This is a genomic window from Streptomyces sp. NPDC020299, from assembly GCF_044387825.1.
GTDB lineage: Bacteria > Actinomycetota > Actinomycetes > Streptomycetales > Streptomycetaceae > Streptomyces.
This window is the reverse complement of record NZ_JBIRWL010000002.1, coordinates 515424-569330: the sequence shown is the minus strand read 5'-3', so window position 1 is coordinate 569330 and position 53907 is coordinate 515424. Positions and strand designations below refer to the sequence as shown.

Sequence of the window (53907 nt, the reverse complement as noted above, 5' to 3'; positions counted from 1 at the left end):
CGACGATGGCGGGGGGCCGGGTGCCCTGGATGGGGGCAACGCCCGGCTCCCCGAAAGGCCGGCACCCGCGGGTGCCGGCCGGTCTCGGGTCTTCCCACCGTCGCACACTCCCGCCTCCACCCGCGACTCCCCGAAGGGCAAACGTTCTGCGCAGCCCGTGCCACCAGGACCGTTGGCCGGCAGGCTGGGCGCGCCTGTTGCGTGGGCTTGCCCAGTCGGCGCTGAGAAGCCATCCGCTTCCCGATCGATGGGCCGTCGGTTCGAATGCGGGTTCCTGGCGGTGTGCAGCCGGATGGCGCGAAGGTGAGCGGACCGGGCGATGAGGGTGCCGAAACAGCAGCTGTTGCGCGCCGACTCCGCGCATTCCGTAACCGGCTGATCAGGCGCCCTCTGGCGGGTGTTCCTCCTGCCGAGTGCCGGCTTGTGCGGTGTCCGGGTGGGACGGATTCCAGAGCCGGCGGGTGCACGCCTTCGCCCGACGCTGGCAGGCGGCCGGTCTGGTCGCCGAGCTCCACACCGGCCCCGCGACCGGGTGCGCGCGAAGGTTGGCCGCAGCCCGGATCCGAGTGCGGCGATCGTGGACTCGCAGTCGGTCCGGGCAGCGGCGAGCATCCCGAGGTGTCAGGCGCAGCCATCCTCCTGCCTCGGTGACGGCCCGGTGTGCGGTGACGAAGAGGTTGACGCCGCTGGAGTCCATGAAGGCGATCTGGCGCATGTCGATGACGATGCGGGGCCGGACGGTGTCGGAGAGGTCCAGGGCCTGCCTGAGCTCGTCGCTGGTGTGGTGGTCGATCTCTCCGGCCAGGGTCAGCACGCGGATGCCGTCGGTGGTGGCGGATACGACTTGCAGCCCACCGGGCTGCGGTGTCCGCCCGGCTCCTTCGTTCTCCGCCATTGGTCCCGCTGCCATGCCGGTGGTACTGCCACCCTGAAACTTCGCCCCGAGTGCTGCCCTGAACGGTTCGGATCATGCCCCGATGTGACAGAGCCGACACAGGGACCGAGGAGCTGTACCGGTCAGATGCGGGTACGCGCGCGGGGTGTGGACGTGGTGGCGAAGGCGGCCGGCATGGAATCAGTGCCTTTGGGTGAGGACGGCGTGACGCCTCAGGCGCAGGCCATACAGACCACGGTGGCCTTGGACGGGGACGGCACCTGCATCGCTCAGGCACGCCATCTGGCTGCGGACTTCCTTGCCCGGGTGCAGGCCGAGCACGGGCTGCCGGTCTCCGAGCGCGCCATGGATGTGACGCAGTTGGTGGTGAGTGAGCTGGTCACCAACACCTGCAAGTACGCGCCGGGCCCGGTCCTGATGGATCTGCGGATCACCGGTGACCTGGTGGAGGTAGTCGTGTGGGACTCCGATCCAGTGCTGCCGTTGGCAAGGTCCGCGGATGCCGGACGCGTCGGACAGCACGGGCTGGAGATCGTGATGGCCCTCGCCCACGGCTTCGAGGCGCAACGTGAGCCGGTCGGCAAACGCAACACCGCCCGCATCGCGATGCTGGACGACCCAGGCGGCGCGCCCACCGGCCGCCGACCCCAGTAAGAACTCCGAACAGAATGATCAGCGCCCGCTCTTCTCGGGGGACCCTCCGAGCAGGGCTGAGCATGGCCGAACCCGGCACCGGCGGCAAAGACAGCCGCTGCAGCCGATCGGCGAGGATCTCGTCTTCCAGGGCACTTCCCGCATGGCCCACGCCGGGCAGCAGGCACTCCCACATGGCGTCGAGCACGTCCTGAGCCTCCCCTTGCGCAGTCACGGCGACCACGAGATCGTGCGACGGGACCACCACGCACTGCTGTCCGAAGGAACCATGACCGTGGTACCCGTGACGCGACATCCAGAACTGGTAGCCGTAACCACAGGAGAAGTCGGCGTCGTCCGATCCGTCGTCCTTGAACGGCACGCAGTCGATGTGCCGTCTGGTCGCGAGCTCAACCCATTCGCGCGGGATGAGTTGCTGGTCACCCCAGTGGCCTCCACGCAGCAACAGCTCCCCAAACGCGGCGACAGCCTCGGTCGTGAGGTGCAGTCCATGGAATCCGAAGGCGGCACCGCTCTTCACCCGGTCCCATTCGGCGTGGTCGACGCCCATCGGCTTGAAGATGCGCTCGTCGAGGAACTCCGGCAGAGCGCAGCCCGTGACCCGTTCCACCATCCGGGCCAGGATGAAGGTGGTTGAGTTGTCGTAGGCGTGCCGCGTTCCCTCGGCTGCGGCAAACGGCAAGCGCAAGAAGCCCTTCACCAAGTCGTCGGGTTCCAGTTCCCAGGCCTCGGCGAGACTGTCCGTGAGACGCCCCGCTGTCATGGACAACAGGTGGTGAACGGTGATGCGGCTGCCTTGCTCCGAGACGTCGGCTGGGACGTGGTCGGGCAATACGTCCACCACTCGATCGCCCAGCGAGAGTAGCCCGTCGGCGATCACGAGCCCCACGGCGACCGAGGTGAACGACTTGGTCAGCGAGTAGAGAAGGTGCGGGCGTTCGGCAGAGTACGGCGCCCACCAGCCTTCGGCGACGACGTGACCGTGGCGTACTACCATGAGGGAGTGGCACTCGACGGATCGTGCTTCGAGCCGATCCAGCAGCGCGGCGATCGACCGGGACGACAACCCCGAGGCGGCCGGTGTCGAGCGCGGCAGCAGGGCACGCTGAGAAGCCATCCGGGCACCGTATCCGAACGCCGTTTCGGACCCACGTGATTAGCTGACCGCTGCAAACTGAGTTGAGCCCGCGATCTTGCGGCTTGGTCGGGATCGCGGGCGTGCTCGCGGACGGGTTCATGGGAGGGCTCAGGTCGATGCACCCCGATCTGGACAAGGCAGTGGGACCAGGCGCGGTCTTGGCTGGGGACCGTCGCACCTTCTCCGTCATGACGCTCGTGGGCGGGTTCGCGGGCGCACTCGCATACGGGCTCGTGTTCGAGCTCTTCAATGGGTCCCAGGCCGGGCTCGCGAACGGGCTCGTGCTCACGTTCGGGCTCGGGCCTGTTGCGAAAGTGGGCGTTGGGCTTATGGAGTCCATGGAATTGCTGGACGGCGAGGGACGTTGATCACTTCATGACTCAACGCCCAGCGCCTCGCTCACTGTCCGACGAAGCCCTTTCCAGCTTGCTTGGCCAGCAGCAGTTCGGCACGCTCGCCACCATCAAGCGCAGTGGCCACCCCCACCTGACCACCATGGTGTACAGCTGGGACCCCGAAGCCCGCATTGTGCGGTTCTCGACCACGGCCGACCGGGTCAAAGTCCAGCACCTGCGGCGCAATCCCCGTGCGGCGCTGCATGTGCCGGGCGGCGATGTGTGGTCGTTTGCTGTCGCCGAAGGCGAGACCGAGGTCTCTGAGAGCACGACGGTTCCTGGGGACGCGGTGGGGCGGGAACTGCTCGGGATGATCCCGAAGGCCGGGCGGCCCGAGGACGAAGCCGCGTTCCTGGAAGAGTTGGTTGCCGAGCGTCGGGTGGTCATCCGGCTGAAGGTGGACCGACTGTACGGCACGGTGCTCGAAATCGACGGTTAGGACATATCGGTTCCGTGCGAGCTGCGGCACCCCTTCGAGCATCGCCTGGCCCCATCTGCACGGCGGCCTGGACGCCGCGGTCGCGATCAAAGACGCCGACAGCCTCCGCGCCGCCGGTGATCTTGCCGCCCTTGGGGTCTCCTCGGGCCCCTGCGGGGCCGCCGCGCTCGCCGGTCTCCGCGCGGTGCTCACCGGCGTGGGCGCCGAAGAGCGTCGTACGGCACTGGGCCTCGACACGACGTCGGTGGTCGTCCTGCTGAGCACCGAGGGCGCGGCCGCCAACCCGCGCTCTGCCATCGCCAACTGAACGCGCGACACCCGTCGGCGTGCGTCGTCGCCACCCCGTCCCTGACCCCTGAGGCGGTAACAGGACTTCGGAAGGTCCCTCATGCTCCCCGAGACCCCCTCGACCTCAGCACCAGCCGATTCCCCGGACTCCGACTCCGGCCGCCTGCTGGCCGGACTGATCTCCATCGATTCGGTCAACCCCGATCTCGTACCCGGTGGGGCCGGTGAGCGGGCCGTCGCCGACTTCTGCGGCGCGTGGCTGGCCTAGCGTGGCTTCGAGGTGCACAGGCTGGAGAAGCGCCCTGGCAGGCCCTCGCTCGTCGCGATCGCCCGCGGCACCGGCGGCGGCCGTACGCTCATGCTCAACGGACACCTCGACACCGTCAGCCTCGCCGATTACGACGGCGACCCGCTCGACCCGCGGATCCGCGACGGCAGGATGTACGGCCGCGGCACCTTCGACATGAAGGGCGGCATCGCCGCCATGATGGTCGCCGCAGCCCGCGCCACCGCCCACGGCCCGCTGCGGGGCGATGTCGTTCTCGCCCTCGTCGCCGACGCCGGTCGCCTGCCCCGTGCTCCCCGGTCGGTGAGACGGCCTCCGTCACAGCTCGAACAGCCGTGCCCCGTTGTCGTGGCAGACGCCCCGCAGCCAGGCGTCTCCGAGCCCCAGCCGCTCCAGGGCCGCCAGCTGATGGACGTACGGGTAAGGGATGTTGGGGAAGTCACTGCCGAGCAGGATCCTCTCGCCCAGGTCGGCCAGCCGGGGCAGCGCCCGCTGCGGGAACGGCGCGGACCGCTCGGCAAAGTCGGTGAACGCCATCGTGGTGTCAAGCCGCACCTCCTCGTACCGCTCGGCGAGGTCGAGGAAGTCTTCGTACTCCGGCATGCCCATGTGGGCGACGACGAGCCGCAGCCGGGGGTGCCGGGCGAGCATGCGGGCGACCGGCCCGGGTCCGGTGTGCTTGCCGGGCGCGGGTCCGGATCCGCAGTGCATCACTACGGGGATCCCCGCCTCGGAGAGAAGACCCCAGGCGGGGTCGAGGGTCTCGTCAGCGGGGTCGTACGCCCCTACCTGTAGGTGCGCCTTGAAGACCCGTGCGCCCGCCTCGACCGCTTCCCGGACGTAGATCTCCACGCCCGCCTCGGGGAAAAGGGTCGAGGTGTGCAGGCAGTCGGGGGTACGCCGGGCGAAGTCGGCGGCCCACTGGTTGAGCCATTCGGCCATGCCCGGCTTGTGCGGATAGAGCATCGCGGTGAAGGCACGGACCCCGAACTTTCGCAAGACGGCAAGGCGTTCGGTCTCCTCATGGCGATAGGTGATGGGCCACTCGATGCCGCCGGTCACGGGGCTGAGGGAGTCGAAGTAGCCCCAGACCTTGCGCAGCACGCGTTCGGGCATGAAGTGGGTGTGGACGTCGACGAGTCCTGGCAGCCCGAGCCGCTCCTGGAACCGCCGGATCTCGGCCGCCTCGCCCACCGAGTCACCTGTTTCCGTCATGTGGCTCTCACACTCCTGGGTGTGCTCCGACCTGCCCTGGGCAGAGAGTACGTTCCGAACGGGTGACGTGCGTGGTGGCAGAGGAGTTCCGCCCACGACCGGGAGTCGCCCCGGGCTGATCCTGGGCCGTGCGCACACTGCGCATCGGCGGTGGCCCCTTCGCCGGTGGCCAGGGGCGCGATTCTGAGCCTCGGCCCAAAAGGCGGTGCCACTCCTCTCAACACCTGGGCGGGCAGCCGTTCCCGGTCCTCGAACGCCTCGGCTGCCACGGGGATGCCCGGGCGGTGTCGCGCGGCGTCTCCTCAGCGCAGGCGGCCAGGACGAGGCGGGCGGAGTGGTAGATCGAGCCGAGCGGTGGCTTCTGTGTTTGGCCGGCCCGCGGAGGCTGGTCACGTGCAGGCCCCGTTTGCTGATCATGCCAGACGCGCACGGCCGGTGGCGCCGCTCGGGCAAGAGCGGACGTAGGGGTCCGGCACCTACCCACTCGGCTGCGCGGCCACCTTCGGCCCGGGAGTGCCAGGCCCTCGTCCGCGCCCATGACGGGCCTGTGGGTCAGAACCATTCGGGCCGGCAGTCCCCTGCGGTGCGGTCCAGGCTGTCGAGCAGGTCGAACTGCGGTCCGGTCCGCGGGAGTTCCACTCGGAAGAAGTACCGGGCCGCCTGCCGCTTGCCCTCGTGGAAGTCATCCGCGTCGTCCCCCAGCGCGAGGAACTGCTCCAGCCAGATCCAGGCCAGCACCACATGGCCGAGGGCTTCGAGGTAGACGGAGGCATTGGCCAGGGCGGTGGCGGGGTCTCCGGTGGACCACAGCGTGGCGGTGGTCCGCTCGGTCCGGGCCGCGGCCTGTTCCAGGTGGGCGGCCAGTTCGGCCGCCTCGCCGCCGACCGCCGTGGCCCGGGCGGCGGTTGCAGCGAGCGTCTCAAGGAGGAGTTTCAGTCCTGCGCCGCGGTTCATGACCACCTTGCGGCCGAGCAGATCCAGCCCCTGGACGCCGTGGGTGCCCTCGTGGATGGGGTTGAGGCGGTTGTCCCGGTAGAACTGCTCGACGTTGTACTCGCGGGTGTAGCCATAGCCGCCGTGCACCTGGATGGCGAGGTCGTTGGCGGCCAGACACCACTGCGCCGGCCAGCTCTTGGCGATGGGCGTCAGGATGTCGAGCAGCAGCCGGGCGCGGGCCCGCTCGGGCTCCTGCTCGGCGGTGCGCTCCTCGTCGAGCAGGCGGCTGCAGTACAGGCTGAGCGCGAGGGCGCCCTCCGTGTAGCTCTTCTGGGCCAGCAGCATCCTGCGTACGTCGGCGTGTTCGATGATGGGGATCTGCGGGGCGTTCGCGTCCTTGCCCGTCAGTGGGCGGCCCTGCGGGCGGGTGCGGGCGTAGTCGAGAGCGTGCAGGTAGCCGGTGTAGCCGAGCGCGGTGGCGCCCAGCCCGACGCCGATGCGGGCCTCGTTCATCATGTGGAACATGTACGCAAGCCCGTGGTGGGCCTCGCCCACCAGGTAGCCCACCGCGCCCGGAGCGCCGCCCGGGGTGTACCGGCCCTCACCGAAGTTGAGCAGGGTGTTGGTGGTGCCTCGGTAGCCCATCTTGTGGTTGAGACCGGCCAGCACTACGTCATTGCGCTCCCCCAGGCCCCCGTCCGCCTCGACGAGGAACTTGGGCACGATGAACAGCGAGATGCCCTTCACGCCCGCCGGCCCGCCGGGGATCTTGGCGAGAACCAGGTGGACGATGTTCTCGCTGAGCTCGTGGTCGCCGGCGGAGATCCACATCTTGGTGCCGGTGATCCGGTACGTACCGTCGTCCTGCGGCACGGCCCGGGTGGTGATGTCGGCCAGCGAGGAACCCGCCTGCGGCTCGGAGAGGCACATGGTGCCGAAGAAGCGGCCCTCGACCATGGGCCGCACGTAGTCCTCGACCTGCTCCTTGCTGCCGTGCGCCTGGAGCAGGTTGGCGTTGCCGACGGTGAGGAACGGATACGCGGCAGTGCCGACGTTGGCGGCCTGGAACCAGGCCATGCAGGCGTTGGCAACCACAGTGGGCAGCTGCTGCCCACCGACCTCGTAGTCCATGGCTGCGCCGGTCAGACCGGCCTCGGCGAAGACCCGCAGGGCCTCCTTGACCTCCGGGATGATGTGCACCCGCTCGCCGTCGAAGCGGGGCTCTTCGGCGTCGTTCTTCTTGTTGTGCGGGGCGAAGTGCCGGGTCGCGATGGCCTCACTGAGGTCCAGCACGGCGTCGAAGGTGTCCCGGTCGTGGTCGGCGTAACGGGACCGGCGGGTCAGGGCCGTGACGTCCAGCCAGTCGTGGAGCAAGAAGTCCAGGTCTCGGCGGGAGAGCAGCAGGGAGTCCATGGGGCGGTTCCGATCGGGGGGGACGGTGAGAACGGGAACAGGCAGGCGTCAGACGGTGGTGCCGATGCCGCCGTCGACGGGGATCACCGCGCCGGTGACGTACGCTCCGGCCCGGCTGGACAGGTAGACCGCCACGCCGGCCATGTCGTCGGGGCGCCCGATCCGACGCAACGGAGCGGACTCGACCACGGTGTCCCCCTGTGCCTTCAGTGTGGCGGCCATCATCTTGGACTCGAACGGGCCGGGTGCGATCGCGTTGACGGTGATGCCCTGCGGGCCGAGCTCTTTGGCCAGGACGCGCGTCAGGTGGTGCAGTCCGGCCTTGCTCGCCGCGTAGGAGTAGGCCGGCAAAGCGCCTACGTGAAGACCGTCGATGGAGCCGACGTTGATCACACGGGCCGGATCGTCGTGGGAGCCGGCTTTGCGCAGCAGCGGCAGCAGGGCCTGCGTCAGCAGGAAGGGGCTGCGCAGGTTGAGGTCCATGACCTTGTCCCAGCCGCTGACCGGGAATTCATCCAGTGGCGCACCCCAGCTCGCGCCGGCGTTGTTGATCAGGACGTGCAACTGCTCCTCCCGCTCGCCGATCTCCGTGGCAAGCCCGTGGCACTCCTCCTCGCGCGACAGGTCAGCGGGCAGGGCGACCGCCTCGCCCAGCGCGGAGAGCTCACGCACGGCCTCCTCGCACGCCGCGGCACTGCGGGAACTGACGTAGACCCGGGCCCCGGCTTCGACCAGGCCGCGGGCGATCATCAGGCCAATACCGCGGGACCCTCCCGTGACCAGCGCAGTTTTGCCAGAAACGGAGAACAGTGCGGTCACGGCAGACTCCAAGAGCAGTGCTAGGCGGTATTGAGGCGTGCTCGCGCAAGCCTCTGCCGCAGACTAAGCGGTTGCTTAGATCGCGTCAACCGGAAGTCAGCTGCAAGTCCCGAACGGCGCATCCCCCGCCCGCGGCCTGAGGCGGGTCACCACATCACCTGCCTCGGCCTGTCGCGTCAGAAGTGAGCGCAGCCGTTCGATCTCGTCGTACTGGGCAGCCGATCGCGAGATCGCCAGGACCCTGAACTCTGCCAGCTTCGCCAGTTCGCTGTCCCGCCGGGAAACCCGGTCGCCCAGGCGATCGGCAGCGGGGAGCGAGTGCGCGCAGCACCATGGCCCTGGCCGGTTCTGGTCTGGTGACGAAGACCCTCTCATCAGGAACCTTGGCGGCGCGGCAGCGTTCACGGTCTCTCCGACGGCGGTTTCGGCGCCGGATTCCTCCCGGCCTCGTTCTTCGACTGCTCGGCCACCGAATGGTCGCGCGTGGAACCAGGGTGCCGTCGGCGATGAGGACGGTGTCCCTGCGGAACCGGCTCCGCTGCCGGAGCGCCAATAGCGGACCGAGGTGATCAATGATGCGGTCTGCGGCCGACTTGGAGATACCGAACAGCGGCGCCGCGATCGTCCAGCGACAGCTCCAGGGCCGGCCGCGGCGTCGATCTGCAACCTGATCACGTCGTACTGCGGCTACCAACTTGCCGAAGCAGCGCGGGCTCAGCCCCGTAGAGGGACCTGTCCAGGACGGCACCGACGCCGTGATCACTCCAGCCACACTGTGATGGATTTCAGCCGAGGCGAGGTCGCTGAGCAGGTAGCCATGGTCCACGGATCAGCAACCAGCGTCTCTCCTTGGTCCGGGATCAGGCCCAAAATGATGCCCATGGCCGACGAAGAGCGATACGAGGCAGAAGCACCCACATTTTTGTCATCAGCAACCGAGGTGGCTCGCCTGCTGAACTTCGACTACGCGGCCGGCGTGCCGGATGACCGACGGGCGCGACACCTGGCCCATGCAGTGCGCAAGCCACTTCTCGACCGCGTCAGTCTGCCCGAGGAGTTCTTCCTGCCGTTGATGGCCGCAGCCGTCTACGACCCGGACCCCAGCTTCTGCCGCTGGTTCGTCGAGCCGGCGCTCTACGCATTCGGACGGCGCCGGGTCATGACGGCACTGCTCAACTATCTGCGGACCGGTACGGACGCGGAGCGAGCGGGCGCCAAGCGGGCCTGGTACTGCGCCCACCTGTCACTGCGCGCAGACCGGTCTCCGGCATACGCACCTGATGGAAGTCGTGATCCAGCCTTGGACGTGTCCCACGACGTGGTGGTCAAGTGGCTGGAGTGCGCAGCCTCACCGGACCGCAACCAAGCCTGATCCCACACAGGTGGTTACGGGACAAGCTTGAGACGATCACGTAGAAAGGGTCGTGGTCAATGACGTGCGTTCTTGCCGCGCCATGCGGTGATGGTTCCGCCTTGGGCCTTGTTCTCGTTGACCTTCACCCAGGTGCGTATCGTATGCGGATCTGTTGCCGATCAGTCGGTGCGGTCGCTCAGGCCCAGCGCCTTCGGGTAGTCGCTGGGGAAGTCCCTGGGCATGCCTGGCACGTCGATGGTGCGCCCATACACGCCGACCAGGAACTCGACGGCACCGACCGGATACTCCGACCAGTCCCCGTTGTCTCCGCGGACGACCACCGGCCATGCGTCCGGGTCCACGGGACTCGTCCTCCAGTAGAAGGAATCTCCCGCATTGGACTCCGCCCAGCAGATCAGGCCTCCCGGCTGCGGGAAGGGGACATACCCCTCGGTGTCGCCCATCTCGAACAGATCCTGAAGGATCTCGTCCTCCCTTGACGCGGACGCCCATGACGCCTCGGCACCGGGCCGGGGGACGGACACCACCAGGAAGTCGTCGACGACCAGGACCGGATACGCCTCCGCCAGAAAGCGGAAGTCCGAGGGCAGCCCCGCCCCAAGGCCCGCCTCGAGGGCGGCCCAGTTCACCCTGCGCCCCCCAGGCACACGCCACCGTGTCATCGACGGAAGCAGAGCCTCCAGCTCTTCGACCCTCAGCATGCCGCCTGCCAATCCTGGCTGTTGTAGACCACAAAGTCGTCGAACAGTACTCCGTCCTCGGTGTAGGGCATGGTGACGCTGCCCACCACGCGTTGATCACTGGCTCGATGGACAGCTGGCAACCGCAGCACCCTGGGCGTGACCTGGTTGCAGCCCGCCCGGCCTTCACGGCTTGGATCACCACCGGGCCACACCGCTGGCCGCACGGTCCGAACTGCGCCAGTTAGTCTGAAGAAGCTGCAGGTCACGGCCAATGCCGACGGAAGCATCGAATGGAAGGTCTCGATCGACTCCACCGTCTGCCGAGCTCACCAGCACGCCGCCGGGGCCCGCAAAAAAAGGGGCTCTCGATTCGGCCCCTCCGGCCGTGGTAGTCGACGGTGCGGGGGTCCAGGCCCATGTAGCGGGCGATCCGCTTGGTGGGGTAGCCGAGCAGGTGGCGCAGGACCGATCACGGTGAACTGGCGGGTGGGCAGTTCCAGGATCGCCTCGTACAGGCCGCCGCCGCTGCTGTTGAGCTCGAGCTGGCTGCGGACCGTCTCGAGGTTCTTCGCTATCGGGCCGTTGATGAGGAAGGCCCTCGGTCGTCCGTCCTCATCGAGGGGGCGGGCAACGCCGTGGTGCAGCACGGCAAGCGTCTGCTGTTCGAGGTCTCCCTGCTGCAGCAGCTCGTAGAAAAGCGTCGGGGTTCCGCTGGCTGGCGTTCCTCGGATCAAGGCCAAGAGGAGTTCTCAGCCAGCTTGGCCGATGGTCACGGTGCGGGATCCCGGAGCGAAGTCGCCGAAGGACTGTTCCCAGGACTCGCCCGGCCAGTAGTAGGTCACGCGGCCCTCGGAGGGCCGGTAATGGGCGGTGTAGACGGTTCCCAGGCCCTCGTCGTATGCGGATTGGTACAGCGGCGGCTTCAGCATCGCCGCCACATCCGTGCCGGCTGCGCGAATGGCGCTCAGCCGCTCCTGGGTCCGGGAGAACTGCTCCTGCTCGTCGGGCACCGGCATGTGCTGATGGTTGGCAGCGCAGGCGTCTGTTGCCTCAGTCAGTGAGATATCCGGCCCCACGAACACCGTCCGTGCCTGCTCGGGGTCGACAAGGGTGACGTTCTGCGGGATTGCGATCGGTATGGACTTCAGCTTGCCGACTGCCTCGTCAACGGTGGTACACGTCTCCAACAGGTAGCGCAGGACGATGAGGATGGCGAAGCCCGGGCCGTGGACGAATCGCCCACCGAAAGTGAGTGAGACCGCGAGCCCGGCGTCGTTCATCCCGTCCAGCAAGCCCCAGGCGGCATCCTGCATTCCGATCACCGGTCGCAGGAAGTGGGAGGAAACAATGGTGCCCTCACACTCATCGGGGCTGAAGTCGTAGTTGCGCAGCAGAGTGCCACTGTCACCGATCTGGGTGCAGCCCGAGAAGAACGGTCGCAAGGTCGCCAGGGTGAGGAAGGTCCCTCCTTCGGGCCGGTCGAGCTGACCGGCGAGGCGATCGAGCACGGGGACCAGCTCCGGCATGTGCTCCTCGAACAGCCTCCGAGCACGGTCCGCGCCCTCTGAGGTCCGGCTCTCCTCGGTCATCCACTCCTCCGCGAGCGGCCACAAAGCCTGTGTATGGGTGGCCCATCGCTCGTCGCTTCCGTCGCCGATCTCGATAGCACGGAAGGTCTTCTGCTGTTGGCTCATGGCTGCCGCTCCCTTGCGGATGTCCGGTGAAGTGATGGCAACCTAACTAATTTCGCGGGTAGTTCACCAGATCAGGCATGGTCGGTAAAGGCATCCGAGGTATCCACAGATCACCTCGAACGGCATATCAGGGTGCGGCCCTCGCCGCGCAGGACCAGGGGCAGCGGCCGACCCGCACCACAGGCATTCCCCTCAACTTGTCATGTAGAGCTCAGACGCGGCTTTCTCAGGATCTCCCCGGCCTGTGCGAGCGGCTGCGGGTCTACAGGCACGTCGAATATGGCAACCTGAGCCACGAGCTGCGCTTCGACAACGCCCGGTGAGGCGCGTACTACGACCACTCGGTCCGGGCGCTGACCTCCGGAGTCGACGACATCATCAACGTGCCTGTGCGCAGGAGCGAGCTGGATGCCCTGCTGTATGCGCTCCCCCGCTCCGACCGCCTCCGCAGCCACCGAGCAGCGGCTCGACGCCGGTGGGGGCGTGGAGAACACCGAGCGCCTCGCGGCGGCCATGAAAAAGCGTTCGGGCAGGCCGCTCGCGCGGCCACTCGCCGGCTCCGTCTCAGCTGCTCAGCTTGACCGCGCGACGCAGGTCGTCGACGTACACCTCGGGCTGCTCCCAGGCCGCGAAGTGGCCGCCGGCAGGGTGTTCCACATAGTCGCAGAGGTTCAGGAACGCCTCGGCGTAGCTCCGCGGCTCCGGTTTGGTGTCGCGCTGGAACACGGACAGTACGGTCGGGGTGTCGATCCGGTCGGGGATGGCGGCCGGTTCGGTGTAGGTGGCGAAGGAGGTGCCGATCGTGCCGGTGATCCAGTATGCGGTGACCCAGGTGAGGAGTTCGTCCGTCGTGAAGGCCGAATCGTCGGACCAGGACTCCAGTTTCTCGACGATCCACGCCGCGAGGCCGGCAGGTGAGTCGCCAAGGGCAACAGCGAGCGTGTTCGGCCGTGTCGACTGCTCGGCGATGTATCCGCCCTCGGCCCGGAACCACTGCGCCGTCCGGCCGAGGTAAGCCGCCGCGTCCGGCGCGAGTTTCGCCGGGTCGGCGGTGAGCGCACGCTGCGGGGCGATGTTCGTGAGGTGCAGCGCGGTTACGCGGTCCGGGTGTTCGGCTGCGAGGAGTTCCGCGACGGTGCCGCCCACGTCGCCGCCGGACACCGTGTACCGCGAGTAGCCGAGCTCGTCGAGAGCATCCGCGACGATCCCGGCGATCTGGTTGGCCGACATGCCGGGCTTGGTGAGCGGGGCCGCGAACGGGAAGCCCGGCAGCGCCGGAACCACCACGTGCATGTCCGCGAGCAGAGGCAGGACGCGCTCGAACCGCAGCACCGAGTCGGGCCAGCCGTGCAGTAGCACGACGACCGGAGCGCCGGGATCCGCGGACCGCTGGTGGATCACTCGTAGATCGGTGTCGCCCGCCCGCACGGTAGCCCAGGGGAACGCGCCGATGCGGCGCTCGTGCACGCCCCAGTCGTATCCGTTCGCCCAGTGTTCGAGCAGTTCGTCGAGGCGGGCGCTGCGGATGCCGCGCGTCGCGTCGTCACTCCACGGCGTCGTGACGCGCCGCGTCCGCTGGAGTCGTTCCCGGATATCCTTTTCCATGTGTATCAGCGTACACATAATGTGTATGCTCGTACACATGAGCTTGCGCAATGCGGACACCACCCGGCACAGGATCCTGGAGCACGCGCGACGTCTGTTCGCCCAGCATGGGTACACGGCGGTCACGGTGAAAGGCGTGGCCGACGCGGCCAGTGTGTCGCCCAACCTCATCACCCGTTATTTCGGTGGCAAGGATGGGCTCTTCCTGGCGGCGACCCGGGTGGAGATCCCGGTCTCGAACTCCTTCGACGGCGAGCGGTCCGCGCTGGGTTCGCGTCTCGCGGCGAGCATCGTCCAACGCTGGTTCGGTCCACTCGGGGAGGATCCGCTGCTCGTACTGCAGCGCGCGTCCGGCGAACGCCCGGAGGCAGCGGAGGCGCTGGCCGCCTTCCTCGACACGCATTCGCTGGAACCGCTGTACCGCTACCTCCGCGACAGCGGTCTGGACGAGGCGAACGCCCGCAGCCGAGCCGCAGCGATCGACGCCTTCGTGCTCGGCGTCTCGACCCGCCGCCGAATCCTGCGTTCCGAACTCGGCGACCCCGCCAACCTCCAGGCCTGGCTGAGCACCACCATCCAACGCCTCGCCGACGGTTGACCAACGGCCCAGCACTGCTGCGATCAGAGTCATCGACATGAGCGCAGAAGCAGGAAAGGAACATCACCGGAATTGGCCAATGAGCGGGAGCTGCCGAGCAGTCGGGGCCACTGGGGGCGGCCGACGAATTGGGCACGCTCAACCTGATCGCCGAGGAGGCCCGGGCCAGGCCGCGGACCCTTCACCGTCTCGACCATGCCCGAAGGCGACGCGCTCAAGGACATCATCACCAAGTACGACCTGCCCGGCGAGCTGACCGGCGCCGGCGAGATCCGCAACGGCTTCGTCCACCTCCACGTCGTCCTGGGCGTCGACGGCGATCGGGCCATCGCCGGACCGCCGGAATCCAGTCGGGCGACCGACGCCCTAAAGGAAGCACCATCGCCCGGCGGGGCCGGACTGCAGACGGCTGGAGGACTCCCCTCTCCCTGGAGGATTCTCTTCTCCCTGGAGGGCAGCCGCCAACGCCTGTTCGACGTCGACACCCGGATCAACTCGCCGTCCAGTGCACACCGTCCTCGAGGTACTCCCCGAGTTCGTTGACATCGCCCTGCTCAACGAGCGCTGCGACCCCCTGCACGGACAGCACTTCGACCCGCGCACCGTCGAGTTCTCCGATCCGGAGGACGATTCCGACGAGGTCGAGCCTGTACGGCGCTCCACGACGGCCAACCTCACTACCTGCTTCACCCGGCTGCTGCTGAGCACGTTCGCGGATGTCTTACAGCGATGGTGGAACGACGAGCGGGACGCACAGCTGCAGCGCGTCAACCTGGCCGGCCACCCCCGTCTGCTTGAAGTAGCCACACTGTTCGTCGACCCGGACGAGCAAGCGCTGGTGCGGGACACACTGCAGCGCGTGCTGCAAGGCGTGGCGTCGGCCGAGGAGGCACGGCTGTGCGCGGTGCCGCTCGACTGCGACTGGGACTTCGCCCGAGCCTGCCACGAACATCAGATACCACGGGCGCCCGTTCGACGACGCTCTGCAGCGCCTGAAGAAGCGCGCGCAGCACCTGGCCGACGAGGGCGGCCAGACAGCGGTCCGAACCCAGCAGGCCGTCCGCTCGCAGGAATCGAAGGTCGGCCGCATGAACGGACCGATCGACCTCCTTTCGCGCAGAGGGGCCCCCGCCTGCGGCGTGGCCCCTCTGCGGCTGGACTGGGAAGTCCAGGTGGAGCTAGGGGGTGCCGGATCTTTCCAAGGCCGGGCCCCACCGGTCGCTCATGGTGGTGCTTGCCGGATCAGGGACGCACATCGACGTAGTCGCCGGTGGCCTTGGCCGGGCCGGTGGTGTTGGTGCCGGTGAAGCTCCAGCGCCAGTAGCCGTCCTTGACTGCCTTGACCGTGGTGCGAAGGGTGCCGGTGCCGCTGGTGTTCACCGTGGCCACCGTGGTGTAGGTGCTGCTTCCCTTCGGGCGGAACTGCAGTTTCACGGCTTGGCCCGCGTATCCCGCATACCGGTAGGTGTCCCAGTTGGCCCGCACGAGCTTGCCGGTGATGGTGATACGAGCACCCTTGGCCACCGGTTCCGGTGAGGCGTTGACTGTGAGCCGCGCAGCACGCTTGAGGCCGAAGGACCCCACGCCGGGGGCAAAAGCGGAATCGCCGTCGTTGGCGTCGACCAAGGCGTCGACTGACCATGTTCCCGCGTTGGCGTTGGCCAGGTCCACTGGGTCGTCGCTGCCCGGAGCCGGGTGAGGGTTGACGGCGAACGCCGTCGTGCATGCCGTCGCGGTCTCGCAGAACGCATCGGTGGTGTAGAAACCGCCGTGCGGCCCCTTCAGATCCACATCGGCGAAAGCCAGACCGGAGTCATCCGATCCGGTGACCGAGACCGAGAACTGCACGCTGTGCGTGATACCTACGATGACGTCGTGTCCGGAGTTGATGGTGGCACCGCTGACCACCACCGGGTCGCTGGGCGCGCCATCGGACGCGGCATCGGCCGAGGCGCCGGCCCCCGCCAGCAAAACGGCAACGGCCCCCACCACGACACCGCGGTTTGTGGCGCGACCGACGGACTTGCGCCGTATGGCACGTGCGGCGGCGATGGGCGGGGCGATGTCGCGCCCGCCGCTTTGTCTGTCGCCAAGTGGTGCGGCGAAGCGGCTCATGAATCCTCCCAGGGATGACAGGCCTTGCTACCAACCGCACCGCGCGCGAAGGCAGTTGATGGCGAGTGCAGGAGACCGATGTGTGTCACTCCCTACGACTGCCGAACCGGCCCGATCGTTGCCCCGGGCCCGGGCGGGAAAACAACCAGCCCCCCCGCCAAGGGCGCGGGTGCTGTGCGCGCTCGGCATCCGCGGTACGGGCCGCTCCATGTCCCGCCGCATCACCGGGCACTTCGTCACCATGGACAACATCCGCGCCGCCGACGCAAACGCCCTGCAGCAAGTCGCGGGCATCGGCGCCGAGAAAGCACCCGCCGTTGTCGCCGAACTCGACGAACTGTCCGGGGCTGATCGACAGACTCACAGCGGCCGGGGTGAACATGACGAACCCGGCGCCGCTCCCCCACCCACAGCCGGCGAAGACACCTCCGAGGCCGACGAGGGCTCCGGTGGGGTCCCGGCCGGCGGTGCACTTGCCGGGATGACGGTGGTGGTAACCGACACGATGACGGACCGCTGGAGCAGCTCAGCCGCAACCAGACGAACGAACTCATCGGGCGGGCTGGCGGACGCTCATCCTCCACTGTGTCCACAAAGACCACCCTCGTCACCGCCGGGGAAGGCGCTGGATCCAGGCACCGGTCTGCGGCCTCCGCCGGGCGGCTGGCGGGCTCGATCGCGAGAAGGGGTCCCAGCCGCTGGATGACCCGGCACACGGTGTCCAGGATGACTCCGACCGTGATCACACCAGTCACGCCAAGATCATCTCACCTGTGGCCGCCTCGTTCACCGGACTGAGCCCGCGTCAGTTCAGCAAGCTGATCACAGCATTGTGGCGGGAGGGCACGGACCCGGTGCGCAAGGGCCGGCCGTGGAAGCCTGCCGCTGGAGGACCGGGTCCTGCCAAGGCCGCCGTCGGCAAGGCGACCGTGATCGCGGACTGCAGTTACCGAGAAACCGGCCTGGTCATCCTGTACCGCCGCGAGCGCGGCCAGGCCGAACTGACACCCTCCTCGAAGGCGCCGTTACTGTAAGGAGCGCAGAGCAGCACCGCATCAGGTCTCTCCCCTAGGTGTTGACGATTCGATACTCGGCGATGAGCCAGCAGCAGCCCCGGCGCGATCGTTCCGCTCAAAGCACTATCCGCCCACTTCGGTTCGGACATGAGGTAGGCACGGCTGCCCATGTCGGAGATTCCGCGTGGAGTTGACGTCGAATCAGGAATGCGAGCTGCGTATGCGGACGTCCTGCGTCACGGTGCGCACCTATGTACCTCCCCTTGTGCGGCAGCATTCTTCGCGTCGATCTTGGTGCGGGGTAGGCTCGGCGGATATGACACGGGTTGCGGTAGTGGGTGTGGGGGCGGTGGGCGGCGTTGTGGCCGCGGGGCTGATGGCGACCGGGCGGATAGAGGTGACCGCTTGCGTGCGTTCGCCGCTGGGCGGGTTGCGCATCGTACGCCCCGACGGGTCGGCTCTTGAGACGTCTGTTCCTGAGGTCACCGACCCCGTCGAGGTCTCGGCGGTGGAGTGGGTGGTGCTGGCGACCAAGGCCTACCAGACGGCCGCAGTGGGACCGTGGCTCAGCCGACTGTGCGGTGCGGGCACCCGGGTCGTGGTGCTGCAGAACGGCGTGGAGCACCGTGAGCGCGTCGCGCCGCTGGTCGGCGCCGCCCACGTCGTTCCGGCCGTGGTGGAGATCTCGGCCGAGTCACAGCGCCGCGGCCAGATCCGGCTGTTCGGCCGGCCACGGCTCACCGTGCCCGAGGATGGTGACGGCGCCGACTTCTCGGCGCTGTGTCAGGGCAGCGGTATCGAGGTCTCGCCAACCGGCGACTTTGTCACCGCTGCCTGGACGAAACTGTGCCTGAACGCGGCGAACGGTGCCGTTACCGCGCTGACGATGCAACGGATGCCGGTCTTCGCCAATCCGCGCATCGCCCAGTTGGGACGGGCGCTGGTGGAGGAGGCACGGCAGGTCGCCGCCGCGTCGGGCGCACGCCTTCCCGATGACCTGGCCGACCAGGTCATCGCCCGGTTGCGAGCGATGCCGCCCGAGTCCGGTAGCAGCATGCTGTGGGACCGCCTGGCAGGCCGTGAGTTGGAATACGACGCCCGCAACGGGGCGGTGGTGCGCGCGGGCGCCCGCCTCGGCATTCCCACGCCGTACAACGCCACCGTCACCGCGCTGTTGGAAGCCGTGAGCGCACACGGAAACGCTTCGTAGCGTCCCTCCCCCTGGCGCTTTCCAGGGGGACGGGGGATGAGGCCGGGCCGTCGACGACGCGCAGCCAACAGTGGCCCGAGTCCGCCACAGGGACCAGCACACTGCCCATGCCACCGCTCAGCCAGTGGGAGCTTGACCCGGAATGTGGTCGGAGGTGAGTAACTGTGGCCCGGTCGGGGTCCCCGCACACCTGTATTCCTGGCAGCCCGGCGAGGTCGTGGCGGATCCGCTCGAGCGTCGGACCAGCAGCGTCCTCCAGAAAGGTCAGTCTGATCCGTGTGCCCTGCGCTCCGACGGCGGCCAGGGCCCGCGCTGCGAACCGTAGGTGCTCGCCAGGTGCTGGTGCTCGAAGAGCCGGTTGCCGGTGTCCCGGCCGGCGGTCACCAGGCCGAAGATCTGGAAGTGGGCGAGCATTCCCGGGTCGTTGAAGCTCTGGGAGCGAGTGACCCGCTGACTCGCCGCCGGCCGGGCTGGCACACTCGAACGCGGATCGGCGGCCAGGGCCAGCGAGCGCCGGTGCGCTGCCTCCAGCGCCAGTGCGTTCGTGGGGTCGGCGGCCACTTCGCTGCCCCGAACGGTCGCGACTACCTTGCGCGGATCCACGGTCGCCACGGCGGAATGCCCGGCCGGCGGCACGACCGGGGCGAGCACGAGGACCTCGAAGCCGTCGGGCAACGCCGACAGCAACACGTCCTCGGTGCCGCGCAGCGCGGTGAACTCGACCGGCGCCGGGGCCACGAACCGGTCGCTGCGATAGCGCCGCATCACCGCGGTCGGCGAGAGCCGGTCCGCCCGGCGCCGGAACACCTCCAGCAGCAGCGTGGTCAGATCCGCGCCGGACATCCCGCTGGCCAGCAGTTCCACCAGTTCCGGGGCGTCGGCCCGTGCCAGAACCCGACGCAGCGCCGGGTTTACCGGGGGTCTCCGGTGAGGTCATCGCGCGTCATGAGCGTCGAGTATCACCGTTCGTAAATCCGCTGGGCCAGTGAGTTTCTGACGCTTCGACGGGCAAGCCACCACAGGCTCAGGGCGCTCGACCAGAACGCCGTTCTCGAACCGGGCGCCCGCACGGACCAGGGGCACCAGGTGGGCTCCGGTGATCGCCCGCCAGCGGGCGTGGGCGGACTCGATCCAGCCTTCCGCGAACGCTTCCACCGGGACAGCTTCGGGCAGCACGCTCACCCTCACGGCCTTCGTCTTGTTCGGTGCACCTTGGTCGGAGCACATGATCAGACGAGGGCCGCCTCAGCGTCCGGTGAATGCCCGGGTGAGCGATCCGGTTCGAGACACCGTTCGGCATTGGGAGCGAGGAGCGGGCGGAAGTGCCTCAGTCGGCGAGCAGGGCGTGCACCCACTGGTCTTCGCGCTGTTCGATGTATTCGGCGTCGCTTCGCCAGGCATCGCCGTGGCCTGCGGCCCACAGAGTTGCCCAGGGCTGGACACCCCGGGCGGCCTGGTCGCGCAGGAAGTCGTGCATGGAACGCGTACGGCGCCCCAGCAGAGGGACCAGCCGACGGCGTTCGGCTTCATCGAGGCCGTAGGCGTTGGCGAAGACTCGCAGTCGGTCTCCCGCGTCGCGGCGTTGCCAGTCAGGATGCGCGGACAACGGGATGAACCCGTGCATGGCATACGCGACGTCCCACAGGCGGGAACCGGGGCCGGCGGTGTCCCAGTCGATGAACGCCCACTGGGACTCGTCTGCGACCACAAGGTTCCATGGGGCCAGATCGTGATGGGCGATGATGTCGCTGCCCTCGGCGGGGATCAGCACCTGCCAGTGCGCGTCGGGTGGTGGCGTGAAGTCCTGCACCGCATCGTGGAAGTCCCGGACCAGTCGTGCCACGCGAGCCAGTTGCCGGACGGATTCCAGCAGAGAGAACCGGTCGGGCCAGACCACATGTCCCGGCACGAAGGTCAGGACCTCGCGCCCCCGGTCGTCGATGCCCAAAGGACGGGGCGCCGCACGGAATCCCACCTCGTTGAGGTGGGTGAGCAAGGCGTGCACTGCGGGAGTCCACGGTCCGGCCGGACGGCGGACGGTATCTCCGACTCGAACGACGCCATCACTGACGTTGCCGCCGGACAACGGCTGTTCTTCATCATGCTGCACCGAACCAGTGTGTCTGATCAGGCCGCCGTGATCACCCCATTAAAAGGGAGCACCGGGGAGGTGCAGAGGTTAAGGACCAAGGTCAGAGCCTGTTGCGATGCCGAGCGGTGCGGATCAGTTCGGCTGCGCGCAGAGTGGTCGCGCGTTCGTCGGCGCTGGGAAGTGCGCTGCCGACGAAGGTGGCGAGATACGCGGTGGAGCAGCCGGGGTGCTCACCGATGATGTGGAGAACGGCGGCCCGAGTCTGGCCCAGGAGCGAGTTCAGCGGCGATCGGGCTCCGGGCGGGGCCGAGTGCGTTGGTAAGGCGAACAAGGGCCGTGGGCCCGAGGGCTGATCGTGGCAGCGGGGTCGGAAGCCCTTCGGCCACCACGTTTTCCGACTCGGCGTGAAGCGACTGCCGATGTCTCCGGCCGCATTCTCGCGACCCGCAGCCCGCCCGGCTCGGCGGACCAGGCGACCGCTTCTTACCTCACGCCGACAACCTGATCTGCCTTGCGGCCATCTCAAACAGGGACGCATGACGCAGCGAAACCGAATGAGACGACGAGAACCGAAAGGGAGAACGCGTGTCGGCCATCAGCCAGCGGATACACCTGGTACTGCTTGCCGCATGGACAATCCTCTGGTTCGGCGTGGTCCAGCCACACGGGGGGTTCTCATGGCACTACCTGCGTACTGGTGGGGAGTTGATCTACGCGGGCTCGGGCAGGGCGGACGGCGGTCTGAATCTGTACGCCCACCACCCCGAACTCCAGATGGGTCCCCTCAGCTTCCTGGCGGCGGGCCTGTTCAACCCTTTCCCCGAGTCCGTCGGGCAGTTCCTGGCCGCCGGCGTGATGTCCCTGCTCGGTCTGCTGATCCTGGTGGTGGCCGGGCGCAGCGCCGCCTGGCACTTCCTGGGCACCGGCACCAATCACCAGCGGCTGCGGCAACGGGTGCTGATCGCGGGCCTGGCGTTCATTCCGATGTGGATCGAGGTCGCTGTCCGTTTCGGCCACTTGGACGACGTTCTGGCACTCTTCTTCACCGCCCTTGCCGTACGCGCTCTCACCCTTGGCAGCCCCGCTGCCACGGGCGCCTTCCTGGCTCTGGCCATGGACTCCAAACCGACCGCGTTGGCCTTCCTGCCGCTACTGCTCGCACTGCCGAGAGGGCAGTGGCTGCGCGCGGGACTGTGGTGCACGGCTCTGGTCGCGGTCGCTTGGCTGCCGTTCCTGCTCAATGCCCCGCAGTCGTTCGACGCAGCCGAGTTCACCATCCCCAACCAGCCTGCGTCCGCGCTGCACTGGCTCGGCGTCAACGATCCACGAACCCCTCCCTGGGACCGGCCCGCACAGGCTGCGATGGGGCTGGCGCTGGGTTGCGTCGCGGTCTGGCGAGGCCGCTGGCCCGCTGTCGTCCTGCTCGGCGCCAACGCCCGGATCGCCCTGGACCCCAGTGTCTACACGTACTACACCGCCTCCGTCCTGCTGGGCACACTGTTGTGGGATGTGATCGGGCAACGGCGCCTGGTGCCCTGGTGGAGCTGGATCGGCCTGATCACCCTGTACGGAACGGTTTTCGCAGTTCCCGGTGACGCGGCCCGCGGCCTGATCCGCCTGGGCTTCGTCATCGCCTCCACCGCATATGTCCTCCTGTGGCCGGTACGAGACCGGCGTCGGCGCCCCTCCCAGTCGCGCAGCGAGCGGGAGGGGACCGATCAGGCAGTGGGCACGGCGAAGTGAACCACGCTCGGCACGCCGGAAAGATGGCGTCCCTGACGCGTCAGGGCAGTGCGCTAACTGTCACGTGGAGGGGACGCCGTAGACCTGCACGAGGATGACGCCAACGGTGTGCCGCCGTCATTCCGGTTACCACCGGCGAGCTGACCCACCATCATGACGATGAGGCCGGCAAGGAGAATCGCGGCGCCGATCAGAGTTCCCGACGGCCGAGCACCGGAATCGCTGATCCCCAACCCGAAGACCAGTTGCCGGCACAGCGCAAAGGCCACCATCAACTGACCCCAGCCATAGATCCGCGGGGCGCGAACATGGCGCCGGTTCATGGGAAGCACCCAGCCGCTGATAACCGCCGCAACACCGGAGGCGGCGATGAGCAGCGCCAACAGGACAAGAGGCAGGGCGAGGTACAGCTTCACAGTCTCTCCCCTGCGCACTGGGCCCACACCACCCGACGACAGCGTGATCATGACACTCGTTGCATCGCCACGTCCACAACTGCGCAGGCCCGGCGATCGGCCGGACAAGTCCTCGCCGTGCGCACTCCAGGGTGGCGATGGATGCCTGATTGCGCTCGATCAGCTCGGTGACGATGGCCGGATCGGTCTCGACCGGAGCGGACGCGCCGCCGGTCAGCGGTCGGCCCTGGCCCGTGTTGGGGAGCGACGGGACGAAATCGTCACGGTCGAGGACGGTCTCCAGCGCGTCCCTGACCAGCGGATCGCCTCTTCCTATGAGGTCCAGGAGGCCGGCGCGGCTCGCGGGCGAGGCCAGGCGCTGGGTGACGTCGACGAACAGCCTCTCGCCGGCCTCGTGCATGGGTGCCATGGCCGTCAGCTGCCACATGGAGAGCCCCAAGGGCTTCATGGGGTCAGTCATCATCTGCTGATGACCGACGGAGACGTAGACGTGATTCTCCTGGTCGCCGGTCTCCGGGATGGGGAACAGTGTCGTGATCGGTCGGCTCTGAACGATGTGGAAGCCGTCGTCGACCAGGCACCACTCGATGTCCTGAGGGCGGCCGAAGTGCGCTTCGATCCGCCGCCCAAGCCGCACGAGCCGCACGAGCCGCACGACCTGCGTATCCGTCAGCGACGGCTGCTCCTGCCGCCGCGAGTCGATCGCCACTTCCCGCGTACCGCCAGTCGGCAGGGCGTGAACGGCACACTGCTTGGCGGCGATCGCCTTGGAAGGTGAGGCCAAGACGGACGCGAGGGATGCGTTCATCATCGCCGAGCTGGAGATGATCGTGGGCTTCGACGACGACCTGGCCGGCGAAACCACCAGGGTCGCCAACCGGCTTCACGGCCTGCTGACCCAGATCCACCCCGCCTTGGAACGGGCCCTGTGGCCTGCTCACCGCCGTCCTCGACCAGCGCATGGTGCTGCATCGGCATTGGCTCCGGACAGTTCCGATGCTTTGGAGTCGTTCCGGTCGGGTAGGGGCCGGCCGACGGCGACGACGAGCCGGGTATCGGCGTCGATGACGACCTGGTGGTGGGATGCCCGATGATCCGCGCGGCAGCCGACTTGGACACACCGAACAGCGGGCCGGGCTACCGCAGCGTCAGGTTCGTCCGCCCATACGCGGTGACCACCGCCGTCCCCTTCGGATCGACTCTGGGCGCCATTGATCGCATCTGGGGCCTTGCCCTCAGAACAGCGCGACAGCGTCGATGCCGCAGTGATCGCTCGCCCCATACGGCAAGGCACCGCACATCGAAGCAGGCACCGCTCGTGGCGGCGACCGGCCAAGAGGCGAGCGAGCGAGGTTGGTGCCACCGTGCCGATCACTGCGCGGCGGGGTTGTCGTAGTCGTTGAGGAGAGGGCTGTGGCGTTCGGTGAGTGGGCCGACGCCGAGATCTTCACGCATGAGCTTGCGCATCTTGGCGGCCGCCTTGCCGCGTGCCTCCCAGCGGGCGCGATCCTCTGGGCTGCTGACAACAGTGCCGTCGATGTAGCCGGAGCAGATGCGGCGCAGACAGTGGAACACGCTGTTGGATGCCTTGACGACGGATTGGGGCGCGATGAGCCACATGCGTTCTGATGCGATGGCTATCTCTGAATCCCGAAAGGCTTCGCGCAGCACAAGCGCCCGCTCGTCATCGGAAGGGTATTCTCGCTCGGCCAAGGCTCGCAGGGTCTCGCCGAGGACCTTCACGGTGGTGGTGTATTGCGTGTAGATGTCGAGCCGCAGCCGAAGGGCTTCTTTGACATCCTCGCGCTTCCACCGATTCCGATCGGCGATGAGAGTAGCGACGATGCCGATCCCGGCCCCGGCCAGAGTGGAGAGCAGTGGCAACCAATCCATGCAGGCCAGCTTGGGCCACCCCGTGACGGCGGCACCAGGTGGGAGGACGAACCTTGTACCGCCCGCGCCGAGACCACCCACCGCTGGCCCCTGACCAATCTCCCCAGACAGCACACCGAGTAGGGCGACACCTGTCCGCCGAGGTGGAACGGGGCCGCCACCACCCTGTCGTGGGGCTCCCGTCGGGACAAAGTCGCGTGCACCCACAGCGCGGCCTGCGCTACCTTCCTAGACGTGCAGGTGCGCAGGCAGCGGCTACTTCTCCTGTCAAGAGCGGGACGCGGGTTCGAATCCCGCCGCCGGCGCCATGCCGGTGTCGTCCAGCGGCCTAGGACGCGTACGTCGCCGCCGCCGACCTCGATCTCTGCACGCCTACGCACAAGCCGCTCGCCACGGGGGATGCAGGCGAGCGGCTTCGTCGCGTCATGGATTCGGTGCTCTGCTCGGCCGGCTGCCTGACGAGCGTGGCCCCAGTGACCCACCACACCGCGCCCACGCAGTTCGTCGAGGTGGACGGCGTCCGTTACGCCTACCGCAGGCTCGGGGCCGGTGGACCGGGTGGAATCGACCGCAGCCTCACTCAGAGCCTGCGCTCAGGCCGGCCCATGCGCCGCCCGAAGATCGCCCGTCGGCCTACCGGACGGGGCATCATCCGCGGCCTGGTGTCCATCACCGCCCGCCCCGCCGAGGCCGAGGACCGAAAAGTCCCCGGCCATGGGGAGGGCGACCTCGTCATGGGCACCAGGCCCTCGGCGGTCGCCTCGCTCGTCGAGCGCATCAGCCGCTACACGGCCATCGTTGCGCTGCCGGACGGCATCAAGGCCGAGCAGGTCACCCCGCACCTCACCAGGCGCCTCCTCGGCATCCCGCCCCACCTGCGGCGGACGCTCACCTGGGACCGCGGCCGGGAGATCGCCGAGCAACCATCACCACCGAGACCAGGATGCCGATCTACCTCTGCAAGCCGCGGAGCCCGTGGCAACGCGGCACCAACGAGAACACCGACCGGCTGCTTCGGCAGTACCTCACCAAGGGCGCCGACCTCCGCACGTTCAGCCAAGCCGACCTGGACGCCATCGCTCACGCACTCAACCACCGTCAACTGGCCATGTGGCCGAGCCACCCCTCGGGGGGCATACAGCTGTCAGGCGGGCTGCGCGGCGGGCGCCGGGGCGGTGGCCTTGTGAGCCTTACTGGTCTCCCGGAGGGTCAGCAGGCCGGTGATCGCGATCAGCGCCGAGGTCAGGCCGTGGATGCCGAACGCGGCGGCGAGGGGGCCGTGGTGGGCCAAGACGTTGATCATGTCGCCGAACGGGGCGACGGCCTCCATCAGCAGGACCCAGCCCAGGCCGCGGCGGTGGCCCGTCAGCAGGAGGATGCCGATGACCAGGCCCATCGAGAATTCGCGGGTGCCCTTCATGATGAGGAAGCCGTCGCCGTTGCCGGCGGGCCAGGTCGGCAGGCCAACGCCTTGAGTGGACGCCTCCGGGGCCAGGATGAAGGACAACCCGAGGTAGAGGACGAACAGGGCGCAGACGGTGGCCAGGACGGTGTTGACGTTCTTCAGCGACATCGTTCTTCTCCTTTGACGTTCAGCCTGGGGTGGGGCAGGGGTTCAGCGGCGGATGCGGCAGGCATAGCGGGGGTGGTCGATGACGTGCCAGATGACGCGGACCGGCGCCGGTGGGGGGAAAGATCGCCTTACTCGGTCACTGACCGTGCCGGCCTGCCGGTTCGTCTTCGCCGATGCCGGTTTTGCCGCGATCCCGCCACCACCAGTGAAGCCGTGATCCGCTGGGCCACCATCGGCCTCACGCCCCGGCGCCGCCCGGGGTGAGGATTTCCATGAGATGTCCGTCGGGGTCGCGGAAGTAGGCGCCCCTGCGGCCCATGGTGTGCTTACTGCGATAGATCTGCCCGATCTCTTGGCATGCAGGATCGCCGTCGACACTCAGGCCGAGGATGTCGGCCAGGAACTGCGCATGGTGCATGGATGCGTGACTGCCGGGGGGGGGAGGGCAGGGCTTCTCCGGCTGCCCTCTCTGGCTGCAGCTGCCGTGTCATACGTTGATCTGCTCGAATATGTGGGGGTACGACGCGATGTCGTCGCTGAACTCGGCCGCCATGCGCTGGAACTCCGGGCTGCCGAACGCCGTGGCGAGCGCCTCGGTCGACTCCCAGACCGCGACGTTCATCAGAAGCTGGCTGTCCGCCGTTCCCTTGTGCATCTGCAGGGAGACGAATCCCGGCTGAGCCTTCATGAACTCCGCCTGCCTCCGAAAGAGGGCCAGGAACGCTTCAGTTTCCTCCTTCGGGACGACGAAGGTGTTGGCCAGGACGATGGGTCCGGTCTTCTCCTTGAACTGCGCGAACATCGGCGTATTCGGGTCGAGACTCTGCAGCTTGGCCATTTTCGGTACTTCCTCTCGCTGTCGGTTGCCCCGCGGCACTGAGGCCGGCCACCGCCGTACTGGGTCCGGCGACGCTCGCTATCGAGGGGATCTGACGGTCACTCAAGGGCATCGCGGGCGACACCAAGGCCTCCAGCGACTGCAACCTTGCCAACGCTTGTTGGTCAACATCGTTGGCCAACATTGTTGGCAAACATAGAGCCGCAGCTCTGGACTGTCAACACCCGTTGGTCTACGTTGTTGGCATGACCGGCACCACGGAGAACCAGCAGGCCGCACGGCGTTCCGACGCCACCCGCGCCACGATCCTCGACGCGGCCCGCGAGCGGTTCGTGGCGGACGGCTACGAGAAGGCGACCATCCGGGCCATCGCGCGCGACGCGAAGATCGACCCGTCGATGGTGATGCGCTACTACGGCAACAAGGCGGGCCTGTTCGCGGCGGCCGTCGCGATCGATCCCGGGTTGCCGGGCCTGTCCCTCGAACCACGCGAGGAGATCGGCCGTACGCTTGTGCGCCACTTCCTCACCCTGTGGGAGGAGAACGGGGAGCTCACCGCGCTGATGCGGGTCGGCGCCACCGACCCGGCCGCCGCCGATCGCATGCAGAGCGTGCTGCGCGAGCAGATGATCCCACTGGCCCGCCGACTGGGCCACGAGCCGGAGCAGGCGCAGGCGCGGGCTGCACTGTGCGTCTCGACCGTGCTGGGGCTCGCGCTGACGCGCTACGTGCTGCGGTTCCCGGCGAGCGTGGCGCTCGGCCGCGACGAGATCGTGGACTGGCTCGGCCCCACGGTCCAGCGGTATCTCACCGCACCCACGCCCTGAAGAACGCGTCCAGGCATCCACCGCGACCTCGGTCACGGCGGATGCCCTCAAAGGGAGACCGAAAGGATCAGCCCTGCTTCTGCGGCTTGTGGGACGTGCCGCCGAGCAGCATGAGGCCGGCGGGCACGCGGCCGGAGGTCCACACGGCGCAGCCGCAGATCGCCGGGCCCCGTACCCCAGACGGGCATCCGCCCCGGAAGCTGCGATGCTCATTGATCACGACCCGATGCGCGCCTTGACGCCGCGTCATTCGCCGGTGCCCTCGTCGTCCTCGTCGAGGTGGACGGTCGCCGGGTCACGCAGTGGGCGCAGGCCCCACGTGGCGGGCGGGCGGCGAAGCCGTATCGGCCCAGGCAGTTGAGGTGGGCGTGCTTCAGCGGGGAGGCCCGGGCCACGTCCTCGTTGAGGACGTCATGCTCCCGCTCCCCGGGCGGCAGGGCCCGCAGGTGGTCGACGGCGGCATCGAGGTAGCGGGTTGTCCAGAGCACGGCGGCATTGAGGACCAGGCCGAGCGCCCCGAGTTGGTCCTCCTGCCCCGTCCTCTATGCCTGCATGATCTGTCCGCGCTTGCCGTGGCAGATGTCGCGGGCGAGCGTGTGCCGCGACTCCTGGACGGTGAGCTGCCGGTTCGTCTGGCGCCGGCAGATTTCGTCGACCGGATCGACGACCCTGAGCAGGTACAGGGTCTTGGCGATCCGCCCGTACTCGGCCGGTTCACCTTGTTGCGGGCCAGGTCCGCCAGCGGCCCGTACTCGCCGGTCTCCGCACCGGGCATCTCCGCCCGCCAGAACCGCTGGTCGCCCAGGTCCTCGGCGAGAAGCTGTAGCCCAGCATCGTGAGCAGCCCGAACACGCCGCAGCCGGCTGACACAGACCGTGGGACAAGACCAATGGGCAAGGACATGCCCCTGCTCCGGTCCGGGGAAGGACGCGTTCGACCTCCCCAGGTCCCCGTCCTCCCCCGCCCGGAGCGGCATCCGCCTACCCCGTGATCCCGGGCTCATGCGCGCTGGGCACGCTGTGCCGGCATCTGCGGGTGCCGCAGCCGCTGTCCGGTGGGAGGAGTGTCCAGGAACCGGTGCAGGGAGGACGTCATGCTTTCCACGAAGGCGTCACGGGTCTGCTCGGGGACCAGGCTCAGGGACAGGTACGGGTTGAGGTCCTCCAGCTCGACGAGGAGCAGTTCGCCTTCCTGGGTGCGGCAGGCGTCTACCCGCTGGATGCCGTGGTCGATCGTGTTCCAGTCGATGAAGCGCCGTGCGAAGGCGAGGTCGGCGTCGGTGGGCTCGTAGGGTTCGAGAACCCAGCGCCGCTCGGGGTCGGGGGCGTTGAGGGCGTACTGGAAAGTGTCGTCGACGTGATAGAAGGACACTTCGTAGCGGAAGTCGACGCGCGGCTGGACCAGAACGTCGCCGTAGGCGAGGTCGCCCAGTTGCTTCCGGGGTACGAAGGTCAGGCCGATGGAGTCCGCGCCCGCCTTCGGCTTGACCGCATACTGGCCGGCCTCGGGCAGCAGGTCCAAGTCCCCGGGCCGGTCGATGGTGGGGATGACCGGGTATCCGGCGGCGGTCAGGTCCAGCAGGTACTGCTTGCCCGCCATGTCACCCCGGCCGGACAACGGGTTGTAAATCCGGGTCCCGTGGGCCATGACCTGGTCCCGGAAGGCGTCGTACTCCTTCTGGTAGTGCAGTACAGGTCCGCTGTTACGGACCACGACCCCGTCGAAGGCGTCCATCAGCGAGGCGGCATCCAGCGGATGGCACAGGGCGATGTCGAAGGCTCCCGCAGCCGGGAGGTCAGGAAGATGTCCTCGTCGCAGTAGCGCCGCCCCCGCGCTTGGTAGGCGAGGTCGGTCACGAACAGAACCTGGCGGCGGTCGGGCATCGCGGATCTCCTTGGAACTCGTCACACGATCTTGCTGAGGTACGCGGTGCGGCTGAGCGTTTCAGCTGGCGCTCGGTGAGTCCAGGTGGCACTTTGGGCGCTGGTCTTGCATGCGGTGCTGGGCCACAAGGGCCCCCTGGCGCTGGTCCTCGCTTCGCGGGCCTGCCTGAGGTCATGGCCTCTGGGTGGCCCGGTGTACGAAGGCGGGCGGGAGGTTCGCCCACACAGCCTTCGAGCGCTCCAGCCGGTCGAAGCGGCAGGCGAGTTCGGCGGTGAAGTGGCGGGCGGGCGGAGTCCAGGCCGCGTGCAGATAGGCGAAGGTGGTGAACCGGCCACCGGGCGCGAGGACTTCGGTCACGACGTCCAGGATGTGCCCGCGCCGGTCCTGCGGCATGACCGTCCACGGCAGCCCGGAGACCACCGCATCGACCGACCCGTCTACCGCGGCGGCCAGCCCGGCGGCCGAACCCTGGACCACGGTCAGCCGGCTGTCGCGCCGGGTGACCGACAGCCGGGCCGCGAGCACCGGGTTGAGCTCGACCGCGACGAGCCGTGCGTCGGGTGCGAGCCGGGCGAGGATCGCGTCGGTGAACACCCCGGTCCCCGGGCCGAGCTCGGCGACGAGCCGGGCCCCCTCCAGGCCGATGCCCTCGGTCATCGCGTACGCCAGCCGCCGTGAACTGGCCGCCACGGCACCGGTCATGAGGGGCCGTCTGAGGAACTCGGAGGTGATCGACATGGCGGCCATGGTGGAAGCGCCCCGGGTGGCCGCACGTCGTACCCCCGGCCGGTGTCCGTACGACTGCGGGAGGACCTGGTGACGCCCGCCAGGACGATGCCGGGGAGCGGGCCCCGGCCGTAGCGTGAGACGGTGCAACGGCTGATCGAGACCCTGCCCCGCCTGCGGCGCGAACATCCGTGGCTGACGGACGTCCTGCTGCTCGTGCTGGTGGCCGTGCCCCCGGTGATCCGCCCGCAGCCGGGCTGGCGGCCCGTCTGGGTACAGGCGGGCGTCTACGCCGCCCTGGTGCTGCCCCTGCTGTGGCGTCGCCGCCGGCCGGTCCTCGTCGCGGCCCTGGTGACGGCCGCGTTCTGGGCGCAGTACCTCGGACAGGTGTGGGGACAGGAACCGGGACGCGGCGCCGTCGCCCTGGCCGCGGTCCTGGCCACCCTCACGGTGCGTGGCCTGCGCAGGGCCGCCGCGGCGACGGTGGTCTGTGCCGCAGCCTGCGTTCTGCTGTGGGTTCCCGCCTGGCAGCGGGACTACGGGGGTCCGGGTGCCCGCGGTGCCTGGCTCACTCCGCTCGCCGTGGGACTCCTGCTGGCCGGGGCCTGGGTGTTCGGCGAGTACGTCCGTGCCCGCCGCGCCTATGTCGCCGAGTTCGAGCGACGGGCCGCGCTCGCCGAGTCGGAGCGCCTCGCCCTGGCCCGGATCGCCGTCGCCGAGGAGCGGGCCCGCATCGCCCGCGAGATCCACGACGTCCTCGCGCACAGCGTGAGCGTGATGGTGCTGAACGCCGAGGGCGGCCGGCTGATGCGGCACGCCGACCCCACGGTCGTCGACCGCACCCTCGACGTCATCAGCGCGACCGGCCGCGAGGCCCTGGACGAACTGCGCCGGCTGCTTGAGGTGCTGCGCACCCCCGAGGCGGACGCCCCAGCCGGCGGCCCCGGCCCGGGGCCAGATCACGGTGGGGCCGGTGAGTCCCTTTCGGCCGATCTTCGGCGGCTGGTCGGGCGCCTCAACACGAGCGGCACGCGCGCCCGGCTGGATCTTCGTGGAGAGCGGGGCGGTCTTCCGGCGGATCTCACCGCGCAGACCTACCGCATCGTGCAGGAGGCGCTCACCAACGTCGTCAAGCACGCGCCTCCGGACGCCACGATCCATGTACGGCTGGACACGGGCACCGAGGGGCCGGGGCGGCTGGTCCGCGTCCGGGTGGAGAACTCAGCCGGAGCGGGAGCCGCCCCGGAGCACCCCAGCCCACTGCTTTCCCGCGGTCACGGACTCACCGGCATGCGCGAACGCACCGCCCTGTACGGCGGGAGCGTCGACGCCGGGCCCACACCCGACGGGGGCTACCGGGTCACCGCGACCCTGCGCCCCACCGAACCCGAGCCCGCCACGGCAACCCCATGACCGGCCCGACCCCCACCCCGTCGTCGTCGAGGGTGCTGATCTGCGACGACCAGGAGCTCATCCGGATGGGACTGCGCATGGTCATCGACAGCCAGCCCGACCTCACCGTGGTGGGCGAGGCCGCCGACGGGGATGCGGCGATCGCAGGCGTGGCCGCCCTGGAGCCGGACCTCGTCCTGATGGACGTACGCATGCCTGGCCTGGACGGACTCGCCGCGACCGAACACCTCTGCGCGCAGCCGAACGGACCCCGGATCCTTGTCGTCACGACCTTCGACCTTGACGAGTACGCCTACGCGGCCCTGCGCGCCGGCGCGAACGGCTTCCTGGTCAAGGACGCCCCCGCCGAGGAGATCCTGGTGACCGTCCGGGTGGTGCTGCGGGGCGAGGTCATGGTGGCGCCCTCACTCACCCGGCGTCTGGTCGACCGCTTCGTCCGGCAAGCCCCCGCGTCCGTGCCCGCCCAGCGCAGCCGCCTGGCCGCGCTCACCGACCGGGAACGGGAAGTCCTTGCCCTGGTCGCCGGGGGGCTGACCAACGGAGAGATCGCCGACCGCCTTTTCGTGGGCGAGACGACCGTCAAGACCCACCTCGGTCGCATCCTGACCAAACTCGGTCTCCGCGACCGTATCCACGCGGTGATCTTCGCCTACGAGAGCGGACTGATACGGGCCGGGGACTGAACAGCGACGGGCGCCCCGCCGGACTGCCCGCATCGCCCTCGGCGCGCCGCGGTGTACGACGAGGGCGGGGCGGCCAGCGGTACCACCCGGGCGCGCCCCCGCTCCCGAGTTCGGTCACTGGTTGCGTCTGTAGCTCCCGTCGTCTGCAGTCAGGTCGGAAGTTGATCTCAGTGGCTTGGGCGCTGCGGGGCACTGGCCACCCCTGTCTCCCGACCGCTGAGCGAGGCGTCCAGGGTCTCCTGGGCCGTGCGCATCGCCTCGGCGTACTTCGGCTCGGACATTCGCTGCCAGGCCAGGTCCGGTGCGATGTGCTCGACCCGGCTCATCACCCACCAGATGTTGCCGAACGGGTCCCGCACCCTGCCGCCACGATCCCCCCACGCACTATCAGCAGCCTCGGTGACCACTTGTGCCCCGTGCGCAACAGCGGCGGCCATGGCGGCGTCCGCGTCCGGGACGTAGACCCGCAGCAGCGAGGGCATCACCGGCCAGTCGGGGCGGCGGTCGAAGGCCAGCACGACCGTGTCGCCGACTCGGATCTCGCCGTGGCCGATGGTGCCGTCCTCGACCGGCACCCGTGCAATCTCCTCGCCGTCGAACGCGCCGGTGATGAAGTCGAGCAGTGCGCCGGTGTCGTCGGTGACCACCCACGGTGCAACGCTGGTGTAGCCCTCGGGTGCAGTCTGACCCATCGGTGTCGTCCCCTCCTGTGGTCCTTCGTGATGTGACGACACTAGGGAACAACTAGGACAGCCTTGTTCCTAGATGAACCCGGAGTCAGGACGGGATTCTCATCCCACTCCCGGGCTGCGGCGGTGCCTGATCGCTCCGGCGCGGCGCCGTGCGCCCCCGTCGCAGTCTCGTGGGAGGGCCAGCAGTGCGGCCTCACCACACCCAGGAACCGCCCGTGACATCCGTCATAATTATCCATTTTGCAGCAGATAAATGGATATAAGTAGCTCTTAGGGTTCGTCGCACCACTCCGGCAACCAGCTCCAGGACTCAAGACAGCGGCATGGGAGAAGCGTTTGATCACGGCACGTAAACGACGCACCGGCATAGCGGCTGCGGCCGGCGTACTCGGCGGCGTACTCGCCGTCACCGTCGGCGGCACCAGTAACGCTGCCGACGGCGGCAACAATGTCGTGGATCACCCGGCATCGCAGGCGCGGGCGGATCAGAAGGCAGCCCAGGATGCTTCCGACGCCCGAATAGACATCAGCCCCCAGCAAGGTGCCTACAACGTCGGGGTCAACGACCCGGTCCAGGTCACCGTCAGCAACGGCAAGCTCACCCAGGTGACCATGACAGCCGTCGCCACCGGCGACGAGATCCCGGGCACCCTGTCCCCGGACGGCACGTCGTGGAAGCCGAACGGTCACCTGGAGCGGGCCACCAAGTACCAGATCGCCGCAGAGGCCGAGGACGCCAAGGGTCGCTCCGCCACCGGGAACGCCACCATCACCACGGTTTCCCCGGCCGGCGACGTCATCGGGCATCTCTCCCCCGAGGACGGCTCGACCGTCGGCGTGGGCATGCCGGTGACGGTCACCTTCGGCAAGGCGATCGTCAACAAGGCCGCCGTGGAGTCGAGCATCCAGGTCAGCTCCAGCAGTGGCCAGCGGAGCGTCGGTCACTGGTTCAACGACAACCGCCTGGACTTCCGACCCAAGAGCTACTGGAAGCCCGGCTCCACCGTCACCGTCACGCTCAACCTCCAGGGCGTCCAGAAGACGGTCACGTTCAAGGTCGGCCGGAGCCAGATCAGCACGGTCGACGCCAGGACGAAGACGATGGCCGTCGTACGGGACGGCAAGACGATCAGGACCATCCCGATCTCGTCGGGCAGCCCTGAGCACCCGACGTACAACGGTCAGATGGTCATCTCCGAGAAGTTCAGGCACATCCATATGAACGGTGCGAGCGTCGGCCTCATGAAGGACAGCAAGCCCGCGTACGACATCAAGGCCGTACCGCACGCCATGCGTCTGTCCGACTCAGGCACGTTCATCCACGGCAACTACTGGGGTGCCGACTCGGTCTTCGGCCACGTCAACACCAGTCACGGCTGCGTGGGCCTGAAGGACGTCAGGGGCGGCGGCGACGACAGGCAGCCCGCCGCGTGGTTCTTCGACAACTCGCTGATCGGTGACGTCGTGATCGTCAAGAACTCCGAGGACAAGACAGCGTTGGCCCCGGACAACGGCCTCAGCGACTGGAACATGCCGTGGAGCGAGTGGGTCGCGGGCAGCGCGACCCGCTGACGCCGCGTCGCTTTCCCGCGCCCGGTGGTTTCCGGCCGAGCGTTGAGGCCACGCCGAGCGGACCCGTCCCGGAGCAGGCCGCCAGCCGGCCGGTTCGCCTCGATCAAGGGCCCGTCGCGACACGGGCAGCCCCGGCCGGGTCGTCTCGGCCCGGTCGGCTCCCTTGCCGCCGAGCAGGTCGGCCATGTCCCGGCTGCCCCGGCGAAGGTGTACACGTACGTCCGTCGGGCGCTCGGACAGGCGCCGGCCGACGACCAGGAGACTCGCCGCGGAGGCGGCCCGGACGAGGGCGGTGGCGGCCCTGCCCTCCACAACGGTCTCCAGAACCTCGGTCTCGGGTACTTCTCGCGCCACACCGCCAGCACGGCGGACAAGAACCCCTGCCACTCCTCGGCCCGGGCATGTTCCCCACCTCCTGAATCGAGGCCCCGAGGGGACTCGGGGAGGCCCGATTCCAGCGTCGTGTCCAGGGGTTCTGCGGGGCAGGGGCCGGTGGTTCTTCAGCGGAGACGATGGGCCCCGCGTGCGGGTCGGCGCAGTCAGGTGTGGTCACGGACGATCGGCAGCCGCGCCCGCTGCCGCCACGGCGATCAGCGCGACGGCGTCGGCGACCCTCCGTCGATCCAGCCCTTGCCGGACGCGGTCGCGAAAAGGGAGGGCGTAAGCCCGCGCGGCGTGCGAGCCGAGACGTGCCGAGCGGGGGCGTCCCGCTGCTGTCAGCCGACCGTGAGGTCCGGCCGGATCAGTGTGCCCGACCTGCCGTGGACGATTTCGTAGGCCGCGTCCAGGGCTCCGATCGCGGCCAGGCCGCCGGTGTGTTCGACGAACCGGGCAGCCGCCTCGGCCTTGGGGCCCATGGAGCCGGCCGGGAAACCGCCGTGCCGGAGTTCCCGGGGGGTGGCGTCGAGCAGCGGGTGCTGGTCGGAGGTGCCGTAGCCCTCGTAGACATAGGGGACGTCGGTGAGGATGAGCAGGAAGTCGGCCTTGAGGTCCTCGGAGAGCAGAGCCGCGGTGAGGTCCTTGTCGATGACGGCCTCCACCCCGGTCAGTGCGCCGGTGTCGCGGTCGGCGGTGACAGGTATCCCGCCCCCGCCGGCGCAGATCACCAGGGTCCCGCTGTTCAGCAGTTCGTGGATGGTGTCGGTCTCCAGGATGCGTTCGGGCGCGGGTGAGGCGACGACGCGCCGCCAGCCGGTGGTGTCCCTGGCGATGCGCCAGCCCCGCTTGCGGGCCAGTGCCTTGGCCACCGGCGCGGAGTACACCTGGCCGACGAACTTCGTCGGCCGTTCGAAGGCGGGATCGTCGGCCCGCACGAGGGCGTGCGTGACGAGGGCGGCGATCCGGTGCCCGGGCAGGGCGTCGTGCAGGGTGCGGGCCAGCAAGGACCCGATCATGCCCTCGGTCTGGGCACCGAGCAGGTCCAGCGGGTAGGGGGCGCTGAGCGCGGGGTCCGCCTCGCTCTCCATGGCGAGCAGCCCGATCTGCGGACCGTTGCCGTGGGTGATGACGAGTTCGTGCTCGTGGGCGAGGGCGGCCAGGGCGGTGGCGACACGGTCAATGTTGGCCTGCTGGACGGCGGCGTCGGGGCGTTCGCCGCGGTGCAGCAGGGCGTTGCCGCCGAGGGCGACGACGATGCGCATGGTTCAGTCCTCCAGGGTGGCGACGAGCACGGCCTTGATGGTGTGCAGCCGGTTCTCCGCCTGGTCGAAGACGATCGAGGCGGGCGAGGAGAAGACCTCGTCGGTGACTTCGAGGCCGTTCAGGCCGTAGGCCTCGAACAGCTCCTGGCCGAGCCGGGTGCTGTGGTCGTGCAGGGACGGCAGACAGTGCATGAACTTCACGTCCGGATTGCCGGTGAGGGCCAGCGTCTTGTCGTTGACCTGGTACGGGAGCAACAGCTCGATCCGTTCCCGCCAGGTGTCGGCCGGCTCGCCCATGGAGACCCAGACGTCCGTGTGCAGGAAGTCGGCGCCGCGTACGGCGGTCTCGACGTCCTCGGTGAGGATGATGCGGGCCCCGCTGCGGCCGGCCACTTCACGGCAGGCTGCGACCAGCGCGGGTTCCGGCCACAGCGCCTTGGGCGCGGCGATGCGTACGTCCATGCCGAGCAGTGCGCCCATCGACAGCAGGGAGTTGCCCATGTTGTTGCGGGCGTCGCCCAGGTAGCAGTAGCTGACGTCCGTGAGCAGCTTGGTGCTGTGCTCCCGCATGGTGAGCATGTCGCACAGACTCTGGGTGGGGTGTGCTGAGTCGGTCAGGCCGTTGAAGACGGGGACGCCGGCGTGGGTGGCGAGTTCGGTGACGATCGACTGGGCGGAACCCCGGTACTCGATGGCGCCGAACATGCGGCCGAGGATGCGGGCGGTGTCGGCGATGGACTCCTTGTGGCCGACGTGGGTGTCGCCGGGGCCGAGGTAGGTGGTGCGGGCGCCCTGATCGGCGGCGGCCACCTCGAAGGCGCAGCGGGTGCGGGTGGAGGTCTTCTCGAAGACCAGGGCGATGTGCTTACCCCTCAGCTGTGGCTGTTCGGTGCCGGCACGCCTGGCCGCCTTCAGGTCGTGGGCGAGATCGAGGAGGTGGTGTATCTCGGGGGCGGTGAAGTCGAGTTCGCTCAGGTAGGAGCGGCCTCGCAGGTCGACGGTCATGATGGGGTCCTTACCGGGTCAGGCGGCGGGGCCGCGTTCGATGGGGCAGCTCATGCAGCGGGGGCCGCCCCGGCCGCGGCCGAGTTCGGCACCGGCGATGGTGACGATCTCGATGCCCTGCTTGCGCAGATAGGTGTTGGTGGTGACGTTGCGCTCGTAGCCGACGACCACCCCGGGTGCCAGGGCGAGGAAGTTGCTGCCGTCGTCCCACTGCTCGCGCTCGGCGTTGCGGATGTCCTGGGGGGCCGACAGCATCCGCACCTTGTCCAGGTCGAGGGCTTCGGCGAGCGCGGTCGCGAGATCGGAGTTCGCCGTGATGTCGAAACCGGTCTCGCGCTCGGAGCTGGGCCGCAGTGTCCACGAGCGCAGGGAGTCGGCGAGGCCGGGATAGATGACGAACGCGTCGCGGTCGACCATGGTCAGCACGGTGTCGAGGTGCATGTACGCACGGGCTGAGGGCAGTTGGACGGCGATCAGCTTGCTCGCCGTACCGGCCGCGAAGAGACGTGCGGCCAGGTTCTCCACGGCCTGGGCGGTGGTCCGCTCCCCCATGCCCACCATGACCGCGCCGTTGCCGAGGACGTGGACGTCCCCGCCTTCGAGGGTGCCGACGGGTCCGTCGAGCAGGGGTGCGGGCGCGACGCCGGTGAACATCGGGTGGAACCGGTAGATGGCCCGCGCGTGCAGGCTTTCGCGCCGCCGGGCGGCCTTGGCCATCGGGTTGACCGACAACTGGTAGTACACCCAGCAGGAGTTGTCGCGCGGGAAGAGGTGGTTGGGCAGCGGGGCGAGGGCGAAGTCGTCGGCGCCGAGCGCGTTCCACACCAGGCTGTGCGGGGTGGCGAGGGGCAGGTCGCTCTTGAGGAGGCCACCGACCAGGTAGCCTGCGAGCGTCTCCCCGTCGAGATCGGCGCACAGTTCGCGCACCGGGTCGATGAGGGCCGGGCCCACGGTGCCGGGAGTGACGACCTGGTCCAGGAGCCAGTCGCGGGCCTCGGGGACGTCGAGGGTCTGGGCGAGCAGGTCGGCGAAGTAGTGGACGCGGGCGCCGTGGTCGCGCAGGACCTGGGCGAAGGCGTCGTGCTCCTCGCGGGCGCGCTTGGCCCACAGGATGTCGTCGAAGAGCAGCGCGTCGACGTTGCGCGGGGTGAGCCGGGAGAGCTCGAGGCCGGGGCGGTGCAGGATCACCTGGCGCAGGGGGCCGGCCTCGGAGTCGACGTGGAATGCGTTCATGGCGGGAGTTCCTCCGTGCTCGGGCTCGTCAGTCGTGATGGGGGAGGTCGTTCCGCTTCCGGGATCCGCCGACGCGGCTGGTACGGAGCCCCCGGGTGAGCCGCTGGGCCGGCGGGGGCGTCTCGGGTGCCCGTTCCGGCCCGTCCACGGCCGCGGCTGTCCTCGGCGCCGTAACCTCGCCGAAGGTGTCCTGGCCCCGCTTCAGCCAGACGTAGACGGGGACGCCGAGCAGCAGGACGAACAGGCCGTAGTAGACGGTCTGGTAGCCGCTTCCCTGGATCGACCAGTACGAGAAGGCGAGGGCGAGTCCGGCCACGGTGGCATCCCGGGCGAACCCGCTGGGGCTCAGACTCTCCCGGCCGCGCACCAGCAGCCAGTACAGCTGGGCGGCGGCGGAGAAGAGGTAGGGGATCACGGCGGTCAGCACGCTGAGCAGCACGATCTTGGTGAAGACGTCGTCGAAGCGTGTGTAGCTGAACACGGTGATCAGCGAGGCCAGCACCGTCGAGGCGACGATGCCGAAGGCCGGGACGCCGCCGTCGCCGCGCAGCCGGGCGAAAGCCTGCGGGAAGAGGCCGTCGCGGGCCGCCGCGTACGGCATCTCGGCGCACAGCATGGTCCAGCCGTTGAGGGCGCCGAGGCCGGAGATGATCGCGGCGGCGCCGCCGTGGACGCCGGCCCCTTTCCGCCTCCTGTGGTTCTGGGCATGGCTCAGGCTCCTTACAGACCAGTGCGGGTGGGTCGATCCGCGACTGATCCTTCTGCTCCTCAGCCCCCTCAGTCAGCGGCCACACGGCCCGCGGACGACCCCGATGGTCCCGCCGCCGCAGGCCTGGAAGGCCCGACTCGTCCGCTGCCCGGCGCTCCTGGTCCCCCACGCCCCAGGAGCCGCGAGGGCTTCCGCGCGAATCTCGTAGTGGGGAGGAACGATCCTCGCGCCACGGCCGCCGCCCTCGCCGACACGGGGGCGGCGGCCGTCTTCGCTGCTCTCTGCCTCGAGGCCGGATGGCCTGTCAGTTCGTACGCCCCGGCCGGGAGGCCGGCCATGAACATCCCCGAGCATGCTGCGCGCGCTGCAAGGCGCACGTGCGGACCGGTTCTGGATCGCATGGAACCTGCTGCAGCGTGCCGCCGACCCGGCCCGGACAGCCGGATGCAGGCTTCCAGGGTTGCGGCGCCGAGGGGTTCGGTTCGCATGACGGCCTCCTCCCGTATGAAGTCGGACAGGTGTGGATGTCCTGTAAGCGTGAGAGCACCAGAACCAGCGACCCATGCGTGTACTGGGCCGAACGGCCCGGCACCGGCCCGGGCTCGGCCCGATCGGCCCATGTCACGGCGAGGCCGCGGCTGTCACCTTCGTGTGTGACGACGAGGAGGTGCGGAGGGATGCACGAGGGCAAGCCCCCCCAACAGGAAGCGCAGGCGAACGAGGGTGCCGTTGTGGCGATGGCGGAGTAACCCGATCCGGCGACGCGACGACGTCCTCGAGGCATGGCTCCTGCTGGCTGTATGGGTACTCATCGCGGTGGGTGGCACGGCGGCCGGTGTGATGACGGCCCATGCAGCCGAGCGGGTCTTCGCTCAGCAGCGGGCCGACCGGATCCCCGTTCGCGCCGTTCTCCTCGGTGATGTCCCGCGTGCCGCGATTTCGGGGATGGGCAGAGGCCTTGCCTCGGCAAGGGTCCGCTGGACGACCTCGGACGGCTCCACGCGCAGCGGCATGACGCTGGTGGCAGCCGGGAAGAAGGCCGGCTCCACGGTGAGAATTTGGATCGACGGCCACGGGAAGCTGAGCCCCCAGCCGCCAACCCCCGCCGAGGCGGCCGTCGAGGCGGGATTCCTCGGAGGCTCGGCGGGCCTCGCACTGAGCGGCGTGGTGTTCGGCATCGGAAGCGTCGGCCGGACGTACCTCGACCGTCGGCGCATCCACCAGTGGGACAGGGAGTGGGCCCTGGTCGGGCCAACGTGGGGCCACAAGACCAGTTGACCCGCGAACCCCGGGCAAGGGGCACCGGCCGCGCCGGATGCTGGTCTTCAGGCTCCGGCGAGGTCTTGACTGCCAGCGTCGAGCAGCGCACGTACGCGTTCGGGTCACCGCACGTCGTTGTCCTGTGCCCGCTGTGCGGCCGACCGCACAGCGGTGAGCAGGGTGAGCCCGAGCGCAGTGAAGAGCAGCCCGAGCACCGCCATCGCGGCGGCCTGCCCGACGGAGGCACCGGGGGCTCCCCGCAACCATGCACTGACCGCCATGGACGCGACAGCCGGGCCGACCAGCGCCAGCCAGCCCGACAGCACCAGGGCGGCCTTGCGGGCCCACGGACTGCTGTGTCGCACCCCGGCTGCGGCGGCGACGGCGGCGGGCAGGCCCACGCCGAGGTCGAGCAGGGCGATGGTCCAGAAGTAGCCGGGGCCCTCCAGGTAGTCCGCCGCCGACGGATGCCTGCCGGCGGCGTCAAGGATGGCCGGCACGTACCGCGTGAAGGTCCCGATCGCGAGGAGCGGGATCAGCACGCCGCCGGTGATGCGTTCCCGTCGGCCGGGCGGCGCCCAGGCGGCCGGAGTGATCTGCTGCCAGGCGAGCGCGGCTGTGGTCCAGCCGAGCACGAACAGCGCCAGCTGCAGCGGGAAGAGCACCTCGCTGTCGCCGTCGTAGCGCAGGTACTGCGGTCCCAGCACGTACTGCGGAACCATGTACGCCGTATACACGCCCGGCGCGATGGCGACCACGCCGCCCAGTGGGTGCCGGCGCAGCACGAGGACGGCGGCGCACACGGCCAGCGGAGCGACGACCACCACCGCGAGGACGTCCAGTCCTACGAGCTGACTCATGAGCGCCCCGTCGTCGGGGATCGGGTAGTGGATCGCCGCGCATCCGACCGGGCCGAGCAGCGTGTTGGTCACGAGCAACGCGGCCAGGACGAGCAGCTCAGCGCCGAGCAGCCGGCCGAACGTGTGCGCCCCGGCCGACGCGTACGGCGTACGGGAGGTGCTGTGACGGATGGGTAGGAGACTCATCGGACACCCTTTCCACGACAGGCGGCAGGCCAGCCCCTGAAGCAGGGACCGACGGTCCCCGGCACAGGCCGAGAGTCCATCCACCGGCCAGGAGGGAGTGGCCGGCCCACGCGGAGGACCGCCCGCCACGTCCCGGGGTGCTTGGACGCGACCGTCGTCGGACTCCGGCCTGCTGCGAGAACCGCGCAAGCCGGAGCGGCTCTGCGAGCTCAGGCCAGCGCGGCCTTGAGTACGTCGAGTGCGGTTCGCGGGTCGGCCAGGGCGTGGTAGATGCCGGGGATGTCGTGCTCGTCGAGACCGAGCAGTGCGTAGACGGCGTGCATGGCGCCGCGCACGGAGTACTCGACGGTGAAGACGACGTCCTCCGGGATCTCCGTGTACTGGCCGAGGAAGGCGAAGTTTGCCGCCCCGTGTGGGATGACCAGCGGCCGGTCGTGGACGGTGCGTGGGGCGAACTGGCTGGTGATGTACGGCATCATCACCGGGATCACCGTGGTCGTCGCGGAGACCTGCTCCTCGATGTCCGACATTCCGACGTGGCCGAGGAGTTCGGTGAGGATCTCACGGCCGGTGGCCTGGGCCATCGGCTTGCCGATGAAGTCGCCATCGCGGTCGACGAACAGGCCGTAGCCCCACAGGGTGTAGACGTCCTCGGGCTGCCCCTCGAAGTGCGGCGCGTGCGGCACGACGATGGACATCAACCAGTTGGAGTCCTTGAACGTCATCAGCGCGCCGGTGCCGGGGAGGTTGCCGGACAACTCCTCGATGCGGTGCAGCAGCAGCGGGCTGCGCATGGTGAGGGTGAAGGACTCCCACTTCGCCTCGTCGACGTTGCCGTTGAACGCCGTGGGCCGGCCGAAGTCGTCGGCCTTGCCGGCGATGGTCTCCCACAGCCGCCAGCCGCCGTCGCGCTTGTCGCGGACGAGCTCGGGCGCGGCGGTGTCGCTGCCGTAGGCGGCGTCGGCGGTCATCGAGCCGATGGTGAGGAACGCGAAGTCGCCGTCGCCGAGTTCGTACGTCTCCGGCTGCCCGGCCCGCTCCACGTGCAGGCGTCGCACGCGCCGGGCGCCCCGCTCGTCGGTGGTGAAATCGGCGTCGGTGACCCGCACACCGTGCTCGAAGCGCACCCTGTGCTCCTCCAGCCAGGCCCGCAGCGGTCGGATGATCGAGTCGTACTGGTTCAGGCGGGTGCGGCGCACCCCGGCCAGGGTGTGCATGCGCGGGAACTCCTGCATGAAACGCAGGAGGTAGCGCTTGAGCTCGATGGCGCTGTGCCAGTTCTGGAAGGCGAAGGTGGTGCGCCACATGGCCCAGAAGTTGGTGTCGAAGAAGTGCGGGGAGAAGAAGTCCTCGATCCTTCGGGCCCCGATCACCGATTCCGGCACGACCAGCAGCCGGGTCAGCTCCAGGCGGTCGCGGGCGTCGAGGCCGTAGTTGGAGGACTCCAGGATCGTGGTGCCCTTGCCGATCAGGCGGGCCTTGGCGTCGGTGGGCCACTTGGCGTTGAAGGCGGTGATCTCCTCACGCACCGACACCGTCTCGTCGGTCAGGGTCGGGACCGTCTCCAGGAGGTTCCACAGGCAGGCGTACGCCTCCTCCTCCAGCATTCGCCCGCCCCGGGTGACGTACCCGACGGGTTCGCCACTGCCGTCCATCGATCCGCCGGCGACCGGTAGTTCTTCCAGGACGTGGATGTGCTCGCCGGGGAAGTGGGCGTCGCGGATGAGGAAGGCCGCCGCGGCGAGGGAGGCGATGCCTCCGCCGACGAGGTAGGCGTGGGACCGTAGCGGAGCGTCGGTCATGACGTCCCTCCGTTCTGCCGCCTGGGTCTACGGGCGGCCGACTGTCTTCGGGCTCCTGCGCATCTGTCGCCCGCTGTGATGCGGGCGGTGTGGTGCGCGGGGCGTCGCCGTCGCGCTCGGGCCGGTCATGGCGAGGCGCGCATGATGCTCAGTCAACGCGTGTGTTGATCACGTCGGCAGGGGCCGGATGTCCCTGCCTGCATGCCGAGAGGCCCGTGCCGAGGCACCTGTTTCCGGCGCCAGCCGTGACGTTCTCTCCTGTGTGCGCTGCCGGCCGGCGAGGGAGCGCATCCTCGCCCGACGTGGCCGTGTCGATCCGACCGTGCAGCCGCCGCCCCACGAGGACGGGATGTGACATGAACGGTGCCCAAGCAGTCGTTGCCACCCTGCGGGAGTGCGGAGTTGAGGTGTACTTCGCCAACCCGGGCACGTCCGAGATGCACCTGGTCGCCGCACTCGACGAAGAACCGACGGCCAGGGCCGTGCCCTCTGAGCCCCTCATTTCCACAGGGCAGCCGTGAACAACTCGCGGTGTGCCGCCAGCCACTCCTGGATGCGGTCCCAGCGCGCTGCCAGCCACCGTGCTCGGACAGTGCCCGGGTGTAGGCGGGGTCACCGGCAGCCACTCGGTCAGCGACGAAGGCCCGGCAGGATGCGGTGGCCTGTTCGATGACGCCGGGCAGTTCAGCGCGCTCCTGCGGGGAGAGGCCGTAACTGTCGGCGAGGATCCGCAGTCGTGCCGGGGCATCCAGCCCCGCGGGATAGGCAACTGCCGCGGACGTGGGATCGAGCATGGGAATCCAGTAGCGGGCGGTCATGGCAACGTCCCACACTGCTCGACCGGGGGCCGCCAGGTCGAAATCGATCAGGGCTGCGGCATGGCCGTCGCGGAAGACGACGTTGTCCGGGCACACGTCGTTGTGGCACAGCATCGTTCCTCCCGCCGGGTCGGCCAGGGACCGGGGCCACTCGGCGCATGCGTCAACCGCGATGGCCGCGCTGGCGTCGTGCAGGCGCCGCAGCAGTCCTCCCACCGATCTCAACGCGGTCTCGGTCATCGCCCAGCGCGGAAACGGCGGTAGAGCGACGTCGCCCGGGATGAAGGTCAGATACTCGCGGCCCTCCGCGGTAAGACGGATCGGCCTCGGAGCCGCGTCGAACCCGTGCTCTTCGAGCGCGAGGAGATGGGCATGGAGGGCGCGCGCGGTGCGCGGCGCCGGGCGTTCTACCAGAGCACCGTGGCGGAAGACCGCGCCCGCGTTCATCATGCCGCCAACCAGGGCCTCGCCCTCCGCCGTCTCGCCGTCAGCCGTCATGTCGATCACGCTACCGTCAGGTCGGCCGGGTGTAGGGCGGTCCCGAAATGCGCTTCGAAGCAGGTCGCCGTGGTGTCCGCCACAGAGCCTCCGCGAAAATTCGTTGGCGGAACCACGGCAGCCACTGCTAGGTTCCCGGAGGCCGTGCAAGAGAGCGAGGAGGTGGTACCCGTGAACGTATCGACATGGGTGCTCCCCTCCGGGGTTCACGGTCGGGCGATAGGTCGTCCGGGAGCGCCGTTCCATGGCACTCCCGAAAGGCACGACCATGCACTTCACTTCTGAACAGCGTCTCGACGACGGCGTCCTCGAGCGCGAATTCACCCTCGGCGAGATCCCCGGCATCCTGTGGACGCCCGGATCCGCATCCGCACCGGCGCCGCTGATCCTGCTCAGCCCCCCTCCTCTCGGGCTGCGCAAGACGTACCCCCGACTGGTGGCCCGAGCCCGGCACGCCGCGGCGGACGGCTTCGCCACCGCCACCATCGAACTCCCCGGGAGCGGTGACAGGCCCCGTTGGCGCGCCGCCGACCAGGCACGCGCCGACCTGCGCCGGACCGTGGAAGCCGGCGAGCCGGTCACCGACGAGATCATCGACGCCCTCATCCTCCCGCTCGTCGACAAGGCGGTCCCGGAATGGCAGGCCGCCCTGGACGCCCTCCTGTCGCTGCCCGAGATCGGCGGCCCAGTCGGGTACTCGGGAGGCGTGATCGCCATCGGGACCCGGCTGGCGGTGGTCGAGCCGCGCATCTCGGCCGCCGTTCTCTTCGCCGGGAGTTTCGTTCCGCGTGCCATGTTCGAGGAGGCCCGCCAGGTCACCATTCCGCTGCACGTCCTGCTGCAGTGGGACGACGAAGGGAACGACCGGCAGGCGGCCCTGGACCTGTTCGACGCCTTCGGCTCCAAGGAGAAGACACTGCACGCCAACATGGGCGGGCACACCGGCGTCCCGCAGTTCGCGGGGGACGCCGCGGCCCGGTTCTTCACCCGACACCTGAAGTGACGCGGTGAGTTGACCGGCGGCCGGGCGTTACCCAGCGATGTCGCCTGAGCATGCCCGGTTCGACCGGTTCGCCGGAGGTATCTCCTGCGCCGCTCCTGCTCGCCTGGCCCCGGCAGACGCCGGGGCTCGAGGAGGAGCGGGCGGGGAAGCTGGGGTCAGACGGCTTTGACGATGGTTCCGGCGCCTTCGAGTGCGGCTGCTTCGTCGGCGGGTGCCGCGGTGTCGGTGACGAGGGTGTGCGAAAGAGTGGAGGGGCCGACGTAGGCGTGGGCCGTGCGGCCGAGTTTGCTGCCGTCCGCGGCGACGATGATGCGGCGGCTGGAGGCGATGGCGGCCTTTTTCACCGCGGCGTCGTCGAGGTCGTAGGCGGTCAGGCCCTCGGCGGCGCTGAGGCCGCAGCAGCCGATGACGGCGGTGTCGAAGCGCAGGGCCGCCAGGGAGGCGAGGGTGAGGGGGCCGGTGAGGGCTCCCTCGGCGGCGCGGGGGCGGCCGCCGGGCACCATGAGCGTGGCCGGGCCGAGCGGGGTGCTGAGGACATGGATGGCCTGCAAGGACAGAGGCATCACGGTGACCGGCCGCTCACGCAGCAGACGGGCGATCTCCAGGCAGGTGGTGCCGCTGTCGAGGAGGACGCTCTCGCCGTCGGCGATGAGTGAGGTCACCTCGGCGGCGATGCGGAGCTTGGCGTCGACGGCTTCGCGGGAGCGCAGGGCGAAGGGTGGCTCTTCGCCGCGCAGCAGCAGGGTGCGTGCTCCGCCGCGGACGCGTTCGAGGACGCCCTGGGCGGCGAGGGTGTCCAGGTCGCGCCGGATGGTCATCTCGGAGGCCCCGGTGAGTTCGGCGAGTTCCTGGACGGTGGCGCTGCCCGAGTCCCTGACGGCCTGCGCGATCAGCCCGTGCCGGTCTGCGTTGCTCATACCGTGATTGAACACCACCCATGAACGAACAATCAAACTGTTCATCTAGCCGCTTTTCAAACACATATTTTGTTCGTTACGGTGTTCGGCATGGAACGTTCGCTTCGATCCGCCCGTGTGGCGACCTTCGTCTACTTCGTCCTGTGCGGCACCCTGATGGGCACCTGGGTGGTACACATCCCCGCCATCGAGGAACGCGCGGGCATCAGCCACGCGACGCTGGGCGGCCTGCTGGTGCTGCTCGGCCTCGGGGCGTTCGCCGGCATGCAGACGGCCGGCCGTCTGACCGACCGCCTCGGGGCGCGCGTCGTACTCCCGGCCTCCGGGACTCTCTGCGGTGCGGCCCTGGTCCTTCCGGGCCTGCCCCGGGACGTCTGGTCGCTGGCCGGTGCGCTGCTGGTGTTCGGGTTCTTCAACGGCTGCCTCGACGTGACCATGAACGCGCACGCCGTGCACGTGGAGAAGGCGTACGGCCGACCCGTCATGTCGGCCTTCCACGCCACGTTCTCCGTCGGCGGTGTCCTCGCCTCGCTCATCGCGGCGGGCGCCGCGCACGTCCGGATGAGCCCGGCCGTCACGCTCGGCGCCTCGGGCGCGGTAGGTGTCGTGGTCGCGCTGGCCTCGGCCCGCAGCCTGCTGCCGGCCACCCCCGCCCCCGTCGCGGAGCAGGTGGCTCCGGCCCCGAAGCGGCGCAAGGCGCCCGCGCGTATCTGGGTCCTCGCGGCCCTGGCCGCGATGGTCATGCTGGCCGAGGGCGCCGCGAACGACTGGAGCGCCCTGCACCTCAAGGACGTCCTCGGCACACCTGCGAGCACGGCCGCCTTCGGGTACGGCACCTACGCGGCGGCGATGACCCTCGGGCGGCTGCTCGCCGACCGGATCTCCGGCCGCTTCGGGCCCATGGCGGTGCTGCGCTACGGCGCGGCCACAGCCGCGACGGGGATCACGCTCGCAGCCCTCTCGCCGTGGGTGTGGTCCGCGTTCGCGGGCTGGGCGCTGTTCGGTCTGGGCCTGTCCGGCTGCGTCCCGCAACTGTTCAGCGCAGCCGGGCGCATGGACGCCGCAGCCGCCGGAGCGAACGTCTCCCGGGTCGCCGGAGTCGGCTACCTCGGCATGCTCTCCGGCCCGGCCCTCATCGGCTGGATGACGCATCTGGTGGCGCTGAACCACGCGTTCCTGCTGCTGACCGTGCTGTGCGCGATCGCCACCGCCGCAGCCGGGGTCCTGCGCACCACCTCGCACCAGGTTCGTGAGAGCGAGATGGCGCGCAGCGGCCACTGACCGCCTGTGCGGCACGGCCCCTGACACCGTGCCGCACGGGTTCCGGCCGGCCACAAGCCGGCCCGGTACGGGTGCCCGTGGACACGCCGGGTTCGCAGTCGTCGCTGCCCCGGGCAAACCAGGAGCGGGCGCTGCGGGCGGTCCGCCCAGCACCATGTCCAGATCAGAAGCCTGTCCGCTGCAAAAACGGAGCGCAGAAGCGCCGTAGTGCTGCGAAACTGTCCCGGTGATCACCGTGCCTACTGCTGTGCTGGATTCGTTGTACGGACTCGCGTTCGGCGACGCCTTCGGTGACCGTTGGTTCGGCATCCTGCGCCGGGACGGTCCGGCAAGCCTGGAGGCGCGGACGCTGCCCCCTGAACCGCTGTGGCGGTGGAGTGACGACACCGCCCAAGCGCTCGTTCTCGTCCGGGAACTCGCCGAGGGCGGCGGCATCGTCGACCAGGACCGCCTCGCCCCGCGCTTCGCCGCGGCCTATGCCGACGACACGCACCGCGGGTACGGAGCCTCGATGCATGACGTGCTCCGCCGGATCGGTGCGGGCGAGCCCTGGCAGGAGGTGGTCGCCGGCCAGTTCGGCGGCCAAGGTTCCTGGGGCAACGGGGCAGCCATGCGCGTCGCCCCGCTCGGCGCCTGGCACTCCGCCGACCTCGATGCGGTCGCTGAGCAGGCCGCCCGCCAGGCCGTGGTCTCGCACCATCACCCGGAGGCGGTCGCCGCAGCGGTGGCGGTCGCCCTTGCCGCGGCGCTGGCCACCCGCAGCCGGGGCGGGCACAGCCCGGCCAGGTCGGACTTCCTTCAGGCCGTCGCCGAACGACTCCCCGACAGCGACGTCCGGTCGGGAGTGCGGGTCGCGGCCCGGATGCCGGAGCGCACCTCGGTCCGACACGCTGCGGAGGTCCTGGGCTCCGGCTACCAGATGTCAGGGCCCGACACCGTCCCTTACGCCCTGTGGTGCGCGGCGGGGCACCTCGACGACCTGCACGAGGGCCTGTGGTTCACGGTGGCTGGACGCGGCGATATCGACACCACCTGCGCGATTGCCGGCGGGGTGATCGCCGCGCGCACGGGCGTCGCCGCGCTCCCTCCTGCCTGGCACGCAGCCTGTGAACCGCTGCCCCCGGTCGCGACGGAGTAAGAACTCCTGATCCGCTCTGCCCAGTCGATCCCGCGGAACACAGTCACACGCTCTCCCACCATCGAGCGTTTATGCAGCTCAGCTGAGGCCTGCTTTGTCGCAGCCCTGCGGGCCAGCTGCCGCAAGGTCTTCTGCAACAGGACCTGCGTACCCTCGCCGTCGGCTTCCGCGCCGACGCGGAAGGCCGGTACCCCGGCGAGGGGCCCGGGTGGCAGGCCGGAGTCGAGTGGACGCTGCGGTGGATTGAGAACACCGCAAGCCAGCTGAACCGCGGCAACGATGCCGACCGCGGGCCGTGGACAGCCCTGTCCTGCCCGCCGGGTGGGTGGCGGAGCCGAAGTGGGGCGGCCACGCTCGGCTCGCCGTGCACGTGGGCGGCCAGGTGCTGCTGCGCTCCAGACGCGGGGCGGACCTGACGGCGTCGTTCCCCGAGATCCGGGCGGCGGAGCATGGTGTCAGCGACTGAAGACGCGTTCGGCCTTGTCGCGGTCGGTGGTGTGCAGTTCCCAGTAGACCGGGGAGATTTCCTCGGGCTGGGCCGTCGGGAAGCCGGGGATGACCGACATGCCGATGGACACGTCGATGCCGACGTGGGCGGCCTGGATACCGCTGCCGGTCAGCTCCTTGTGCAGGTTGATCGCCCAGTTGCGCAGGGCCGCGGCGGCGGCGTTGACGTTGCCGACCTGAGGTACCGGGTCGATGGATCCGGCGCCTGTGGTGTACAGCAGGGTGCCGGCGCCGGCGTTCCGCATCGCGGGCAGCACCGCCTGGGTGGCGGCGATGGCCCCGTAGAGCTGGAAGTCCATCTCGTGCTGCACGTGCGCCGGTTCGGTCGCGCTCGGGGTGGTCAGGGTGGTGGAGTCGATGCCGCCGACCGGGGAGTACTCCAGGACGTCGATGCCGCCGAAGTGCGCGGCGGCCTGCTGCAATGCCCCGGTGAGGGCGCCGCGGTCGAGGACGTCGGCGGGGAAGGCGGTGGCGGTGACGCCGTCGGCGCCCAGCTTGGCGGCCAGGTCGTCGAGCTTGGCGCGGTTGCGAGAGATCAGGGCGACGTTGTGGCCGTGGGAGCCGAAGGTGCGCGCGATGGCCAGCCCCAGCTGGGGGCCGGCGCCGACGATGGCGATGGTGGGCATGGGAAGCCTTCCGTGGAGTAGAAATGGAAAGAGCTATCCGTTTCCTATCCGGATAGCCCCATCCGGTTCACCGTCCGAGCGTAACACGGGAATCGGATAGGGCTATCCGATTTGCTAGTCTGATCCGCATGACCCCTCGGGACCAGCACACCGGCGGCGCCGGAAGCACGCCCGGCACCACTGCTCAGCCGCTGCGCAGCGATGCGGAGCGCAACCGGGCGCGGATCATCGCTGCCGCGCGCACGGTGTTCGGCCGCGACGGGCTGGGCGCGTCGATGGCCTCGGTCGCGCGGGAGGCCGGGGTGGGGATCGCCACGATGTTCCGCCGCTTCCCCACCAAGGAAGAACTGGTCGCGGCCGTTTTCGCGGACCGGATGAACTCCTACGTGCAAGCCACCGCCGAGGCCCTGGCCGAGCCCGAGCCGTGGCGCGGCTTCACCGGCTACATCGAGACGGTCTGCGCGATGCAGGCCGCCGACCGCGGCTTCGCCGACGTCCTGACGATGAGCCTGCCCGGCGCCGAGGCCCTGGAGGCGTGCCGCGCCGAGGCGTACCAGGGTTTCCTGGAGCTCATCGCCCGCGCCAAGGACAGCGGAGACCTGCGCGAGGACTTCACCAGCCGGGACCTGGTCCTGCTGCTCATGGCCAACGCCGGCGTCCTGAGTGCCACCGGCGACGACGCGCCCGATGCCTGGCGCCGTCTGGTCGCGTGGATGATCCAGTCCTTCCGGGCCCCCGCCCGCGGCGCGCTGCCGGACCCTCCGGAGGATGCCGCGCTGTATCAGGCCATGCGTCGCGCCAGCCTGGGCATCACCTCAGCCGAGACCGGCAAGGGGCGCTGACCCGCGGTCGGCGGTCAGTCGAGCCGAAGCCCCGTGCGCTCCTCCAGAGCATGCAGGAGCCGGTCCTGGAACTCGGGGTCGCGTGCGGCGGGGTGCGGCTCCTGGGTGCGCTGGTGGTACCAGTAGCCGCCGGTGGGTGGCGTGATGTCGCCGCGGGTGGCCAGCCAGACCTGGGTCCGGTGGCCGGCGACCAGGTCGTCGGTCGCGCCGGGGCCGCCCATCCGGGTGGGCACCCAGCCCGGATCGACGGCGTGGGCGGCCGTCCCCTCCCACCGGGAGGCCACGGCCATGGCCAAGACGGTCACCCACAGCTTGCTGTCGCTGTAGGAGGCCGTCCCGTCGGCCAACCGCGCAAGGCCGGTGGAACCGCCCCGGTGCATGGAACTGCTCAGGTAGATCAGGCGGGACGGCCTGTCCATCAGGGCCGTCAGCAGGTAGGGCGCGACGGTGTTGACGGTGGCCGCCTCGGGGGTGTGCATGGTGCCGGCGTTGTGGATGACCGCGTCGAAGCGGCCGAACGCGGCGGCCTGCCGGGCGACACCGGGGATCTCGCCCGTCTCGGCCAGATCCCCGGTCGCCACGCCCGCCCACCGGCCCCCTCCCGCAGGCGCGGTGACGCGTGCCGGGGTGCGGGCGTGGACGACCACGTCGTGCCCCTCCCCGGCCAGCGCGGTCGCCGTCGCGTAGCCGAGCCCGCTGGAGGCTCCCGTCACCAAGATCAGGGCCATGTGGGTTCTCCGTCCTGTGAGGTGAGGGGAGGGCGACAGCGGGGTTGTCGGCCCGGTACTCAGAGGGTAAGCAGGACCTTGGTCGCGCGACGCTCGTCCATCGCCTTGTAGCCCTCAGGGGCCTGCTCCAGGGGGAGGGTGAGGTCGAAGACCTTGCCGGGATCGATCTTCTTGTCCCAGATGAGCTGGATCAGCTCAGGGAGGAAGCGGCGCACGGGGGCGGGCCCGCCGAGAGTGTGGATACCGGCGAAGAACAGCTCGATGCCGGGAATCTGGACGTCGTAGTTGACGCCCACGTAACCCAGGTGCCCGCCGCCGCGGGTGGCACCGACGGCCTGCATGAACGCTTCCTGCGTGCCGACCGCCTCGACGACCGAGTGGGCGCCGAGGCCGCCGGTGAGTTCCTTGATCTTGGCGACGCCTTCCTCGCCGCGCTCCTCCACGACGTCGGTCGCCCCGTAGTAGCGGGCCAGCTTCTGCCGCTCGGGGTGGCGGGACATGGCAATGATCCGCTCCGCGCCGAGCTGCTTGGCGGCCAGGACTGCCATCAGGCCCACCGCGCCGTCGCCGACTACCGCGACGGTCTTGCCGGGCCCGGCCTCGGCGGCGACGGCCGCGTACCAGCCGGTGCCCAGCACGTCGGAGGCGGCCAGCAGGGCGGGGACCAGCTCCGGGTCGGGCTGCCCGGGCGTGGCCACCAAGGTGCCGTCGGCCAGCGGGATGCGGGCCTTCTCGGCCTGGGTGCCGATGCCTGCGTGGACGAACTCGGCGTGCACGCACTTGGACTGGAACCCGGCCTGACAGATCTCGCAGGTGTTGTCGGAGATGACGAACGACCCGACCACGAAGTCCCCGGGCTTGACGGTCTTCACCTCCGAGCCGACCTCCTCGACCACGCCCACGTACTCATGCCCCATGAGGGTGTGGTCGGCGGGCTCGATGCCGCGGTACGGCCACAGGTCCGAGCCGCAGATACAGGTCGCGGTCAGCTTCACGACGGCGTCGGTGGGCTCGACGATCTTCGGGTCCTCGCGGTCCTCCACCCGAACATCGCCGGCCGTGTACATCACTACTCCGCGCATGTGCGCATCTCCTCGTTCTCGTGTGACGGCGCCTTGGGCGCCTGATTCAGGAAGGCATGGGAGCCGGGCGGCTCCCTGCCGTCTTGGTGCTCGGGTGCGGCGAGCCCACGAGGGCGGCGTAACCCCCGGGTTCCCCGGCCCCGCCGGGGCACCCGGGGTTTCATCGCGTCTCGGCTGCCGACCAGTCGAGCGGCGGCGTCCGGCGGCCTCGTGGGGCACGGGCGATGATGATCGTGGGGATCAGGGTCAGGGCGGCGACGGCGGAGCCGACCGTGGCGGGTCCGGCGGCACCGAGCGGCAGGGCCAGAGCACGCCCGGCGATCCAGGAGCCGGCCGCGGTGCCGAGGTTGAACGCGGCGACCGTCAACGCGGATCCCAGGGTGGGGGCCCGGCCCGCGAAGCGGACGGCGAGGGAGATCAGCACCGGGGTGGCCACGAACCCGAAGAACCCGAGCAGGACGGCCAGGACGACCGATGCCGCGGCAAAGCCGGGCAGCAGGCCGAGTGCCAGCAGCGTGACAGCGGTTGCGGCTGCAGCCGTGATGATCGTCGCCTGTGGGCGAAGGTCTCCCAGGCGTCCCCCGAGCAGGAAGCCTGCCAGGGCGCCGCCACCGAATCCCACGAGCACCAGCGGCACGAGACCGGC

Annotated in this window: 53 protein-coding genes, 1 tRNA gene and 13 pseudogenes (1 of these 67 cut by a window edge); 27 read left to right on the top strand and 40 right to left on the bottom strand. The window is 69.3% G+C overall.

Annotation, left to right across the window (positions count from 1 at the left end):
- Window positions 1-379 precede the first annotated feature (379 nt).
- Window positions 380-910 (bottom strand): STAS domain-containing protein, encoded by a 531-nt coding sequence (locus ACH45E_RS06790; RefSeq protein ID WP_361443915.1) that lies wholly within the window; start codon window positions 908-910, stop codon window positions 380-382.
- Between the two features lie 159 nt (window positions 911-1069).
- Here ACH45E_RS06790 and ACH45E_RS06785 point away from each other — a divergent pair, with 159 nt between their 5' ends.
- A complete protein-coding gene (locus ACH45E_RS06785; protein WP_361444912.1) occupies window positions 1070-1549 on the top strand; it encodes an ATP-binding protein in 480 nt (159 codons plus the stop codon).
- A 253-nt stretch (window positions 1550-1802) separates the two neighbouring features.
- Here the strand turns inward: ACH45E_RS06785 and ACH45E_RS06780 are convergent.
- A pseudogene (locus ACH45E_RS06780) lies at window positions 1803-2546 on the bottom strand (serine hydrolase domain-containing protein); the annotation flags it as partial.
- A 203-nt stretch (window positions 2547-2749) separates the two neighbouring features.
- On the opposite strand from ACH45E_RS06780, the gene ACH45E_RS06775 reads away from it, so the two are divergent.
- From ACH45E_RS06775 to ACH45E_RS06755, 5 genes and pseudogenes are all read left to right on the top strand, one after another.
- Window positions 2750-3055, top strand: a complete 306-nt coding sequence (locus ACH45E_RS06775; protein ID WP_361443918.1) for a hypothetical protein — start codon at window positions 2750-2752, stop codon at window positions 3053-3055.
- Between the two features lie 7 nt (window positions 3056-3062).
- Window positions 3063-3521 carry a TIGR03618 family F420-dependent PPOX class oxidoreductase gene (locus tag ACH45E_RS06770; RefSeq protein WP_361443921.1) on the top strand — a complete coding sequence of 153 codons (459 nt, stop codon included), beginning with the start codon at window positions 3063-3065 and terminating at the stop codon, window positions 3519-3521.
- A 19-nt stretch (window positions 3522-3540) separates the two neighbouring features.
- A pseudogene (locus ACH45E_RS06765) lies at window positions 3541-3828 on the top strand (diaminopropionate ammonia-lyase); the annotation flags it as partial.
- Between the two features lie 81 nt (window positions 3829-3909).
- The gene (locus tag ACH45E_RS06760; RefSeq protein WP_361443924.1) at window positions 3910-4077 is read left to right on the top strand and encodes a hypothetical protein; all 168 of its coding nucleotides are present in this window, start codon (window positions 3910-3912) and stop codon (window positions 4075-4077) included.
- 90 nt (window positions 4078-4167) lie between these two features.
- Window positions 4168-4356, top strand: a pseudogene (locus ACH45E_RS06755) (M20/M25/M40 family metallo-hydrolase); the annotation flags it as partial.
- A 57-nt stretch (window positions 4357-4413) separates the two neighbouring features.
- Here the strand turns inward: ACH45E_RS06755 and ACH45E_RS06750 are convergent.
- From ACH45E_RS06750 to ACH45E_RS06735, 4 genes and pseudogenes are all read right to left on the bottom strand, one after another.
- Window positions 4414-5310 carry an amidohydrolase family protein gene (locus tag ACH45E_RS06750; protein ID WP_361443927.1) on the bottom strand — a complete coding sequence of 299 codons (897 nt, stop codon included), beginning with the start codon at window positions 5308-5310 and terminating at the stop codon, window positions 4414-4416.
- 552 nt (window positions 5311-5862) lie between these two features.
- Complete coding sequence (locus tag ACH45E_RS06745) at window positions 5863-7659, bottom strand: acyl-CoA dehydrogenase (protein WP_361443930.1); 1797 nt, start codon at window positions 7657-7659, stop codon at window positions 5863-5865.
- A 48-nt stretch (window positions 7660-7707) separates the two neighbouring features.
- Complete coding sequence (locus ACH45E_RS06740) at window positions 7708-8409, bottom strand: SDR family oxidoreductase (RefSeq protein ID WP_399040128.1); 702 nt, start codon at window positions 8407-8409, stop codon at window positions 7708-7710.
- A 518-nt stretch (window positions 8410-8927) separates the two neighbouring features.
- Window positions 8928-9250 (bottom strand): annotated as a pseudogene (locus ACH45E_RS06735) (IS5/IS1182 family transposase); the annotation flags it as partial.
- 108 nt (window positions 9251-9358) lie between these two features.
- Here ACH45E_RS06735 and ACH45E_RS06730 point away from each other — a divergent pair.
- Entirely contained in the window at window positions 9359-9850 is a 492-nt protein-coding gene (locus tag ACH45E_RS06730) for a hypothetical protein (protein WP_361443936.1), read from the top strand.
- 161 nt (window positions 9851-10011) lie between these two features.
- Here ACH45E_RS06730 and ACH45E_RS06725 read toward each other — a convergent pair whose 3' ends face one another.
- The 5 genes from ACH45E_RS06725 to ACH45E_RS06705 form a co-directional block, all read right to left on the bottom strand.
- Window positions 10012-10482: a hypothetical protein gene (locus tag ACH45E_RS06725; RefSeq protein WP_361443939.1), complete on the bottom strand. Its 471-nt coding sequence runs from the start codon at window positions 10480-10482 to the stop codon at window positions 10012-10014.
- A gap of 65 nt (window positions 10483-10547) precedes the next feature.
- On the bottom strand, window positions 10548-10850 hold the full coding sequence (locus ACH45E_RS06720; protein WP_399040125.1) for a hypothetical protein: 303 nt from the start codon (window positions 10848-10850) through the stop codon (window positions 10548-10550).
- Window positions 10799-10966: a hypothetical protein gene (locus ACH45E_RS06715; protein WP_399040221.1), complete on the bottom strand. Its 168-nt coding sequence runs from the start codon at window positions 10964-10966 to the stop codon at window positions 10799-10801. Before ACH45E_RS06715 ends, ACH45E_RS06720 begins: the two co-directional genes overlap by 52 nt.
- A 319-nt stretch (window positions 10967-11285) precedes the next feature.
- Window positions 11286-12230, bottom strand: coding sequence for a C45 family peptidase (locus ACH45E_RS06710; protein WP_361443942.1), 945 nt, complete (start codon window positions 12228-12230; stop codon window positions 11286-11288).
- 564 nt (window positions 12231-12794) lie between these two features.
- A complete protein-coding gene (locus ACH45E_RS06705) occupies window positions 12795-13835 on the bottom strand; it encodes an epoxide hydrolase family protein (RefSeq protein ID WP_361443945.1) in 1041 nt (346 codons plus the stop codon).
- Between the two features lie 37 nt (window positions 13836-13872).
- Between ACH45E_RS06705 and ACH45E_RS06700 the strand changes: the two genes are divergently transcribed.
- On the top strand, window positions 13873-14433 hold the full coding sequence (locus ACH45E_RS06700) for a TetR family transcriptional regulator (RefSeq protein ID WP_361443948.1): 561 nt from the start codon (window positions 13873-13875) through the stop codon (window positions 14431-14433).
- Window positions 14434-14628: 195 nt separating this feature from the next.
- The gene (locus tag ACH45E_RS06695; protein ID WP_361443951.1) at window positions 14629-14976 is read left to right on the top strand and encodes a hypothetical protein; all 348 of its coding nucleotides are present in this window, start codon (window positions 14629-14631) and stop codon (window positions 14974-14976) included.
- A gap of 699 nt (window positions 14977-15675) precedes the next feature.
- Here ACH45E_RS06695 and ACH45E_RS06690 read toward each other — a convergent pair.
- Window positions 15676-16548 carry a calcium-binding protein gene (locus ACH45E_RS06690; protein ID WP_361443954.1) on the bottom strand — a complete coding sequence of 291 codons (873 nt, stop codon included), beginning with the start codon at window positions 16546-16548 and terminating at the stop codon, window positions 15676-15678.
- Window positions 16549-16705: 157 nt separating this feature from the next.
- On the opposite strand from ACH45E_RS06690, the pseudogene ACH45E_RS06685 reads away from it, so the two are divergent.
- Window positions 16706-17217 (top strand): annotated as a pseudogene (locus tag ACH45E_RS06685) (helix-hairpin-helix domain-containing protein); the annotation flags it as partial.
- Here ACH45E_RS06685 and ACH45E_RS06680 read toward each other — a convergent pair.
- Window positions 17187-17282 (bottom strand): annotated as a pseudogene (locus tag ACH45E_RS06680) (IS5/IS1182 family transposase); the annotation flags it as partial. The pseudogenes ACH45E_RS06685 and ACH45E_RS06680 overlap by 31 nt on opposite strands.
- A 168-nt stretch (window positions 17283-17450) precedes the next feature.
- Between ACH45E_RS06680 and ACH45E_RS06675 the strand changes: the two are divergent.
- Together ACH45E_RS06675 and ACH45E_RS06670 are read left to right on the top strand one after the other, a co-directional pair.
- Window positions 17451-17552, top strand: a pseudogene (locus ACH45E_RS06675) (IS5/IS1182 family transposase); the annotation flags it as partial.
- Window positions 17553-17880: 328 nt separating this feature from the next.
- A complete protein-coding gene (locus ACH45E_RS06670; protein ID WP_361443957.1) occupies window positions 17881-18774 on the top strand; it encodes a 2-dehydropantoate 2-reductase in 894 nt (297 codons plus the stop codon).
- Window positions 18775-19038: 264 nt separating this feature from the next.
- Here the strand turns inward: ACH45E_RS06670 and ACH45E_RS06665 are convergent, their stop codons facing one another.
- The 3 genes from ACH45E_RS06665 to ACH45E_RS06655 form a co-directional block, all read right to left on the bottom strand.
- Window positions 19039-19638: a hypothetical protein gene (locus ACH45E_RS06665; RefSeq protein WP_361443960.1), complete on the bottom strand. Its 600-nt coding sequence runs from the start codon at window positions 19636-19638 to the stop codon at window positions 19039-19041.
- 69 nt (window positions 19639-19707) lie between these two features.
- Window positions 19708-19956, bottom strand: a complete 249-nt coding sequence (locus ACH45E_RS06660) for a hypothetical protein (RefSeq protein ID WP_399040122.1) — start codon at window positions 19954-19956, stop codon at window positions 19708-19710.
- Window positions 19957-20101: 145 nt separating this feature from the next.
- On the bottom strand, window positions 20102-20860 hold the full coding sequence (locus ACH45E_RS06655; protein ID WP_361443963.1) for a phosphotransferase: 759 nt from the start codon (window positions 20858-20860) through the stop codon (window positions 20102-20104).
- Between the two features lie 591 nt (window positions 20861-21451).
- On the opposite strand from ACH45E_RS06655, the gene ACH45E_RS06650 reads away from it, so the two are divergent.
- Window positions 21452-22609, top strand: coding sequence for a hypothetical protein (locus ACH45E_RS06650; RefSeq protein ID WP_361443966.1), 1158 nt, complete (start codon window positions 21452-21454; stop codon window positions 22607-22609).
- A 53-nt stretch (window positions 22610-22662) separates the two neighbouring features.
- On the opposite strand, the gene ACH45E_RS06645 is transcribed toward ACH45E_RS06650, so the two are convergent.
- Both ACH45E_RS06645 and ACH45E_RS06640 read right to left on the bottom strand, forming a co-directional pair.
- Window positions 22663-23025, bottom strand: coding sequence for a hypothetical protein (locus tag ACH45E_RS06645; protein ID WP_361443969.1), 363 nt, complete (start codon window positions 23023-23025; stop codon window positions 22663-22665).
- A gap of 82 nt (window positions 23026-23107) precedes the next feature.
- A pseudogene (locus ACH45E_RS06640) lies at window positions 23108-23797 on the bottom strand (PEP/pyruvate-binding domain-containing protein); the annotation flags it as partial.
- Between the two features lies 1 nt (window position 23798).
- On the opposite strand from ACH45E_RS06640, the pseudogene ACH45E_RS06635 reads away from it, so the two are divergent.
- Window positions 23799-23975: pseudogene (locus ACH45E_RS06635) on the top strand (IS110 family transposase); the annotation flags it as partial.
- Between the two features lie 23 nt (window positions 23976-23998).
- Here ACH45E_RS06635 and ACH45E_RS06630 read toward each other — a convergent pair.
- A pseudogene (locus ACH45E_RS06630) lies at window positions 23999-24291 on the bottom strand (IS5/IS1182 family transposase); the annotation flags it as partial.
- 105 nt (window positions 24292-24396) lie between these two features.
- The gene (locus ACH45E_RS06625; RefSeq protein WP_361443972.1) at window positions 24397-24918 is read right to left on the bottom strand and encodes a hypothetical protein; all 522 of its coding nucleotides are present in this window, start codon (window positions 24916-24918) and stop codon (window positions 24397-24399) included.
- A 236-nt stretch (window positions 24919-25154) separates the two neighbouring features.
- Between ACH45E_RS06625 and ACH45E_RS06620 the strand changes: the two genes are divergently transcribed.
- Both ACH45E_RS06620 and ACH45E_RS06615 read left to right on the top strand, forming a co-directional pair.
- Window positions 25155-25226 (top strand) — tRNA-Ser (locus tag ACH45E_RS06620).
- A gap of 117 nt (window positions 25227-25343) precedes the next feature.
- Entirely contained in the window at window positions 25344-26105 is a 762-nt protein-coding gene (locus tag ACH45E_RS06615) for an IS30 family transposase (RefSeq protein ID WP_399040118.1), read from the top strand.
- On the opposite strand, the gene ACH45E_RS06610 is transcribed toward ACH45E_RS06615, so the two are convergent.
- From ACH45E_RS06610 to ACH45E_RS06600, 3 genes are all read right to left on the bottom strand, one after another.
- Window positions 26063-26491: a DUF4267 domain-containing protein gene (locus ACH45E_RS06610; RefSeq protein ID WP_361443975.1), complete on the bottom strand. Its 429-nt coding sequence runs from the start codon at window positions 26489-26491 to the stop codon at window positions 26063-26065. The two genes, ACH45E_RS06615 and ACH45E_RS06610, sit on opposite strands and share 43 nt — an antisense overlap.
- A gap of 238 nt (window positions 26492-26729) precedes the next feature.
- Window positions 26730-26909, bottom strand: coding sequence for a hypothetical protein (locus ACH45E_RS06605; protein WP_361443978.1), 180 nt, complete (start codon window positions 26907-26909; stop codon window positions 26730-26732).
- Between the two features lie 69 nt (window positions 26910-26978).
- Window positions 26979-27329: an antibiotic biosynthesis monooxygenase family protein gene (locus tag ACH45E_RS06600; protein ID WP_361443981.1), complete on the bottom strand. Its 351-nt coding sequence runs from the start codon at window positions 27327-27329 to the stop codon at window positions 26979-26981.
- Between the two features lie 245 nt (window positions 27330-27574).
- Here ACH45E_RS06600 and ACH45E_RS06595 point away from each other — a divergent pair, with 245 nt between their 5' ends.
- The gene (locus ACH45E_RS06595; RefSeq protein WP_361443984.1) at window positions 27575-28156 is read left to right on the top strand and encodes a TetR family transcriptional regulator; all 582 of its coding nucleotides are present in this window, start codon (window positions 27575-27577) and stop codon (window positions 28154-28156) included.
- A gap of 67 nt (window positions 28157-28223) precedes the next feature.
- On the opposite strand, the gene ACH45E_RS06590 is transcribed toward ACH45E_RS06595, so the two are convergent.
- The 4 genes and pseudogenes from ACH45E_RS06590 to ACH45E_RS06575 all read right to left on the bottom strand — a co-directional run bounded on the left by ACH45E_RS06590 (window position 28224) and on the right by ACH45E_RS06575 (window position 30778).
- On the bottom strand, window positions 28224-28376 hold the full coding sequence (locus ACH45E_RS06590) for a hypothetical protein (RefSeq protein WP_361443987.1): 153 nt from the start codon (window positions 28374-28376) through the stop codon (window positions 28224-28226).
- Window positions 28377-28402: 26 nt separating this feature from the next.
- Window positions 28403-29008: pseudogene (locus ACH45E_RS06585) on the bottom strand (Tn3 family transposase); the annotation flags it as partial.
- 147 nt (window positions 29009-29155) lie between these two features.
- Window positions 29156-30039 (bottom strand): annotated as a pseudogene (locus ACH45E_RS06580) (hypothetical protein).
- 172 nt (window positions 30040-30211) lie between these two features.
- On the bottom strand, window positions 30212-30778 hold the full coding sequence (locus tag ACH45E_RS06575; RefSeq protein ID WP_361443990.1) for a methyltransferase domain-containing protein: 567 nt from the start codon (window positions 30776-30778) through the stop codon (window positions 30212-30214).
- Window positions 30779-30910: 132 nt separating this feature from the next.
- Here ACH45E_RS06575 and ACH45E_RS06570 point away from each other — a divergent pair, with 132 nt between their 5' ends.
- Together ACH45E_RS06570 and ACH45E_RS06565 are read left to right on the top strand one after the other, a co-directional pair.
- Window positions 30911-32179: a histidine kinase gene (locus tag ACH45E_RS06570; protein WP_361443994.1), complete on the top strand. Its 1269-nt coding sequence runs from the start codon at window positions 30911-30913 to the stop codon at window positions 32177-32179.
- Window positions 32176-32862, top strand: a complete 687-nt coding sequence (locus ACH45E_RS06565) for a response regulator transcription factor (protein ID WP_361443997.1) — start codon at window positions 32176-32178, stop codon at window positions 32860-32862. The genes ACH45E_RS06570 and ACH45E_RS06565 overlap by 4 nt, the downstream gene beginning before the upstream one ends.
- Window positions 32863-33029: 167 nt before the next feature.
- On the opposite strand, the gene ACH45E_RS06560 is transcribed toward ACH45E_RS06565, so the two are convergent.
- Window positions 33030-33554 carry a VOC family protein gene (locus tag ACH45E_RS06560; RefSeq protein WP_361444000.1) on the bottom strand — a complete coding sequence of 175 codons (525 nt, stop codon included), beginning with the start codon at window positions 33552-33554 and terminating at the stop codon, window positions 33030-33032.
- Window positions 33555-33890: 336 nt separating this feature from the next.
- Between ACH45E_RS06560 and ACH45E_RS06555 the strand changes: the two genes are divergently transcribed.
- Window positions 33891-35126, top strand: a complete 1236-nt coding sequence (locus tag ACH45E_RS06555; RefSeq protein WP_361444003.1) for an Ig-like domain-containing protein — start codon at window positions 33891-33893, stop codon at window positions 35124-35126.
- Window positions 35127-35842: 716 nt separating this feature from the next.
- On the opposite strand, the gene ACH45E_RS06550 is transcribed toward ACH45E_RS06555, so the two are convergent.
- The 4 genes from ACH45E_RS06550 to ACH45E_RS06535 are packed head-to-tail and all read right to left on the bottom strand — an operon-like array spanning window position 35843 to window position 39653.
- Window positions 35843-36766 carry a carbamate kinase gene (locus tag ACH45E_RS06550; protein ID WP_361444006.1) on the bottom strand — a complete coding sequence of 308 codons (924 nt, stop codon included), beginning with the start codon at window positions 36764-36766 and terminating at the stop codon, window positions 35843-35845.
- A 3-nt stretch (window positions 36767-36769) separates the two neighbouring features.
- Complete coding sequence (argF, locus tag ACH45E_RS06545) at window positions 36770-37771, bottom strand: ornithine carbamoyltransferase (RefSeq protein ID WP_361444009.1); 1002 nt, start codon at window positions 37769-37771, stop codon at window positions 36770-36772.
- An 18-nt stretch (window positions 37772-37789) separates the two neighbouring features.
- On the bottom strand, window positions 37790-39004 hold the full coding sequence (locus ACH45E_RS06540) for an arginine deiminase (RefSeq protein ID WP_361444012.1): 1215 nt from the start codon (window positions 39002-39004) through the stop codon (window positions 37790-37792).
- Window positions 39005-39032: 28 nt separating this feature from the next.
- Window positions 39033-39653 carry an APC family permease gene (locus ACH45E_RS06535; protein ID WP_399040219.1) on the bottom strand — a complete coding sequence of 207 codons (621 nt, stop codon included), beginning with the start codon at window positions 39651-39653 and terminating at the stop codon, window positions 39033-39035.
- A 900-nt stretch (window positions 39654-40553) separates the two neighbouring features.
- Here ACH45E_RS06535 and ACH45E_RS06530 point away from each other — a divergent pair.
- Window positions 40554-40991 carry a hypothetical protein gene (locus ACH45E_RS06530; protein ID WP_361444015.1) on the top strand — a complete coding sequence of 146 codons (438 nt, stop codon included), beginning with the start codon at window positions 40554-40556 and terminating at the stop codon, window positions 40989-40991.
- A 104-nt stretch (window positions 40992-41095) separates the two neighbouring features.
- Here ACH45E_RS06530 and ACH45E_RS06525 read toward each other — a convergent pair whose 3' ends face one another.
- Together ACH45E_RS06525 and ACH45E_RS06520 are read right to left on the bottom strand one after the other, a co-directional pair.
- Window positions 41096-42019, bottom strand: coding sequence for a hypothetical protein (locus ACH45E_RS06525; RefSeq protein ID WP_361444018.1), 924 nt, complete (start codon window positions 42017-42019; stop codon window positions 41096-41098).
- A gap of 209 nt (window positions 42020-42228) precedes the next feature.
- A complete protein-coding gene (locus ACH45E_RS06520) occupies window positions 42229-43821 on the bottom strand; it encodes an oleate hydratase (RefSeq protein WP_361444021.1) in 1593 nt (530 codons plus the stop codon).
- Between the two features lie 356 nt (window positions 43822-44177).
- On the opposite strand from ACH45E_RS06520, the gene ACH45E_RS06515 reads away from it, so the two are divergent.
- Window positions 44178-44342, top strand: a complete 165-nt coding sequence (locus ACH45E_RS06515) for a thiamine pyrophosphate-binding protein (RefSeq protein ID WP_361444024.1) — start codon at window positions 44178-44180, stop codon at window positions 44340-44342.
- Here the strand turns inward: ACH45E_RS06515 and ACH45E_RS06510 are convergent.
- A pseudogene (locus ACH45E_RS06510) lies at window positions 44320-45137 on the bottom strand (phosphotransferase enzyme family protein). The gene ACH45E_RS06515 and the pseudogene ACH45E_RS06510 sit on opposite strands and share 23 nt — an antisense overlap.
- A 268-nt stretch (window positions 45138-45405) precedes the next feature.
- Here ACH45E_RS06510 and ACH45E_RS06505 point away from each other — a divergent pair.
- On the top strand, window positions 45406-46140 hold the full coding sequence (locus ACH45E_RS06505) for an alpha/beta hydrolase (RefSeq protein ID WP_361444921.1): 735 nt from the start codon (window positions 45406-45408) through the stop codon (window positions 46138-46140).
- A 155-nt stretch (window positions 46141-46295) separates the two neighbouring features.
- Here the strand turns inward: ACH45E_RS06505 and ACH45E_RS06500 are convergent, their stop codons facing one another.
- The gene (locus ACH45E_RS06500; protein WP_361444027.1) at window positions 46296-47057 is read right to left on the bottom strand and encodes a DeoR/GlpR family DNA-binding transcription regulator; all 762 of its coding nucleotides are present in this window, start codon (window positions 47055-47057) and stop codon (window positions 46296-46298) included.
- Between the two features lie 90 nt (window positions 47058-47147).
- On the opposite strand from ACH45E_RS06500, the gene ACH45E_RS06495 reads away from it, so the two are divergent.
- From ACH45E_RS06495 to ACH45E_RS06485, 3 genes are all read left to right on the top strand, one after another.
- A complete protein-coding gene (locus ACH45E_RS06495; RefSeq protein ID WP_361444030.1) occupies window positions 47148-48338 on the top strand; it encodes an MFS transporter in 1191 nt (396 codons plus the stop codon).
- A gap of 226 nt (window positions 48339-48564) precedes the next feature.
- Complete coding sequence (locus tag ACH45E_RS06490) at window positions 48565-49476, top strand: ADP-ribosylglycohydrolase family protein (RefSeq protein WP_361444033.1); 912 nt, start codon at window positions 48565-48567, stop codon at window positions 49474-49476.
- Between the two features lie 295 nt (window positions 49477-49771).
- Window positions 49772-49942 carry a hypothetical protein gene (locus ACH45E_RS06485; RefSeq protein ID WP_361444036.1) on the top strand — a complete coding sequence of 57 codons (171 nt, stop codon included), beginning with the start codon at window positions 49772-49774 and terminating at the stop codon, window positions 49940-49942.
- Here ACH45E_RS06485 and ACH45E_RS06480 read toward each other — a convergent pair.
- Window positions 49932-50609, bottom strand: a complete 678-nt coding sequence (locus tag ACH45E_RS06480; protein ID WP_361444039.1) for an SDR family NAD(P)-dependent oxidoreductase — start codon at window positions 50607-50609, stop codon at window positions 49932-49934. The two genes, ACH45E_RS06485 and ACH45E_RS06480, sit on opposite strands and share 11 nt — an antisense overlap.
- A 128-nt stretch (window positions 50610-50737) precedes the next feature.
- Between ACH45E_RS06480 and ACH45E_RS06475 the strand changes: the two genes are divergently transcribed.
- Window positions 50738-51451: a helix-turn-helix domain-containing protein gene (locus tag ACH45E_RS06475; protein ID WP_361444042.1), complete on the top strand. Its 714-nt coding sequence runs from the start codon at window positions 50738-50740 to the stop codon at window positions 51449-51451.
- A gap of 14 nt (window positions 51452-51465) precedes the next feature.
- On the opposite strand, the gene ACH45E_RS06470 is transcribed toward ACH45E_RS06475, so the two are convergent.
- The 3 genes from ACH45E_RS06470 to ACH45E_RS06460 all read right to left on the bottom strand — a co-directional run.
- Window positions 51466-52179 carry an SDR family NAD(P)-dependent oxidoreductase gene (locus ACH45E_RS06470; RefSeq protein WP_361444045.1) on the bottom strand — a complete coding sequence of 238 codons (714 nt, stop codon included), beginning with the start codon at window positions 52177-52179 and terminating at the stop codon, window positions 51466-51468.
- A 59-nt stretch (window positions 52180-52238) separates the two neighbouring features.
- Window positions 52239-53261, bottom strand: coding sequence for a zinc-dependent alcohol dehydrogenase family protein (locus ACH45E_RS06465; protein WP_361444048.1), 1023 nt, complete (start codon window positions 53259-53261; stop codon window positions 52239-52241).
- A gap of 160 nt (window positions 53262-53421) precedes the next feature.
- Window positions 53422-53907, bottom strand: the 3' end of a protein-coding gene (locus ACH45E_RS06460) for an MFS transporter (RefSeq protein ID WP_361444051.1). Its footprint extends 780 nt past the window's final position; the window shows 486 of its 1266 coding nt (coding positions 781-1266); its start codon lies beyond the right edge, outside the window — the gene reads right to left on this strand; its stop codon occupies window positions 53422-53424.

Coding starts and splice junctions, on each gene's coding strand:
- ACH45E_RS06700 (WP_361443948.1), top strand. CDS start 13,873: ATGAGCTTGCGCAATGCGGACACCACCCGGCACAGGATCCTGGAGCAC.
- ACH45E_RS06500 (WP_361444027.1), bottom strand. CDS start 47,057: ATGAGCAACGCAGACCGGCACGGGCTGATCGCGCAGGCCGTCAGGGAC.
- ACH45E_RS06520 (WP_361444021.1), bottom strand. CDS start 43,821: ATGACCGACGCTCCGCTACGGTCCCACGCCTACCTCGTCGGCGGAGGC.
- ACH45E_RS06565 (WP_361443997.1), top strand. CDS start 32,176: ATGACCGGCCCGACCCCCACCCCGTCGTCGTCGAGGGTGCTGATCTGC.
- ACH45E_RS06710 (WP_361443942.1), bottom strand. CDS start 12,230: ATGAGCCAACAGCAGAAGACCTTCCGTGCTATCGAGATCGGCGACGGA.
- ACH45E_RS06465 (WP_361444048.1), bottom strand. CDS start 53,261: ATGCGCGGAGTAGTGATGTACACGGCCGGCGATGTTCGGGTGGAGGAC.
- ACH45E_RS06760 (WP_361443924.1), top strand. CDS start 3,910: ATGCTCCCCGAGACCCCCTCGACCTCAGCACCAGCCGATTCCCCGGAC.
- ACH45E_RS06595 (WP_361443984.1), top strand. CDS start 27,575: ATGACCGGCACCACGGAGAACCAGCAGGCCGCACGGCGTTCCGACGCC.
- ACH45E_RS06560 (WP_361444000.1), bottom strand. CDS start 33,554: ATGGGTCAGACTGCACCCGAGGGCTACACCAGCGTTGCACCGTGGGTG.
- ACH45E_RS06550 (WP_361444006.1), bottom strand. CDS start 36,766: ATGCGCATCGTCGTCGCCCTCGGCGGCAACGCCCTGCTGCACCGCGGC.
- ACH45E_RS06770 (WP_361443921.1), top strand. CDS start 3,063: ATGACTCAACGCCCAGCGCCTCGCTCACTGTCCGACGAAGCCCTTTCC.
- ACH45E_RS06525 (WP_361444018.1), bottom strand. CDS start 42,019: ATGAGTCTCCTACCCATCCGTCACAGCACCTCCCGTACGCCGTACGCG.
- ACH45E_RS06605 (WP_361443978.1), bottom strand. CDS start 26,909: ATGCACCATGCGCAGTTCCTGGCCGACATCCTCGGCCTGAGTGTCGAC.
- ACH45E_RS06750 (WP_361443927.1), bottom strand. CDS start 5,310: ATGACGGAAACAGGTGACTCGGTGGGCGAGGCGGCCGAGATCCGGCGG.
- ACH45E_RS06740 (WP_399040128.1), bottom strand. CDS start 8,409: ATGATCGCCCGCGGCCTGGTCGAAGCCGGGGCCCGGGTCTACGTCAGT.
- ACH45E_RS06515 (WP_361444024.1), top strand. CDS start 44,178: ATGAACGGTGCCCAAGCAGTCGTTGCCACCCTGCGGGAGTGCGGAGTT.
- ACH45E_RS06530 (WP_361444015.1), top strand. CDS start 40,554: ATGACGGCCCATGCAGCCGAGCGGGTCTTCGCTCAGCAGCGGGCCGAC.
- ACH45E_RS06600 (WP_361443981.1), bottom strand. CDS start 27,329: ATGGCCAAGCTGCAGAGTCTCGACCCGAATACGCCGATGTTCGCGCAG.
- ACH45E_RS06575 (WP_361443990.1), bottom strand. CDS start 30,778: ATGTCGATCACCTCCGAGTTCCTCAGACGGCCCCTCATGACCGGTGCC.
- ACH45E_RS06790 (WP_361443915.1), bottom strand. CDS start 910: ATGGCAGCGGGACCAATGGCGGAGAACGAAGGAGCCGGGCGGACACCG.
- ACH45E_RS06495 (WP_361444030.1), top strand. CDS start 47,148: ATGGAACGTTCGCTTCGATCCGCCCGTGTGGCGACCTTCGTCTACTTC.
- ACH45E_RS06695 (WP_361443951.1), top strand. CDS start 14,629: ATGCCCGAAGGCGACGCGCTCAAGGACATCATCACCAAGTACGACCTG.
- ACH45E_RS06505 (WP_361444921.1), top strand. CDS start 45,406: ATGCACTTCACTTCTGAACAGCGTCTCGACGACGGCGTCCTCGAGCGC.
- ACH45E_RS06670 (WP_361443957.1), top strand. CDS start 17,881: ATGACACGGGTTGCGGTAGTGGGTGTGGGGGCGGTGGGCGGCGTTGTG.
- ACH45E_RS06690 (WP_361443954.1), bottom strand. CDS start 16,548: ATGAGCCGCTTCGCCGCACCACTTGGCGACAGACAAAGCGGCGGGCGC.
- ACH45E_RS06470 (WP_361444045.1), bottom strand. CDS start 52,179: ATGGCCCTGATCTTGGTGACGGGAGCCTCCAGCGGGCTCGGCTACGCG.
- ACH45E_RS06480 (WP_361444039.1), bottom strand. CDS start 50,609: ATGCCCACCATCGCCATCGTCGGCGCCGGCCCCCAGCTGGGGCTGGCC.
- ACH45E_RS06730 (WP_361443936.1), top strand. CDS start 9,359: ATGGCCGACGAAGAGCGATACGAGGCAGAAGCACCCACATTTTTGTCA.
- ACH45E_RS06745 (WP_361443930.1), bottom strand. CDS start 7,659: ATGGACTCCCTGCTGCTCTCCCGCCGAGACCTGGACTTCTTGCTCCAC.
- ACH45E_RS06705 (WP_361443945.1), bottom strand. CDS start 13,835: ATGGAAAAGGATATCCGGGAACGACTCCAGCGGACGCGGCGCGTCACG.
- ACH45E_RS06625 (WP_361443972.1), bottom strand. CDS start 24,918: ATGGATTGGTTGCCACTGCTCTCCACTCTGGCCGGGGCCGGGATCGGC.
- ACH45E_RS06475 (WP_361444042.1), top strand. CDS start 50,738: ATGACCCCTCGGGACCAGCACACCGGCGGCGCCGGAAGCACGCCCGGC.
- ACH45E_RS06785 (WP_361444912.1), top strand. CDS start 1,070: ATGGAATCAGTGCCTTTGGGTGAGGACGGCGTGACGCCTCAGGCGCAG.
- ACH45E_RS06540 (WP_361444012.1), bottom strand. CDS start 39,004: ATGAACGCATTCCACGTCGACTCCGAGGCCGGCCCCCTGCGCCAGGTG.
- ACH45E_RS06610 (WP_361443975.1), bottom strand. CDS start 26,491: ATGTCGCTGAAGAACGTCAACACCGTCCTGGCCACCGTCTGCGCCCTG.
- ACH45E_RS06615 (WP_399040118.1), top strand. CDS start 25,344: ATGGATTCGGTGCTCTGCTCGGCCGGCTGCCTGACGAGCGTGGCCCCA.
- argF (WP_361444009.1), bottom strand. CDS start 37,771: ATGACCGTCGACCTGCGAGGCCGCTCCTACCTGAGCGAACTCGACTTC.